The organism is Phyllobacterium chamaecytisi, from assembly GCF_020164455.1.
GTDB classification, from domain to species: domain Bacteria; phylum Pseudomonadota; class Alphaproteobacteria; order Rhizobiales; family Rhizobiaceae; genus Phyllobacterium; species Phyllobacterium chamaecytisi.
Genome location: NZ_JAIQWW010000004.1, coordinates 285,297 through 342,708 on the forward strand (window position 1 = coordinate 285,297; position 57,412 = coordinate 342,708).

The window sequence follows — 57,412 nt, forward strand, 5'->3', positions numbered from 1 at the left end:
TGGAACGGCGATACCTTCGCGCGGCGGAAGCTCGGCTTCTTCGCTCAACTGCGCCGCAGGCTGGGGCTCGGGAGCAGCAGCGTGCGGCGGCTCATCGGAGTTGACCGGCTGAGGCACGACTTCATCCGGGCGCCCCGTATCGCTCTCTTCGATGATGCGGCGGATCGATGCGAGAATCTCCTCCATGGAGGGTTCCCGGGCGACGCTGGATGATTGTGCCATGATACTTTTGCCCACTACATCTTGTTTCATTGCGCTGCAACGAATCTGTATCCAGTGTAGAGGCTTGGATTGGGTTTGAGAATCCCTGCGAGGTTCGTTTGGGGCTAACCCACAGACTTTTCTGAAAACGGGTCCTGAAAAGCAATTTGCCGCCAGGCGCTAACCTGACGGCAAATAGTATTTCTGGTCGAATGATAATGAAGATCAGCGGCCGTCGGGCGTGCGCAGGCCGATCCACTTGTCCTTCACAGCATCATAATGCTCCTCAGGATGGTATTCCGCGACCTGCAAGCCGATTTGGCCCGGGTTTAGGCGCCCAACGGCCAGAAGAACGGCGTAGCTCGCCACGACACTGTCACGTTCGGCCTGCGCGAGGCTGACCTGTCCGGTCAACACATCGGCTTGGGCATTCAACACGTCGAGTGTCGTTCGCTGACCCACCTTGCGTTCTTCGATGACGCCGTTCAAGGCGAGCTCCGCAGCCGCAACCACCGACCTTTGAGCAACGATCTGCGCTTTCGCCGATTCCATGGTCGAATAGCCGTTGGCGATCGCCTGACGGACAGCGTCGCGCTGTACATCAACTTCGATGCGCCGCTGCCCTAACGTTTCCTTGGACTGGCGAACGAGCGCGGACGTCCTGCCGCCGCTATAGATCGGGATCGTCATCTGGATCCCGGCAGAAGCTTGGCTCGAATCGTCGGTGGTGGTGCCCAGGCCAGACGAAAATATCTCGTCGCGGGTGACTGACCCCTGAAGACCGATCTGGGGCAGAAGCTGACCTTCCTGCGCCTTCACATTATATCCAGCTGCATCGACTGCATATTGCGTAGCCAGGATCGCCGGATGATTATTGGCCGCGATGCTGAATGCCTGATCCATTGATCTCGGCAGTGATTTCGATGCCATCGCCGCGGCCTTAAGGCGGCCAGGCTCCGCTCCAACAATCTGGATATAGACAGCTTCGGCATTCTTTTCGTCGGATTTCGCAGCGGCTAGCGTTGCGATGGCAGAGGCTTTGGAAGCCTCGGCTTGCGCAACGTCCGTCCGCGTTCCCTCGCCAACATCGAAACGTGCGCGCGCGGCGCGCAACTGTTCGTCGAGGAACTCAAGGTTTTTCTGCCGCAGGATGACGATCTGACGGGTGAGGTAGACGTCCATGAATGCCTGTGCGGCCTGAAACAGAGTGTTCTGTTCACTGTTGCGCAGGTTCTCGCGCGCGGCCAACACCTGTGTTTTTGCAGAAGCCACGTTGTTCTTCGTGGTGAACCCGTCGAACAGCAACTGGTTGACGGTGATGCCGAACGTCCCAATGTCAGCGCGTCCAGTACGACCGCTATCCAGCCGCGTCGATGTCGTCGTCAAAGAGGCGTTTCCCGATATAGTCGGACGATACGCCGATTTTGCAACCGCCACACCTTCGTCGGTGACACGTACGCCGGCCCTGTCCGCATTGACGGTGGAGTTTCTCTCGTAGGCTTTTTCCATTGCCCCGAATATTGTCTCAGCCATCGAAGGCGTAGAGGTTAGTACCGTGGCTGACAACAGCGCTGCGGTTAATAATCGCTTGCCCGCTATGAACACTATAAACCCCTTCACTCTCTCAATATTCCGACCGAACCATTCGGTTCGACAGTGTGCCTTAGATAGCTATCAATTTCCGGGTTGGCCACAGCGGCATTTCCTAAAATGCAAACAAAGTAGCCGACCGTTGCACTTTTGTCTCATATGCAGCGGGTTTCAGAACTCAAACTCGGCTATTTTTTTGAAGCCGGGGAGCGCTTTGACCGCAGAATTGAATGCACGGCGTCCCGAAACGATTCCGTCGTGTTTTACGTAAATCATTGATTTTCCAGAGTTTCCCGCCCCCTCAACAACCACGAGTCTTCCGCCGTTCTTCAACTGATCAAATAATGACGCAGGAACGTGATCAACGCTACCCTCAATTAGAACTACGTCATAGGGCGCCTCGGACGCGCAGCCGCCTTCGAGCGGCGCATTCACCACGACGACATTGTCGAACCCGAGGCTTGCCAGATTGGAGACCGCCTGCCCCGCAAGGTCGGCGTCACATTCGACCGCTACGACCGAACGCGCGACCCGCGACAGAACCGCCGAGGAGTAGCCGGTGGCACATCCGATATCGAGCACGGCGTCTTCCGGCTGAATGTTGGCGAGCTGTACCATCTTGGCGAAAGGCGAAGGTTCCATCAGATAACGGCCATCCGCAACAAGGACGTCATCGTCGATATAGGCGAGAGGCATGCGGAAACTTGGCACGAACTTCTCGCGCGGCACGTCAAGAAAAGCCTGGAGCAAGGGTTTGTCGGTCACATCAGTCGTGCGCAACTGATTGTCGACCATCTTGATCCGCAGGTCTTCAAAATTCAGCGTCATGGTCTACAAGCTCTCTTCAAGGCACCCGCAACGCAAAGCGCTTGCAAGCGCGTGACATGCTCCTGACGATCGGCACAGACCTTACGGCCTTTATGGTTACCCATCCGTGACCAGAAGCGATAATTATCAGAGGATGTGGCAAAAATTTCCATCAGCGTCAATGAATGACTAACGCTGCACGCGGATGCCGCTTCCAATAATTTTCCGATGCGGCATCCGCGCACCACCCCGTGATAGTTCTTTTAACCCTAGGGTTAATCCGGGATTGAATAGATTGGCTGCACCTGTCATTCTATACTTGCAGATGGGAGTCGTTCTGCGAACGGTAGGAATGCAAAACAGATGATTGAGATCAAGGGATTCAATGACTTCCCTATAAGCCAGGATGAGCTGACCGGGCTGGCGGACAGAGCCGCACTTGAAGACCATCTCGATAGTCTTTGTGGTTCCTATGCCCAGAGTGACTTCGATGACCGCTTGCAATTCGCTATTCTTTGTATTGATCTCGATGGTTTCAAGAAATTCAACGATCAATACGGACGCGCCGAAGGCGATAGTCTTTTAAAACTTGTAGCAGATCGTCTGCAATCATGCCTGCGCAAGAATGATGTTGTCTATCGCATGGGCGGCGATGAATTTGCCATTGTCCTGTTGCAGGCGACCTCCAACGAGGTAGCCAGTGTTGCCGACCGTATTATCGGATCGGTGTCGCAACCGTACGATCTCGGCGGTCCCGAGCCCGTGGCCATCAGCGTCACGATCGGAGCTGCCCTGGCACCGCGTGACGGCGATACGCCGGAAAGCCTGCTCTGGTGCGGTGATGCTGCGCTCTATATCGCCAAGAAGGCCGGCAAAGGCGTCTATCGCCGATATTCGGAGCGGCGTTCCAGCTAGCCTGCCCTGGGGTCTGTTTGAGATTCAGGTCAGGACGCGCCGAAAATGGTGATTTTCGAGAACCGGAGCGCAGTGAACTTTTGGGTTCATGAGCACCGGATCGCAAAAAAGCGCCATTTACAGGCCGTGCTGGCCTGAATATCAACGGCCCTAAAACTCGTATTCGAATTTTTCCAGATCACGCTTCCAGATCTGCTCGACGAGCTTGCGCTCGACCGGCGTGTAATACTCCTGATAGGCACCGCGCTTGCTGGCATTCTTGCGAGTGAGTTCCGGGGACTCGTCCAGGTCCAGCCGGGTGATGATATCGGCGAACGCCTCCTCCATCCGTTCGAAGCGGTAGACCTGGTCGACCAGCAGCTTGCCGTCGAAATCGCACAGCATCGAGCTTTGATCGCGGGGGCGCCACAATGCGCGGCGGCGCTCCTGGCGCAGGAAATCCGCAAAACTCTGCTTCTGGGCGTCTTTGTGGCGATGATGGTTGCCCTGGCCGCGTACGAAAGCGTAGCGCGAGACAGCGAGATCATAAGGGTTGCGCACAAGCCCGAATTTGAAAGCCCCCTCGAAGAAAGCACGTGGCAGTTTCAGCTTTGCCCAGCGCACCGAGGCATGCGGGCCAAACTGAATGTCGACATCTTCCGCGACAGGCAGGTGCGACAGAAGTCGCCGCCATTGGCCGGAGGCTTTCTTCACGGCATAGGGGCGCAGCGCCCGCTTCAACGCTTGACCACCGGTCTTTGCAACATGAACAAAGATAAAATTTTTCTCGACAGAAACGAACATCCACCACCTTCTCAAGGATCGCGGTCCACACGATGATGCAAATTTGTAGGTGCAGTCGTCCGCCAGGAAGGCCGAACTCAGTATAAAGCGTCAACCAGCCTGCAATAGACCGATACAGAAGCAGTCTTGAACGCAGACCATCGGCAAGCGAGATATGAGGAGAGCCCCCTCTCACGTTGTCTAATCTGCGCAACAGCGCTCGTAAGCTTGTCCCCTACATATTGCATGGCACTACCCCCAGGAAAGATGCCTATAGACGAAAGTATGACACCTTCTGACCTTACGTCAAGAAACCTATGGGCTGAATGTCATGGCAACCGAGCGAACGATGAACCGACATCGGCATTGGTAAGATCTACCAACCTTCACAACCGCCGTCGCTGGCTTGTCATGTTTTGCGAGTAGTTCTGACGGAAGCGCACATTCAATTTCGTGTTGCCGCAAAGCAACCCAGAGAAGAAATAATTAATCACACGCCGATGTGATCACAACCGAAGGTTGCGGAAGCGTTCGAATCGCTTGTAGTACTTTCGAGCTATTTTGGGGCAGACTACGCGGGGGCGATCATGAGCGGCAAAGCCGTTGGAATTCTATTCACCAGCAAGGAAAAACTGCTGGCGGGCGCCTGCTCGATCGCACTGGCGATGGGTTGTCTGCTGCCGTCACAGGCATCGGCTGCCACCTATCTTGTCAGCAATGACACCCAGCTGCGGGCGGCGATCGCCGCGGCGAACGCCGACGGCGATTCTACCGCGACGATTGTAGTGACCAGCAGTTTCGCGGTGACAAATACGGCCTTGCCGTCGCCAGCCAAACCGATCACGATCGGATGTGCAAGGCTTCACACTCTCGGGTACCTATAATGCGGCAACCCTGAACAGTAGGGGCGCGGTGTCATTGACCGGTCCTTTTCCAGCTGGCTCTCAGATCACGTTCTCTGGCGCGCTGGTCGCTGGTAGTTCCGGCCCTGCCGGTACCACAAGCGGACAGGCTGGATTGTGGCTGAATCAACCAATGACGGTAACCAACAATGGAACAATCATTGGTGGAGCAGGCGGTGGAGCAGGTGGAGGCGGAGGGTTTGGCGTCAAGGTTGGCACGAACGTGTCGCTGACCAATAATGGCGTTATTCAGGGAGGTGACAGCGCCACGGCATTCGGCGGAAATGGTATTGATATAGGCGGCCCTTTGGGAACTAGTACGTTGGTCAACAATGGAACAATTCGCGGCGGTAATGGTCCTCTTAACGGGACGACTCCGACAGTGGGGTCGGCACTGTTTGTCCGCCAAGGAACCGGAACCATCATCAATAACGGTACGATCGAAGGTGGGGCCGGCGCGATCGCTATCGTAACCAACACAAACACAGTCAGTATGAGTCTGATAAACAGCGGAACCATTCGCGCTGGGGCCGGTCAGGCCAATGCCATTTTGCTTCAGGCGGGTGCGACAAACTCATTGAACCTGGAGCTGCAGGCCGGATCGGTGATCGAAGGCAACGTCTTCGCCAATGCGACGGCAACCACTGACATTTTGCGGCTCGGAGGGGCGGCAAACGACATCTTCGACGTTTCCGCCGTCGGATCGCAGTACCAGAACTTCAACACCTACGAAAAGTCCGGTACCAGCACCTGGGCGCTGACCGGCGCGGGCACTGCCACCACGAACTGGAATATCCAGGACGGCACCCTGCAACTCGGCAATGGCGGCACCAGCGGCAGTGTCATCGGTAATCTCACCACTGCCAGTGCCGGGACCCTCGCCTTCAACCGCTCCGACATTTTCAGCTTCAACAATCTCGTTCTCGGCACTGGCACGATCAGCCAGATCGGTACCGGCACGACGATCATGACAGCTGACAATTCCGCCTTCGCCGGCAACACCACGATCAAGGCGGGCACGCTGTCGGTGAACGGCATCCTTGGCGGGACAGTGAATGTTCAGACAGGCGGGCGGCTGCAAGGCACTGGCGAGGTCGGCACAACGACGAGCGACGGTACGATTGCGCCGGGCAACTCGATCGGCACACTGACGATCGGCGGCAACTACACCGGCAATGGTGGCACGCTGGTCATCGAGACCGAGCTCGGCGGAGATGCCTCGCCCACCGACCGGCTCGTCGTCACCGGCGACACCGCAGGCACGACCAGTGTGCGGGTGACCAATGTCGGCGGGACCGGCGCGCAAACGGTCGAGGGCATCAAGATCGTCGACGTCGGCGGCGCTTCGGGCGGCGTCTTTTCGCTGCTGGGTGACTACGTGATCGCCGGGCAGCAGGCCGTGGTGGCGGGTGCCTATGGCTATACGCTGAACAAGAACGGAATCACCGCAACGAGCGACGGCGACTGGTACTTGCGGTCCCAATTGGCGCCGACCAGTTCGCCTACGACACCACCGCCAGCCGCTGGCCCCATCTACCAGCCAGGGGCTCCGCTTTACGAGACCTACGCCCAGAGCCTGCAGGTGCTCAACGGCGTTGGCTCAATGCAGCAGCGCATCGGCAATCGCTATTGGGCTGGCGCAGGCAGCGCGGTGATTGCCCAAGGCGATGGACCGGGAACGCCCGAGGCTGCGCCTTTGCCTTCCGAAGGCGGCACGGCGACCATTGATGCGGGAGCCATATGGGCACGCATCGACGGCGCGCATTCGCGGGTCGATCCTGACCGCTCTAGCACGCAGGCGGACTATGACTACAACACCTGGAGGTTGCAGTCCGGCCTTGACGGCAAGCTCTACGAAAACCAGTCCGGCACCCTGATGGGCGGCGTGACGTTCCAGTATGGCGAGATTTCAACCGACGTCTCCTCCCTGTTCGGCAAGGGTTCCATCGACACCGACGGCTACGGTTTTGGCGGCACGCTGACCTGGCTTGGCCAGAACGGCTTCTATGTCGACGGGCAGACGCAACTCAACTGGTACGACAGCGATATAACCTCCGACACGCTCGGCCGCAGCCTGACCGATGGCAATGACGGTTTCGGCTACGCGCTGAGCCTCGAAACCGGCAAGCGGATCGTCCTCGACGAGAACTGGTCGATCACGCCGCAAGTGCAGCTGGCCTATTCCAATGTCGATTTTGATGACTTCACCGATCCCTTCGGCGCGGACGTTTCGCTGGACAAGAGCGACAGCCTGAAGGGACGCCTTGGCGTCTCCGCCGACTACCAGAATGCATGGCAGGACAGCTCCGGCAGGATGGCACGCAGCAATGTCTACGGGCTCGCCAACCTCTATCATGAATTCCTCGATGGTTCGGAGGTTGACCTTGCCGGCGTCAATTTCGCCAATGAGAGCGATCGCACCTGGGGCGGCGTCGGCGCTGGCGGGTCATACAGCTGGGCCGATGACAAATATGCGCTCTATGGCGAGGTGTCGTTGAATACCAGCCTCAGTGACTTTGCCGACAGTTACAGCGTCAATGGAACCACGGGTTTCAAGGTGAAGTTCTGACTATCTGAGCTGTCTTTCCTGGGAGACTATCAAATTCATGGAGAAGGCGAGCGCTTGATGGTGCGTGGAATCTCTGTGTCCATCCATTCGCTTTGGTGGGCTATATGATCGCAGAGAGGACATTGCACATTTTCGTTGGCATCAGGTGCAGGGAAAGGCTCGCGCGTGAAGTATGACGCGTGGCAGTTGGGGCAACGAGGCGCGATTTCAGCAACATAGGACATCAAGCAAATACCCCTTCAGGTAGATTCGCATTCCACATAACAACTCGACCGGACAATTTGGGAGAACCGCTCGGCTGCTCGTCGCGATGGGAGCGGGACGCATAAGTGTCACTTGTGTCGTCGCCCCTGCGCGCAACATGCGTTCAGGCCGCCTTGGCCCTATTCTCCATAAAATAGATCAGTCCGGGTTCAACGATCCATTCCCCAGTGCGAAGGGATTCGACATCGAAGCGACCGTCGCTGAAGCGAGGTGCGACACCGGAAAAGTGATACCGCGACCCGTTTCGGTCCACCACCGTTTCTGCAATCGGCTTTCCGTCAAGGTGGCCGATGATCCCGCCCTCCGACTGAAGATTAGCAAGGAGGAAGTATTCTATTGGAAAACTTCGGCTCACTTTTGGGGCCGGTTTTAGCCCGATCTGATTTTTAGCCATTTCATCACCGATCGAATTCATGCGGGCCGTTGTAGAATGAAGCGTCAGCCCGCAAAGCAAGTTACTGAGATAGTGCCGGACCGCATATGAATTCGAGACGGATTCAGTCCAAGTTGCATAAAGAATCTATGTGCCATTGTAATCAATGAGTTGTTCCTTGAGGATTGTAACCGTAACGTACTGTTGTCCTGTCCGGTTTTGCAGTCACATGGCGCTTCCAAGATATGGAGGGTTTGGCGATGCGACTGTGTCCACTCGGTGCGGCTGTTGTCATTGCGGGCACAATTTGCCTAAGCCTGCCCACGCAGGCACAGGAACAAAATCCCTACGGTTGGCTTGGGACCGAGACGTTGAAGACACGTTCCGGCGATTTCGAGTTCAAGGGCGGTTACCCGGTTGGCGACGCCGCCGAGCGTCTGCTCGATCTTCGCAAGCTCAATCAGGCGATAGAGGTCTATCTTACCCAGTTGATGCCGGTCAGCGAGATCGGACTTCGTGAGGGTCTGCGTGCGTTCGGAGCGACGAAGCCGACACAGGTAGTGGTCTGGGAAGACCTGATGGACGCCAAGACCGTGCTGCTGACGGCCAATGCCGAAACGGTTTACGCTTTGTCTCACCTCGATTTGAAAGCGGATGGCCCGACCGTCGTCGAAGCTCCACCGAAGATGCTTGGTTTTCTGCAGGACGGGCTCCAGCGTTACATCGCGGATGTTGGCCCGCTTGGAGACGATAAGGGCAAGGGCGGCAAGTTTCTGATTCTGCCGCCTGGGTTCAAGGGCAAGATTCCAAAGGGATACTTCGTCAAACGCTCTCCGACATACTCGGTGACACTTGGGCTGCGCGGCTTTCAGGTCGATGGCAAGACCGATCAGGCTGTGGGGCTGATGAAACAGATCAAGATCTATCCGCTCGCCAAGGCATCCTCGTCGCCCAAGATGGAGTTCCTCAACGGATCCAACAAGGCCATCAACACGGTGTTTCCCGACAACTTCCATTTCTTCGAGTTGCTGGCACAGCTTGTCGAAGAGGAGCCTGTCGAGAACTTCGGACCGCTGGAGCGTTCGATGATGATGGCCATCGGCATTGAGAAGGGTAAACAGTTCAATCCTGATGAAAAGACCAAGGCGCTACTCGCTGAAGCCGCACGACTTGGCGGAGCGATGGCGCGAGCCAATACCTATGCGTCCACTGCCCCCGGCGTATTCTATTACCCCGACCGCAAATGGCAGGGCGTTCAGGAGGGCATGACCTATACGTTCACAAAGGATGGTGCGCCGCAGATAGATGCCCGCGACAATGTCTATTACATGGCTGCGGGCAACACGCCCGCGATGATGGCCAAGAATGTCGGTCAGGGTTCGCAGTACCTGTGGACCTACCGCGATGCCGAAGGAAACTTCCTCGATGGTGCAAAGAGCTACAAGCTGCACGTCCCGGCCAAGATACCCGCGAACAATTTCTGGTCGGTTTTGGTCTACGATGCGCTCAGCCGGTCGGAGTTGCAGAACGGCCAGCCATTTCCATCTGTCAGCAGCTACACGAAGCCCCATATAAATTCAGATGGGTCCGTGGACGTCGCCTTTGGACCGGATGAGCCAAAAGAAAAAGGCAACTGGATTAAAACGGTTCCCGGCAAGGGCTGGTTTCCCATCTTCCGGTTCTATGGGCCCAGCGAACCCTACTTCGACAAGACTTGGAAGCTGGAGGATATTGAGGCCGTCAAGTGAATGAGAGCTATTGGCGTGCGAAGCGAACGCCTGACTTCCAACCGTCAGTTGTCCAGCAGTACTTTCACCTTAGCCTGTCTTCGGAGTTACCAAAAGCATTGGAGTGGCGTCCCAAAGTCAGCGCACCTGACAATAAAATCAGTTGCTTATATGGTGAACTTTTTTGAATGGAGGCCTCGCCCGGAATCGAACCGGGGTGCAAGGATTTGCAGTCCTCTGCGTAACCACTCCGCCACGAGGCCTCAACATCAAAATAGCTAATGAAATTAACTACTTATGGAAGTGACAAAATTTCATTCCGAACAGCGTCACTTGCGGCATTCCGAATAGCCGTTTTTGTTTTGTGCCGCAATACGTAAAATGAGAAGCCACAAACAATCGTAACTGTCACGACGTTGCTTGTGCGGACCAGAAGCGTTCAGCCTTTGTCCTTGTCCGATGCAAACCAGCCGCTTTTCCAACGACGGCCGAGCTTCACTTCGATCTGACGGCGTTTACGCCGTACCAGCGCCGAATCCTGTGAAAGGACGATCAGACCGAGCGGAACCATCCAGAAACCGAGAACAGGCAGGAAACCGAGCGCACCCCCGGCAACCAGAGCTCCGCCAAGCGTGCGACGCATCGCCACCGATTGTGGAACTGGTATGTGGCGGCCAAAAATGCGCATATGCCGGCGCTTCCTGTGGCCGTGATGTGCGGAATTCGCCTGGCTTTCCTTGTTTTCAGGGTCTTCAGACAAAAATCTTCTCTTTCGATTAAACCATATCCAACGCCGGATGTAGGAACGCCTTCGCCCCATGTCATCATTCTGTTATGCACATAAGTCGAAAAAAAGCGAAATGGTCCTTTGCAAAAGCGAAACCCTTTTGCTATAGGCCACTTCGCTGATGAAATAAGCAGCTATTCCCCGGTAGCTCAGTGGTAGAGCAATCGGCTGTTAACCGATCGGTCGCTGGTTCGAATCCGGCCCGGGGAGCCAGTTAAATCAAAGGCTTAGCGAGAAATCGCTGAGCCTTTTGCTTTTCAAAGCACATCTGGGCAACGTTTGGGGCAACATTGTACAAATCCCAAATCATCCCCACTGATCACAGAGGTGCGGCAATACTGGCGTCGACAATCGTTTTTTCAAGTTCAAAAAGCGATGTGTCGAACTGTCGGAAGGTGCGGCCGCGGCCTGGTCGACTGACTTCCGTGGATTCCATCGTCAAATGACCACTCCGCTTCACCACGCATTTGCACCATTTCAAATCATGCTACGATGAAAATTGATTTGCTTTCCATGCCGGCGAAGATGGCATTGCTGCTGAGCATGAGTTATGCGGTCATTGCCTTGCGCTGGCTAGTCCAGCCATCCAAACAGAAAAGAAGTTGCCATTGATCGCAGGCCCGCGGTAACTGTTCCTCGAGCCGCATACCAAGCGAGAAGCAATGAAAAAAGTCGCAATCCTCCAATCCAACTATATTCCATGGAAAGGTTATTTCGACCTAATCGCCGCGGTGGACGAATTTATAATCTATGACGAGATGCAATATACGCGGCGTGATTGGCGCAATCGCAACCAGATCAAAACGCCCCAGGGAATGCAGTGGCTGACAATACCAGTAAAGGTGAAGGGAAAATACCTCCAAACTATCAGAGATACGGAGATCGAGGGCTCGGAATGGGCGGTTAGCCACTGGAGGTCGCTTACGACTAACTACAAAAAAGCGCCGTATTTCGATGAAGTTGCAGCCTTACTCGAACCGATTTATCTCCGGGGCAATCACAATTTTCTTTCTCCGCTCAACCGAGAATTCATGGAAATCACCTGTCACTACTTGGGCATCACTACACGCATAACGGACTCTTCGAACTACCATCTTGTCGATGGCAAAACAGAACGTCTTGCTGATTTATGTATGCAGGCCCAAGCTACCGAATACGTCTCGGGTCCCGCAGCCAGAGATTATATTGATGAGAATGTATTCAGAGAACGGAGCTTGAAACTCACTTGGTTCGATTATTCAGGTTATCCTGAATATCCGCAACTTTGGGGTCCATTTACCCACTACGTCTCTATTGTCGACCTTCTGTTTAATCGCGGTAGCGAGGCGCCTCAGTATATGAGGCATGTGCGCAAATGAAGCTTCGCCCGTACACCATTGTGAGGCAAGTCTATGCAAAGTGATAACAGCGACCTTCTGGCCGAGGTTGCCGAGTACTATTCAGGCAAGCTTGCACAATATGGGCAAACGCCCCGCGGTGTTGACTGGAATGGTGAAGAAAGCCAGACCGTGCGCTTCGATCAACTATGCAAAGTCATCGGGAATTCGAAATCATTCTCGATCAACGATCTGGGATGCGGTTACGGCTCACTGTTTGAGTATCTCAACAAGCGATACGATAAATTCAACTACTCCGGCTTTGACGTCTCGCACGATATGGTGCGCAGCGCCCAAGACCGCCAAAAAGACACCGGCAAATCACGCTTCATTGTTGCCAGCGAGGCAGATGAGATCGCTGACTATGGGATTGCAAGTGGGATATTTAATGTTCGTCTTACGCGAACTGACACCGAGTGGCATTCATACGTGTCTGCGGCCATCGATGCACTAGATCGCACGAGTAGGTTGGGTTTCGCCTTCAATTGCCTGACCTCGTATTCAGATGCGAATAAAATGCAGGAATATCTCTATTATGCTGATCCATGCGAGCTCTTTGACCTCTGTAAACGCCGATATTCACGCAATGTTGCGCTGCTCCATGACTATGGGCTTTATGAATTCACGATACTGGTGAGGAAGTCATGAAGAAACGTCTGGTCATTTTTGGTACGGGCGATATAGCCCAAATCGCACACGCCTATTTCTCAGAGGATTCCGACTACGAGGTGGTCGCGTTTACAGTCGATGGCGAATATTTGGCAGCGCCCGAATTCTGCGGGCTGCCTACGGTCCCATTCGAGACTCTCGCACAGACTTATCCCCCCGCAGAGAATTCGATGTTCGTGGCGTTGAGTTACACGAAACTCAATGCGCTGCGCCGTGAAAAATACGAAGCGGCCAAGGCCCGCGGATATAGTATGGCAACCTACATTAGCTCCCGCGCTAGCGTTCTGAACGGCGGAAACATTGGCGAAAATTGTTTTATATTTGAAGACAATACTATTCAGCCGTTTGTGACAATTGGCAACAATGTTACGCTCTGGAGTGGTAATCACATCGGGCACCATTCCACGATTGGCAGCCATGCATTCATTGCATCACATGTCGTCGTTTCAGGTGGAGTCAACATTGGTGAGCAGTGCTTTATTGGCGTGAACGCGACACTTAGAGATCACATAACAGTTGGTGAGAAATGTGTGATCGGTGCGGGTGCGCTACTTCTTGCTGATGCGGATCCGGAAGGCGTCTACGTCGCCCAAGCAACCGAACGTTCACGAGTGCCAAGTTCGAAGCTTCGCAAGATATGATCGAGCCGCGTAAATGGCGTAAGCTTGGCCTGCTGTACTGTCCGCCTGGAAACCATCCCAAGCTGCGTTCTCATGCCGCAAACCCGTTGGCTGTTCACATTGAAGGCAACATCTTTCGAGTGTTCTTCAGTGGTCGCGACGCCGAGAACAGGTCCTCTGTCGGTGCAGTCGACATCGATATCGAAAACAGAACGATTGTCACGGAATACGACGCGCCATTCATGCAGCATGGCCCCGAGGGCAGTTTCTTCGAAGCCGGGATCAGCATCGGCAATTGCTACAAGGTCGGCGATCAGCGCTACATGCTTTTCATGGGGTGGCAGAACCCACCGGGAGCACATTGGCGTGGTGAAATCGGGCGATTGCGAGTTACCTCCACCCTGACATTGGAACTCGATTTGAACGCACCTTTTATGGGTTCGGATAGCGATGACCCCATAAGCCTCTCATATCCCTGGGTAGAGCCGGTAAAGAGCGGCGGTTTCAAAATGTGGTACGGTTCGACCGTTAGTTGGGACGCTGGCAACGGAGAAATGCTGCATGTTATCAAATCTGCAATATCGGACGATGGCCATTCCTGGCGCCGGGAAGGCCTGGCGCTGCCCTACCGGCTTGGCTTCGCCCAGGCGTTTTCACGACCTACCGTAGTGAGCGACAAAGACGGATTCCATATGTGGTTTTCGTACCGTAGTGGACTTGGCGAGACCTACCGCATCGGTTATGCCACCAGCAGAGATGGGAGCGATTGGGAATTAAAGTTGTCGCAGACCGGGATCGACGTTTCAAACTCCGGCTGGGATAGCGATATGATTGAGTATCCTTTTGTTTTTAATCACAGAGGCTGCCGGTATATGTTGTACAACGGCAATGGCTATGGAAAGACTGGATTTGGCCTCGCGATTTACACTTAGGCTGCAACAACAGAAATCAGCGGTAGGACGACAATCCGTGGGGCAATTGCTCCGTTATGGGTTGGTCGGAGTTATCACCAATTTTTTAGGGTACATATTGTATTTATCCATCACATTCTTCGGGGTGGGACCCAAAACCACCATGACAGTTCTCTACTTTATTGGCACATCCATCAGCTTCGTCGGCAATCGGAAATGGGTCTTTTCTCATCAGGGCAATGTATTTGATGCAGGCCTACGTTACGTTGCAGCATATGCCACCGGCTATCTTTTAAACTACAGCATTTTGTTCGTGTTTGTTGACCTCTACGGCTATCCCCATGCCTATGTCCAAGCAGTTTCCATTGCTGTTGTCGCAGCCTACCTATTTGCGGTCCTCAAGTTTCTCGTGTTCCCCCACGTCCGCGCTCACGATGGAATTGTCGGATGATTCGTTGCCTCTCCTGCCAATCGGTTTTTGCTGCTGCCAGCAATGAAGTCACATGCATAAATTGTGGTTGGACCCCGCCGGAGATCGAAGGCTTCCGCGCATTTGCGCCCGAATTTGCAAGTTGTGGAGGGGGATTTGAACCTGAATACTTCAAGGAACTCGCTGAACTCGAGGCCGATAATTTCTGGTTTCGTTCACGAAACAAGCTATTGCTGTGGGCACTAAAGTCTTACAGTCCAGAGTTTCACTCTCTTCTGGAGGTTGGCTGCGGTACAGGCTATGTCTTGTCCGGAATAGCAGCCGCCTATCCAAACGCTAAGCTCTCGGGTAGCGAGATATTCACGGAGGGCCTCAAATTTGCGTCTGAGCGACTGCCGTCTGCGTCTCTCGCGCAGATGGATGCTCGCGGGATACCATTTGTGGATGAATTTGATGTTGTATGCGCGTTCGATGTTCTCGAGCATATAGAAGACGATGAACTCGTTCTCAGGCAAATGTGTGCGGCCCTGAAAGCGAATGGAACGCTGCTTGTTACGGTCCCACAACATCCTTGGCTGTGGAGCTCAATCGATGAATATTCTCACCATTTCAGGCGTTACACTGAAAGTGAGCTGCGCAATAAGGTGGAGATGGCCGGCTTTGAAGTTGTTAGGAGCACGTCGTTCGTGACGCTTTTGCTGCCCGCCATGGCTGCCTCGCGCATAAAAAGCAAAGAAAAGCCGGTATCCGAGATAGATGTTCGATCAGAGCTCCGGTTGCCTCCGATGGTGAACCACGTCTTCAGTACAATACTTTCCTGCGAGATTGCTCTGATTAAAGCTGGAATAAATATGCCCGTGGGAGGTTCCAGGCTGTTGGTTGCAAGGAAAACAAAGGGATAACTGTGGCGACGGCCTATTATAGCTAAGGTGTCCGCCGGCACTCGCCTCTGAGGTCTATTCGTTCGAGAGGCAGGTGGCCCTCTGTTGAAGTGCATGCGGAAAAGCGCGGCGTAGTTGGTTGGAATTGGAGCGACAGCAACATGAAAGACAAGCGAATTCCATTCAATTGGCCGCATATGACGGGCAAGGAATTATATTATATCGCTGAAAGCCATTTCAATGGGCGCTTGGCCGGTGATGGGCCATTTACCAAGCGTTGTCATGAATGGCTTGAAACCCAAGTTGAATGCAACAAGGCATTGCTGACACATTCATGCACGGCGGCTCTCGAGATGGCAGCTCTGCTCCTCGATATTTCTCCGGGCGATGAAGTAATTATGCCGTCATACACTTTTGTTTCCACGGCCAATGCCTTTGTATTGCGTGGCGGAGTGCCTGTCTTCGTTGATATTCGGGAGGATACGCTCAATATCGATGAGCGGTTGATCGAGGCTGCAATCACTTCGCGCACGCGTGCCATCGCCGTGGTTCACTACGCCGGCGTGGCATGTGATATGGACGCGATCATGGAGATAGCCCGACGCCATAAGATCAGGGTCGTCGAGGATGCGGCGCAAGGTGTTATGGCAACATATAAGGGGCGCCCGCTAGGGAGCATCGGAGATCTCGGCGCATACAGTTTCCATGAGACAAAGAATGTAATATCCGGTGAGGGTGGCGCACTTCTCGTGAACAACGCCGATTTCGTTCAGCGGGCGGAAATCATTCGAGAAAAGGGTACCGATCGGAGCAGTTTCTTTCGAGGTCAGGTTGATAAATATACCTGGCAGGAAGTTGGGTCGTCATTTCTCCCCGGCGAGATAATCGCAGCCTTTCTTTGGGCCCAGCTCGAGGATGCAAAAGCAATCACCACGCGTCGGCTGGACAGCTGGAACTGGTACCACAGCGCGCTCGCTCCATTAGAAGCTGTAGGAGCGCTGCGGCGCCCTATCGTGCCTCATGATTGCGAGCACAATGCACACATGTACTATGTACTACTTGCGGCGAAAATCGACCGTCAGGCCGTTCTGGACGAGTTGCGGACGCACGATGTCGATGCAGTATTTCACTATATTCCCTTGCACTCCTCGCCTGCGGGAAAACGATACGGGCGCGTGCACGGAAATCTAAATCAAACAGATGAGCTATCCGCGCGCCTCATTCGCCTACCCCTATGGGCTGGGCTACCTCAGGAGCAGCAGGAACGGGTCGTGTCGTTGCTATCCGGCGCAATTGAACGCCGAACGAATTCGATCTAGCTGCAGATGCTTGCAAAATTGCATCCATGATTTAGGCCCCCTGCTTCCAGCAATAGCAGTATTCAGTATTCAGTATTCGAGGATTTACCAGAAATCATGAATGCACTCAGACGTGACGCACGCATGGTAGTTCTAGCGGCCCTGGCTTTGCTTGCCGGCGCTTATCTTGCGTGGCAACTAATAGGGCTTCGTTTCACCAATCATGACGATATTTACTTCCATATTTACGCGAATATTTTCGCAGGAAATTATCTGGCGTTCACAAACGATATGGCCTTTGCACAAGCTAGAGTGCAAGCATACATAAATATGCCCATACTTCTTTGGGCTGATAGTTTTTCCAATTCGATATTTTTCGATGTATTGAATATCTCGGCATTTGCCATTCTTTACATCAGTTTTTGGAGCTTCTTACGCCAGATATGTGAGAAAGGTGACGCACTTGCGTTGACAGCAGCAACCCTTGTTCTCTTTCCATTGCACTATTATTTCACATTCCCGCAAGGGTATCCCGTAATGGCTGGGTGGACGTTAACTTGTGGATTTGCCTCGTCCGCACTTTTGGGATCGTATTTGCGCCGGAAACAAACATGGAAAATATTGACATCAGTTCTGCTATTCGTTTTCTCCCTTATAGGACCAGAATATAATTTCTTATTGCACCCTGTCTTTTTGGCCGTCGTGTTTGCAGCAAACACAGAAAAGGTTTCAAATTTCAGGCAATCCGGCAAAATATTTCTGCCTTACATGGTCGGTTGGGTTATATGCTCGATCGTTTATTTGGCTTTCTCAATGATTTCGCGGGAAAGCGGTGGTGACAGTTACGGGCGCGTGTCCGTAGGGCTCGATTTATACGCTTCGATCAAAACTTTTTTTGCACTGGAGCAGAAGTCGTTCCTGCCATTTTCACTTTGGAATGGCGTAAATTTGACGACGGCAACTGCACAAGGGGGTCCGAAAATCCCGTCCACAATAAGCTTTGCTACCTTAGCAACGGGATCCTATGACAGGGTATCCTTGGGGATCATTTTTCTACTTGGAACAATGTTCTTCTTCGTGTTGCTCCGCTTTCAAAGCCTGTCACCTCGTTCCATCCGATACATCGCCATAACCTCAGCGTCACTCGCTATCATCCCCACTTTAGTGCTATCGGCATCTTCTCACTACCATACGATGGTATTGAACGGTTCTATGCAGGGACATTTGATCTCTTTTTATGTACAACTTGGACTAACCGGAATCATTTTTTCTTCACTATGTTACCTGATCAATCTAGAAATCGGGAGAAATATGAGGATTACAATTATTATAGCGTCATCGGCAATATTCGCATGTCATGCAACAGTGACGTTTATTTACAATAACATTAATAGACAAGCTATGATGGCCAATAAGCAGAAGTGGGATGCCATGGAGCAGCTGGTTAATTTTGTATATTCTAGTCGCCCAGAGTTGAAAGGGGAGATATTTTACGGCCCAGGTTTTTGGACGTATACTGGTGTAAGTGTTATCCCGTGGGATAGCAAATTCAATGGATTTAACTACTGGAGTGACTACGCAAATAAAGTCCTCAACAAGCCATTAAAGTTTTCCAATGAGGCGATCCCCTCTGGCGAAACCATCTCCACAGGCTATTTTTCGACACCGGGTGGACCAATAGCGACTCTGAGGGAAAAAGATAAGACGAAAGATATATGGCGCATCACACTTATCGCCTCTTCGCCGATACCGGGGAAACTAAAGATGAGCATCAACAGTACACCCGAGGGAAAAATCGGTTCTGATTCTTGGATATGCAGCACGAAGTGCAGGTTTGTTTTTGAGGAACCCCTGTCGCTTGATCCCGAGGCCATGATTTTTGAGCCTGAAAACACGGGTCCAAAGCGTTTGATCTCGCAGTTTGCTATGCCCAGGATGGCTGGGTTTGCCCACCCAATGGGACGACCGGACCTATAGATTCGTCAACCTTATCCCATCAGGATAAGAGACGAAGACAAAAGCGATTTGCACGTTACCGCGAAAAAGACTCATTCGGCCAGAATGGCCGGTGATTTCTCTAATTTGGGAAAAGTTGTCGGTAAATCGATGGTAGTGTAACGGTGTCGATCCGGAGATCTCTAATAACCGATCAGTTTAGGAGCGAAAGTTGTCAGGACGTTTGTTATGCCCCGTATGCGCTTCGGCAAACGTCATGCCACTCGCCGTCCCACACAAGTCGCGTTCGATGGCCAGCGATGGTCGGTTATCCCGCACGCCGCTGGAGAAGTGTTCATGCGATTGGTGTGGCCACGGATTTCTAATGACCCCTCTAACGTCAGATGACCTGAGCAACGTGTACGGCGACAGCTACGATCTAGGTATGCGCGCTCCGGAGGCTGACAGGCTTCGTGCCATCGGATATTGCGATCAGATTGCAACCATCCTTGCAGAAAACATCCAACTGCCAGAAGAGGTTTCAGTCATCGAGTTTGGTTGCGGCACCGGAGCGCTCCTGACGGAAATTTCCAATCGCTGGATGATAAGCAACGCATTGGGAATAGAGCCAGCTCGGCAGCTTGTGGAGGTCGCGTTAAGACAAGTGCCCAAGGCGGTGCAAATTCAACAAGGATATGTTGACCTCAAAACTCAGTTTAGCCAGACGTACGATGTTTGTATTTCAGTAAATGTAATTGAACACACACAAAATCCGATTGAGTTTCTTTCTGCTTGTAGAGCGGCTATAAAACCAGACGGTGCTATTGTTATAATTTGCCCTGACGGAGGCGACCCTAACGCTGAGTTATTGTTCCGTGACCACGTCTCGAGTTTTTCTGTTCTTTCTTTCTCTCTTAGTGCATCCAAGGCCGGATTGTTGGTTACGCATACAACTGCGCTTGGAGGGGCGCAGCAAGGGTTCCGCATTTACTTGTTGCGAATTGGTACAGACCGGATTGAGTCTCCTTCGGCCGGAAGCTTCAAGTCAGTCGGCGAGATGCGGAATCAATACCTTCTAGGATGGGGCGAAGTAGAGCAGAATACCGAAGCTGCCATGGGGACAAGACCCTTCGGCATTTTTGGAATTGGCGAGTATGCCGATTTGTTGGCATCGTACTGTCCAGACTTAACGGAACGCGCAGAGTTTTTTGTGATTGATGACCCGCAAGCGAGTTCGCACCGCGGCCGGCGGGTAATTTCAACAGAAGAGTTCTTGTCGGATGACGAACATTTGGCGCTTGCGGCGGTGAACCCTAGAAGCTGGAATGCCCTCAGGCAGAAATTTAAATTGCAGACTGATCGCCTCCTCCACCCCTACCAGTTTACTCGTTTGAGGACAAAACTGACATGAATGAAATCGCGCGTTACGGTGTTCGAGAAGCATTATCCGCTCGGACTGACCTTGAGGTAAAAGCAGAGGAATTGCGCCTCTTGGGGTACACTACTCTCGATGCGGGACTTTCCAGCGCCGATCTCAATGCACTCTCCGATGGGTTTGACCGCGGTCGCAAGGATTATGAGGAAATAGCGGCTGGCAAGGGAGTCAATTTAGCGGCCATACAGGAGAGCGACACGATCCGGGTGTTGCCAATGGTGTCGCCGCAATTTTGGGCCGTAGTGTTTAATGAGCGGCTCCACGAGTTGCTTTCGCAGCTGCTCGGCGACTACTATATTCTCAATCAGGTCAATGGTCTGATAAATCGCGGAAATGGCAGCAAGTATGGTCAATCGGCCTATCATCGCGATTTGCCATACCAACATTTCGTAAGCTCTCGCCCGATTGCGATCAATGCCTTGTTCGCGGTTGATGACTTTACTATCGAAAACGGGGCCACCCGTGTCATTCCTGCCAGCCAGCACATGGAAGCGTTCCCGTCCGACGGCACGGTGAAGAATTTGCAACACCAGGTCGCCGTGCCACGGGGGACGTTTATAGTTCTGGATTGCATGCTCTATCACTCGGGTGCCCTGAACACCACTTCGGCAGATCGGCGGGCAGTGAATCATGTTTTCACCATACCTATGTTAAGACAGCAGTTGCATCTGCCCTCTATAATCGGAGATAAAATGGAACTCTCCGAATGGCAGAAAAAGATTCTAGGTTTTGGCCTGGACGAGTTTCGATCGCTGGAAGATTGGTTTGCCGCCCGTGCATCAAAGAACTAACGCCGACGCCGATATAGCTCTCTTGAGCATCGTAACTTCGATATATCGGTCGGAGGGCACAATCTCTGAGTTCGTCGGGCGGGCTCTGCGCGCGGGGAGATCCATTGCAAAGTCGGTGGAACTCATCATTGTAGATGATGGTAGTCCTGATCGTTCCTGCGAGCTGGTCCGCGATCTGGCGGACCAGGACAGCTCCATTGTCTTGGTTCAACTGAGCCGAAACTTCGGACATCATCGAGCGTTATTGACCGGCCTTGATCACGCCAACGGTGATATGGTCTTGCTGATCGACAGCGACCTGGAAGAGCCCCCAGAGAGTCTATCGTCCATGCTCGCGACGCTGCGAAACACCAATGCTGACTGCGTGTATGGTGTCCAACGCATCCGCAAGGGCGGTTGGTTCGAGCGATTCACCGGCAAGTTGTTCTATGACATGTTCGGATTGCTAAGCGACGTAAAACTTCCGAGAAATGTTTCGACAATCCGCCTTATGACGAAGAGATACGTGAACTCATTGCTGAAATTCCGTGACCACAATCCGGTGCTCGTTCCATTGAGTCTGATAACCGGCTACCGGCAGTCGGAGTATATTTTTGACAAAGTTAACTCCAGTGAAACGACGTACTCGATCAGGCGGCGATTTTCGCTGATGTTGCTCGCTATTACGAGCTTCAGCGCGCGCCCTCTGCTGTTGATGTTCTGGATGAGCGTCATCATCTCAGCCGTCAGTTTCCTTTATGCGGCTTATGTTGTAGTCATTGCACTTACGGAACCCGTTCAAGATGGATGGTCATCGCTGATGGCAGCGCTTTTATTGTTCTTTAGCCTCAACGCCTTTTTTACTGGCGTCATAGGCCTTTACGTCAAACTGATACTGGAAGAGGTAAAAGACAGACCTCGGACGGTGGTACAGGAAATCTATCGAAAACCATCTGCATCTGTCCAAAAGTCTTCAGGCGGCGATCGACCGCATTTGAAAACTATTCACCCAGATAGGTGAAGAGAGTTCATCGATGCGCATCGCCCGTTCCGCCATTGTAGGAGCGGCTTAAGCACCTTCAGCCTGGTCATCTTTGGTATCCACTTAGCAACACTATTGCTTGCGCATAACCTCCACAGAAGAGTACACTTCAACGTCAAAAGAAGAACATAAATAGGTGGGGAATGTCAGAATTACTTACACAAGCATGGATTCGCCATCCTATAATAATCACATTGCTGGTCATCTTGTTTGCGGTGTTGCTGGTATCTTCGCCTATAATTTAATTCACAGTCGAACCAGGAAACGCGGTGAAATCAACGCGAGATTCGATGAAAGCTTCGATCCCTTTGACCGTGAACCACGCGAGATGGAACGGACTAAAGGAAACGGCTGGATGAATCCTCGGCAGGATGATTCAGTCGGCCGCTCTCAAGATGCTCCGGTAGGCGGCTATCAGGACAGTTTACTCCCTCCGGCAAAGTCGACGCGCCGCCAAAGGTCCGAGGCCGCGGCGAAACATCACGTAAGCGATCCCTCAAACGAGAGGACTTGGTCAAAATCGGATGACAAGCGATGCGTCACCTTACTCTATACTACAAATCGACGGCCAATGAACCATTCATCAAGAGGCGTTTTTACCGGCGAGAGAGCGAAGAACATATCATTCGGGCGCGCCGTTGTCCGAGTACCTGAGGCTCACAGACTCGGAAAAGTTGAGCAGCCTTTCAAATTGTCGGTTCTGACGCTGACGTTCTACGAACAACAGCACGATATCAACAAGCACTTCACCATTGCAGGTGTTGAAATCTTTTCCAAAAACGATTGGTGCCATTTAGTAGCGACAAGCGGAGCTGATGAGGCACTCGTATTTGTTCATGGTTTTAACAATAGCTTCGATGACGCATTATACCGCTGTGCTCAGATTGTTTGGGACCTTCAATTCTCGGCGTTATCAGTACTTTTTTCTTGGCCCTCGCGTGGGCGAATGGCAGATTATCTTTACGACCGCGAGAGCGCTATCGGCGCACGCGACTCGTTCATCGAGTGTCTCAGCGCCTTGAAGGCCCAGCCAAACATTAAGAAGATACATATTTTGGCTCACAGTATGGGCAATCAAGTGGTGCTGGAATCGCTTGCGCACCACCGGCACGACATTCAGCCTCTGGGAATTGCTGAGTTAATGATGGCTGCTCCAGATGTCGACAGCGACGTTTATTGCAATATTGCTGCAAAAGTCCGGAGCGCCACGACTGGAATGACTCTGTATGCATCCTCCGCCGACAAGGCCCTTGCTCTTTCAAAAAAAATAGCCGGGGCAATGGCAAGGGCGGGTGATGTACCCATCGGTGGACCCATTATACTTCCTGGAATAGATTCGATAGATGTCACCGCCCTGGGAGATGAACCGCTCGGGCTTAACCACGGCACTTTTGCGCAAAGTAGGTCGGTCCTGAACGATGTGAACGTTTTGATTAGGACGAGCGGCCGACCTCCGAACAAGCGCCTCGCAGACATACGAAGTGTGCCCGAGGGATCGGATCCCGCTGATTACTGGCGATATTCAGATTGATCAATGTGGCTGCCGCGGTGCCTCGAACGCCGATCAAAGGTCTTGCTTGTTAAACGACGGCATCATGGTGGGAAAATGCATTTACTGTCCAAAATAGCGCTGACGGGCTTCTTAGCTTGGCCGCAACAACAATTGCATGTGCGTATTGCTCAGAGCCAAGCGCGCCGTCCTGCGTATCGAGCTATAGTTCTTTTGACGATCAAGACGATTTCGACAACTGCAAACGAGACGTCGAAGGTTTTAAGTCCGAAACGGAAGATTACCACCAATGCCTACAGCGCGACTACCAAACAAAGGTCGATGAGGCCCTGAGCGAAGCAAAAAACAAAATGTCCGAGGCAACGGACGCGTACAACGAGTCTGTCGAAAGCTTCAATCGCAGGGCGAACAACTAAAACGGGGCGCAATATGCTCATAGCAGGTCGCTCGACGACAAGCGCGAGCGGAGCCACTCGGAACCAACAGCGCAGAAAGCTAATCATGCCACGCCCGCGATTTGGCCTGCGTCAATGCGTATATTGTTAAGCACCAAACCTGTTCCTACATCAGGCTCGGTCGACGCGGTTTTCCTCCCATTTATCCGCGTTGGCTGTTCCCCTCTGGAGGTTTTTAACCTTCACAATTAGGCCGGGCTTTTTAGTCCGGCTCTTTCTTGTCAAGAGCAGAGACCCGTAGTTCATCACATTCGGCTCACGATCATCTGAATTGTACAGCCGTCAAATTGAACCTACGCCAGCGCGGGCGCCGTAAAATCGTGAGGAAATGCTATGTCTATAAAATCTCTGTTTTTGGTGGCCGCGATAGCACTATCAAGCCCTATGCTTTCTGGGTGCATCGACAGCGGCGGCGGCACTCAATATCAGCCCTATCATCCGGATTGGACGGGCTCGAACGGCGTTAGTTCCGGTCATATGCATTAACTGTCAGATGATGCAGGCCGCTCGACTACCAACCACGGATAAGAGCGGCCTGTGAAAGCTCGGCACCATACGGTGCACGTGGGCTATGTATCAAACCTGGTGCCTTGAAACGCGCTAGGTTTTTTGGTTTCCAAGCCTGCCATCCCGATGTTTTCCCCAATGCGCCTCTGGTTGCGGATTTGCGTTCGGCATTGTTTGGCTGGTACTCTGCCCTTGGTTGCGTGAGCACAGGGCGGTATGCTGGCTGACACAGGGCGCGATATGGCGAATGGCAAAAACCTTCAGAGCTATTTGAGAATGAAGCACCGAAGGCGCTTGCGAAATTCCCTGAGACGGATCAGTCGGGCGATGAAAAAATTGTTGCCCAAGCGAGGGCGGAATCGTCCTGATTAGTACCAAGTGACTACCAAGGCCTACGGAACCGAGTCCCTTGGTTGTCCGTTCGGGTCCGATGGACGATCGACTGTTCAACCCTGTGAGGATCATGACAAGCCAGCCTGGCAGGATGCGCGTGATCACCTCCGCACTGCGTGCTGCCGAGTGCATCCTGAATGACTGGCCAATCGAAGAGGGAGCGAAGCTTTCCGTGGCGAGGGAAGCTCTCCTGGCCTGTCTTGAACGCAAGCTCTCCCCCGGGGCCGCACGCGTCGCTTTCATTGAAGCGGCAAAAGAAGCTGGCAACTATGTCGATGAACCAACGCGATTGCCGCCGGCAGGAAGAGTGAAGAAGCCGCATAGGGCAAGGCGGCGGCTTTCATAGAGAAAACGGGCAACTTTCCATTGGCCACCAGCGTTGTATAATATTGGAAGTTTGGGAAGGAGTGACCACCATGGGAGCATCATCGCAACACTTTGTCAGGAGAATGCCAACTGCGCCGGGCCAACTTATGGATGCGAGTAAACAACACATGCCCAAGACCAGGCATGAACCGGAGAGGTTGTCCGACGTGCTAAAACGGTCGAAGGGAGCGTTTTCCATCAAGAAGCACACCGCCTTCAGCAAGGTAAGGGTCATAAAAACTCCGGACTTGTAATCTGATCAGGACGACACGCCTCAAAGGCGATGATAATGAAGGCGAGCTCCTCAACAGGAGCCCGCACCGGCCTCGCGAGCCTTGTCCTCGACCAAAGCATCAATCGCGCGCTGAACCTCCTGCAATCCCCATCCGGCGGCAAGCGCCTCCTGTGCGATGGCGTACATCTCGTTCGATGAAACCTTGTCAAGGAACTGATCGCGCATCGCCTCGCGCCATTCTGCTTCGCGCTGTTCATCGTCTTCGGCAGATCGCGGGGATGCAATACGCATGGCACTCACTCCTACGGAAAAGGCATGGTAGCGAATCACTTCTGAAAACGCAAAGCCTGTCAAGTCCGAGAACATTCGGGGACCTATCGCACCGACGCATATCTTTGGGATGCAGCTTGGCAAAACAATGGATTTGCGGGTAAGACCACAGGACAGGACGCCCCGCTCCATCCTGATCGCATTTTCACCAATGAACACGCTGGAACCTTTTTGTCGTGCATTTGTTGAACAATCACAGCGACTGATCACAGCAGTCGGGAGGACTCATGATGTCAATGAAATCACTTGTAATCGCTGCCGTAGTCGGCCTGTCCGGTTTATCGGCTTCCGGATGCGTCGAAACCACCGGACCTTACTATGGCGGGTACAGCGGATATGGCGGCTATTACGGAACCACCATTTATGACGACGGATATTATAACGGACCTCGCTATTACAACAACAGGTCCCGTTACTACAATAACCGCCGTTATGATGGAAACCGCGATGACTGGCGCCGTCGCCATGACAATTCAGGCAGCCGTGACGATTGGCGCCGCAGGCAAGAAGCCCGCGCAGACCGTCCCGATACACCGCGCCCTGCTAGGCCGCCGCGAAATGACAGCCGACCCCCGAGCCAGCCCGATATATACGTTCCTCCAGTCAGCAGACCTCACGGATACATGGGTAATCAGCAACGCTAGTTGAAACGATAGGTGGGCGCCGCGAAAATCCACGGCGCCCAAACTGTTTCTATCAAACATGCTTTGGCGGTTCCCTCACCTCGTCGGGGTTGGGCACCGGCATTTCGTCAGGCAAGCGGTCGGGTGGCGGTTCTTCCACCGGGATTTCGCTTGGCGGACTGGGTTCTGGCGGTAGTTCTTCGGGCCGCGGCGCGGGGCCAGGATCGGTTGGCCGGTTCGTGTCTGGTCCTGGCTTCGGAATTGGTGCTGGATCGCCCATATTGTACCTCCCATATCGAAGGTTAATCCCGCGCGTCCGCTAATGTTCCGCTGCTTCTTGCGCGCACAAAGGCTTTATGCTCGAATCGGCGCCATCCCGTAGCCAAAAATTGATAGACCGCCATGTCATTCAGACCTCCGCAAAGCATCGCCGCCAGGTTCGACCGGGACAGCCCGCCAAACGCCCTTGATATGGAAATCATGGCGGAAATGGCCGCCGCGCTTGGCCGCGCTGGGGAAAAGGTCGAACAGACATTGGAAAAGCTTCACGCAGCACCGGAATCCGGGCGGCTTCCCGAACTCAAAGCCGCGGCGCGCGCCGTCCACGCCTATTTCATCCAACGTGAACTATGCGGCCTGCGCAATCACGACGACGCTATCCGCCACTACGGCATTCCGCGCGCGGTGCTGGTGCGGTTGGGTGCTGTCTGACAGGCCTGAAGAGATCTCCTCGGGCGCAGATTACTTTTCAGATTTCTCTTCTTCAAACATCACTGCCACATCGGAATTGGCCGACAGCCGAACCTTGTTGCCTTCCACTTCCGCCACCAGAGATGTTGAAATGTAATGATGATGGCCCTTGTGCGAGCCCTCCCCGCTATCCTTTTTCGTCAGTTTGATGCGCGCCCCATCGACGTGATCCACTGTACCGACATGGACGCCGTCCGCTCCGATGACTTCCATATGTTCTTTGATGCCTGTTACAGCCATGACTTACCTCCAAAGTTGCAACACAGGAACGCTCGAAGTGAACTTTGGATGCATTGCTGCGTTGAAGGGTTACGCGGCAGTCGCGAAACCTCTACCTTGATCGCAGAAATTCCTTTTCGATCATATCATAGGTCCCGATCCTAAATGACCCACGAAATTTTGACGCCTGGAGAAATGGGTGAAGCGGACAGGCGGACGATCGCGGCCGGTCCGTATGATGGCTACGGCCTGATGCTGAATGCCGGGGCTGCCATTGCCCGCCACCTTCTCGCGAAATATGGCGGCACGTCCGAATTTCATGTCCTGTGCGGACCCGGAAACAATGGTGGCGATGGCTATGTCGTTGCGCGCCTGCTCGCCGAGAGCGGTGCGACGGTAGATGTCTGGTCATCCGGCACACCCAAACCGCAGACCGACGCGGCACGAGCACTTCAGGATTGTCCGCTCCAGCCGCGGCCCATCGGCGAATTCCAGCCAAACTCCGGTAGCCTCGTTGTCGATGCGCTGTTTGGCGCAGGATTGAACAAAGAGGTGACAGGCGAAGCGGCGGGCGCGATCGGGCGTGCCAACGAAGCCTCGGTAAGGCGCGTTGCTGTCGATGTGCCTTCGGGGCTCGATGGCTTGACCGGCCAGCCGCTCGGTCCGGTTTTACAGGCGACAAGCACAATCACGTTTTTTCGCAAGAAACCCGGCCACCTGCTTTATCCGGGGCGTCAACTGTGCGGCGAGTTGATCGTCGCAGATATCGGCATAGGCAAGGACGTTCTGCGCGACATCCAACCACGCTGTTTTGAGAATACGCCGGACCTTTGGCGAGGCTTGCTTCCGGCGCCGGAAGCCAACACACACAAGTACAAGCGCGGCCACGTCGCAGTGTTTTCTGGTGGTGCGACCGCAACAGGCGCCGCGCGGCTATCGGCCTTGGCGGCAGCAAGAAGCGGTGCGGGTGCCGTGACACTTCTCTCGCCGGCAGAAGCGTTAGGCGTCAACGCCGCCCACCTCACCTCGATCATGCTCAGCCGCTGCGACCACCCGGAAGATTTGCGGTCTTTTATCGAAACACGGAAGGCGTCAAGCTTCGTACTCGGACCGGGTTTCGGTATTGGTGAAAAAGCCCGCGACTTTTCCCTCGCCCTGCTGCGGAACCAGGATGCGAAGCTGGTCTTCGATGCCGACGCGATCACATCTTTTCGGGATCATCCTGACATCCTTTTCAACGCCTCACGCAGCGCACCGGAAATCCGTCTGGTGCTGACACCGCACGACGGCGAATTCAGACGTCTGTTTCCCGATATCAGCGAGAAAAACTTGCCCTCAAAGGTCGAGCGGGCCCGCGCCGCCGCTGCCCGTGCCCATGCGATCATCATCTACAAGGGCGCCGACACTGTCATCGCATCGCCAGATGGTCGCGCTGCGATCAATACCAATGGAACGCCGCTTCTGGCGACAGCAGGTTCGGGCGATGTTCTCGCAGGTCTTGCCGCAGGCCTGATGGCGCAGGGTATGCCTGCATTCGAGGCCGCCTGTGCGGCGGTCTTCATTCACGGCGCGGCGGCACGTCACCTGCATTTCGGCCTGATTGCCGAGGATCTTCCTGCAGCAGCAGCTTTTGTTCTTTCGGATTTGTTGGGGAATTTGGTCCAGGAGTGATGTTAGGGATACCGGCAAGCGCAGCTGGATTAAGGAGATTGATAATGAGAATATTGTTTCGAATGATTGCCCCGATGTTACTCGCTGTTTTGGCGGGATGTGCCGCAATTTCATATGCCAAGGATAATTATGCGGGGATTTCACCCCAGCAGTTCAAGGCAGCCAGCGGCGACAGATACACCATCTATGACAATATCGCGCAAAGCCGATTGATGATCGGACCGGCAGGCAGCGCTTCTGCAACGCAGGGGTTCGTCAAAGGTCTTGGTCTCGGTTCTGTGCCGCCTGTCGTCTACCGTGATGTTGCCGAGCAATATTTGCGGTCTACCGAGCGCAACTGCACTGCGCTGGATGTTACCCTTATCCTCGATCCGCGCTACGAGGTACGCTATCGCTGTGAACGCACGCGCGGACCTTCCGATGTGCTGCTTGGCCCTGCCCGGACCGGCTAGGGTCTGTTGGATTGGATTTGTCTCAGTTCATTAACCCTGTCTTTACCTTGATCATTCACCTTGTTCTCAAGCGCGATTTGTACGGCGTACGCGCTTCCAAGGTTTCTTGCCATGCGTCATCAATTCGTCGCAATGGCAAACTAATAGTTGGGTATAGCGAATAGCTTATTTCCATTTTTGACCACGGATGTACTGGCACTGATGTCGAGGTAAGCTTAGGAAGGTCGGGTAGCTCCCGGCCTTTTGCTTTTTCCAACGGCTTTGCTGCGCCAAGCGGGCGGGAAAGATATGGTTCGTGGCGGGTAACGCTTGGCCTTGCCCCCGGTTGCTATTGGTATTCGAGCGTCACAACAACGTGGTCGTTGTAGGTTCCTTGAGACGGTGTGTTTTGCTTCGGAACACGCGCGTAGACAGGGAACGCCGTTTCGAGGCCGTCTCCCTTTTGGCCCTTCAACACAAGTGCACCCGCATCACCCCATAGCTGTGATCTCTGGCTGTCCTTGAAGAGATCATAGTTGATCTTTTCGTTACCGTTGGACATGTACCGCGTCGTGTTCGACACGCCCTGATCGCCCCATCCGAGTTTGAGATCGTAATTGGTCCCTTTGGGACACATGACCCGAAACTCACCCTGTTGGTCGCGCGGTTGTTGCAAATCCTGCCAGGTACCAAAATCGATGTGCTGACTGACGTCAAGGGTGCAACGCGGTTTGGCGATAAAACGAACCTTCAGATTGCCGCTCGTTGACTTTGCACCCGACAGATTGCAGCCCTGTGGAGGGAAAAGCCACCAATAACCGACATAGGTATAACTAACGGGCAGTTCCGTTTTGTATTCGCCATCCGCTATATTTTTTTGTACCGGGATCCAGCCATAGAATGTGAATGTTCCCGAGCCTTTTTTCCGCTCGCCAATCGACAGCAGGCTCCAATTTACATCCACATCCCCACTGTTAACGATGCCGGGTCTATAAGGAACAGTATGATCAGGGTTCCCATAAAGCTGGAAATTCAACTTGTTGTCCTCGGCGTCAGCCAAAAACCGCCAATTAGCATTACCACCCATGGTTCCTTGAGCGATACTCATGCACACCCGAATCCGGGCTCCAAGGATGCCAGCAACATCGAATGCGATATCGGTTTCGCAACTCAGCTTGATTTCTATCTTTGCGTCGATTTTACCGTCCAACACCAGGTCGCCAACGCCAAAGTCAACAGTCGGCGGGGTGAATGAACACGTCGTATCGGCCATCGCCGTTCCCGGCGCCAGAAACAGCACGAACAAACACATCAACGGCAGCAGAAAACGTTTCATTGGCACACCACATTTTTGATTGCGACCTGGGTTCCGGGCTGCGGGCTATAGGCGAAGGCCGCATGGCAGGTCTGACCATTGACGAATTCCACGGTGACATTGTTGTTGCGCGACAGCCCCTCGATAAAGGCTTCGCCATCATAACCAACGACGAATGTCGCATCCGACCCATCGATCCGGCCGAGGAGCCCGGCAGTGAGCGGCTTGCCGCCCGCATCGGTCAGCCCGACCAGCGCCGCGGCCGCAGCCTCCTTGACGTGAAAGTCGACGACGACCCCGCCACTATTGGCCGGCACCACCACTGTCCGCGTATCGCGCACCACGGCATCGACGGGCAGGTTTTGCGGGTCGATATCGATCTGGTTCGGGTCCCAGGAATTGAGATCCGGCACGATCAGCCGTCCGCTGCTGTTGGTATGTCCAACCACATTGTTGCGCGACCTGACCTCGACATTGGCCGCACCAACGTCCACGACGGCGAAAGCATCATCGATACGGTTCGTGGCGAAGACACCGCCACCAGCTACGGCAATGGCACCGTCGAGCGAGCCGCTGGCCCGCACCGCATCGCCATATTGCTGGACCCAGCCGTCGACGCGCGCATACTTGCTGCGATAATTGCCGCCAGCCGAACGGTTGGCCGTCTTGCCTTCGCTGGTTCGCACGTTCCAGCCGTAGCTTCCTTCCTCGCGGGTCGCCGACTTTGAAACTTCGGCAAAACCGGCAATGTCCTTGCCGTTCTGGTCGATACCAGTCGAGCCATAAATATCATTGTCGAAGGATACAGAGAGACCGGCATAGACGCCGAAACTATCGCTGTCGTCGAGATCCTTGAAAGCGGAGGCGTAGAACGAAGCGTTCTTCCACAGCGAAGTGCTGTAGGACGTGCTGGCTGTACGGGTTCTGTCGCCGCCGTCCGTTTCAATCTGGGTAAAGGACAGGTTGATATTGGAGCGGCTGAACAGCGTCGGCAGGCTCAGGCTCACCTGATCCACCGCGCGCGGCATGCGAGCCGTGAAAGTACGCGAACCTGGATAGTAGTAATTATATTGTTCGCGAATGCGCTCATTGTCGGCACTCACCGAAGCGATGTCGTCATAGTTGCCGTAGCTGCGCTGCATCCGGCCATAGAGCGAAAAATCGTCATAGCGCAATTCGAGCGATCCATTGAGCAGCGTGCCGGTTTGCCCATCGTGCTGGCTGCCGGCAACAGCAAGCGATGTCGCGCCCCAGCGTCCGAGGGGAAAAGTGGCGCCAATACCGCCATTCAGGAGATCGGCGCCGCCCTCGGCATGCCCCTCCAGCGTCAGCCAGTTGGTCAGGCCATAGCGCATGGTCGCCGTGCCGAAGACATCGCTGGCATAGTCATTGGATTCGCTGCCGTAATTACGGCGCGGAAAACCGACCTCCGCCGAGAAATCGATCAATCCCTTCGCGAGCTGTTCGCTCGATGTGTAGAAGGGCAAGGTAGTCCTCGTCTCGCGACCGAGCGTGTCGCGGATGACGACCTGCGCCTCGCCGGAACCGGTGATGACTGGAAGATTGGTGAGTTCGAACGGGCCCGCCGGAATGTCGGACGTATAGGTCTTTACATTTTGCGAATAGACTTCAAGGGTCGAAGGCACAGCCGCCGAGCCCGAGACGACCGGCATGGGCAGCGTCACCAGATCGGAGCGCAAGGCAAAGTTGCGTTCCACCTGCATGCCGCCGAGATACACCGAACGCGTCCATGGCAGGCTGCGGGTAACGAAATCGCCGGCATTATAGGTGATCATCCGTTCCGGGTCGGAATAGTTCCACGTCGTGTTGAGGCGCTTGAAGCCTTGGAGTTCGCCGTCGGAAAGACTGGCCGTAAACGATTGATTGACCGTGCCTAACGGGCTGAAAAACCGGGCGTCGAAGCCGCCGGAAATACCCTGAAACGGCTTGATATCCGCATCGGTCAGATCGTTTGAGCTTGAATAGAGCGTATAATTGAGTACCGCGCCCGTGCTTGATGTCGGCTTAGGGCGCTCGCGTTCGCTGCGCTCGGCATCGAGATCGATCTTGCGCGGGACACGCGCCGCATCTGTGGCGACAACGTAGATGCTCTGCGTTTCCGGCACGACGTGATATTCAATGCCAGGCAGATCGTTGAGGTGGATTGACCCGTCCCGCCTGATCGCTGCCTTGAGCGGCTTGATGCCAACCTCTTCCAGTTCATCGGGCTTCGCCGTCAGACTGCCGTCCGGCAATTGTTCGAACGTCCCGACAAAATCCGTGTTCGCGTCATTGATGAAAACGGCAAGCTGCAGCCCTTGCGCGCCGCGGGCTTCGGTTGCTGCGGTGACAACTGGATCAGTGGGCGGATCGGCGGGCAGCTCTTGCGCCTGCCCTGCCCCGACGAGACTGACAGAAAGGCACAGGGCTAACGAGCCGCGGCTAATTGCTGACATCGACATTGGCTTCTACCGGCCCTTTGTCAGTCTCAAGCTTCAGGATGGCGGGACCGGCAGCCAGGCCCTTTGCATTGCCGAGCTCGAACTGTGCCGAGCCGCCAGCGGTTACATACCCCGCAACGTCTTTCTTGATGGCAATGATCCTGCTGTTCTGCAGGAGCTGAACATCCTTCACGCGCAGCTTCGTCGCGCTGGTATTGGTTCCCGACAAAAGATAGCCGCCATTGCCGCGCCGGATATTCCAGGTCACCTGGCCCGCCGGCGTCTCGGCAGCCCTGAAGAACACGGGCAGCGAGAACCGCACCGTGAAATTGACGTTGCCATTCTTCATGTGCGAGGGATCCGGCAACTCATCAACCAGAACGCGGTAGCTTTCCTCGATGGCGACCGGCTTCTTGCTCACACGCACGACACGCAGGATATATTGATTGTTGGCGCCAACCTGCGCCACCGGCGGGCTTGCCACCACATCGGTTGTCGGGTCGAGCCTTTCGATACCCATGACCTGGCTCCAGCGGAACACCCGCACCTGAACCTTCACAGGCTTGTTGTCGCCATTCCTGAGCGTGATGACGCCGGCCGACTCCGGCAGCACCTTTTCCAGACGGGTGGGTGAAACCTGCAGGGAGGACGCACCGGCAACACTGGTTTGCAACGCGCACAGACCGAGAAGGCCCATGCCGTATAACAAGGATCGCATGGCGTCCTCCTGTGATGTGCGGATTGGTTATTTTATCTCAACCGATACCGTTACTTTATCGGTATAGGTACCGGCAACAGGAACAGTAGACGTGGACGGTACACGGCCATAAACCGTAAAGGCCACATTGCTACCGGGAGTGGCTGGCAATGGCTTAACGTTAAGATCGGAGCCGGTATTACCCCAAGATTGAGTGTACCCGCTGTCCTTGAAAAGGGTATATTTGATCTTGTTGGCCCCATCGACCAGATAGCGGTCATTGCCTGCGCCGGCGTTCTGCCCCTTATCAAGGCCAACTTCAACTGTTTGATTTGCCTTGCCTGCTGAGGTGCACGAAACATTGAACGTGGTGGACGCGTCGATATTATCGCTCAACGTCGACCAGGTACCGAAGTCCATAGTGCTATTGGCACTATTAGTAGTGAAAACGCTGCAGCCTTCTATAATCGTAAGCTTCACATTGAGCGTGCCGGTCTTGGATGCAGCAAATGCAGAACCGGTGAGACCGAATGAGGCCGCAAGGACAGCGGCGCATGCGATGCGTATGGGGAAACGAGGTGTCATTAAAAAATTCCTTGATTAAATTGATCACATAAAAATGACCCCTACTAATTGGGAGGGGCGTTTGGTTAACATGAGGTGAAGCATGTTTCCGGTCAAGAAGTGTTCCGGTCAAAATGCGAAGTAAATCCAATTTTTTTGAAAATCATCTGGCGCCTGTTACCAAATAAACACATAACAACTTCTGCGTGTTTCTGGATATTATACTTTAGTCTATTGTCTAAGACGTTTTATGTGAGTCTCCAGTACCACGCTCATGGCCGGTGCCGGATCGCCGCGTGACGAAGATCAAAAATCGGGTGGCAGCTTCACCATATCGCGTGGCCTCATGTTCAATCATCAATTGCAAACGCAAGGTGCCTCATTCCGGTTATTCGAAAACGCTGCCTTGCAAAAATCAACTTGAACATTTGTGACATTCCCGTGAATAATGCCTGTGGGATGCGGGACAGTTAAAACAGATGCTGAATGAGACGACAGCCGGTGATGCGGTGACCCAGACGAGATTTCTGACACCGGACAATGTCGGCGCGGTGCTGAAGGGCCTGCCGCTCAAGGCACAGGCGGCGTTGCGCGCTGCGGCCCACCTGCCGCGCGGCACCTTGACCATCACCACGCCCGACCGGAACGTCTTCAAGGTGGGTGGGCGCCAAAACGGCCCGGATGCCTCGGTTGTGCTTCACAACTGGAACTTGCCGGGCAGAGCCTTTGCCGGCGGCACCATCGGCGTTGCCGAATCCTATATGGACGGCGATTGGGACAGCCCCGATGTCACCACTTTCCTTGAACTCTTCGTCGTCAATGAAGAGGTGGGTGAAGACCTCGCCGGCGGCTCCAACTGGTTTATCAACGCCGTACAGCGCCTGCGCCATTGGCTGAACGACAATACGAGGGGTAGATCACGCAAGAATATCTCGGCACATTACGATCTCGGCAATGCTTTCTACCGCGAATGGCTCGATCCGACGATGACCTATTCCTCGGCGCTCTTCGATGAAGGCGTCAATGATCTCGAAGCCGCCCAGACCGCCAAATATAGGGCGCTCGCCAACAATATCGGCATCACCGCCGGGTCGCGGGTACTGGAGATCGGTTGCGGCTGGGGCGGCTTTGCCGAATATGCAGCGCGTGAGATCGGCGCCCATGTCACCGGGCTGACCATCAGCCGCGAGCAATTCGACTATGCGACGCAGCGCATCGAAAAGGCCGGGCTTTCCGGCATGGCCGAGATCAAATTTCAGGATTATCGCGACGAGACCGGCAAATATGACCATGTCGCCTCGATCGAGATGTTCGAAGCGGTTGGCGAGAAATACTGGCCGGTGTTCTTCGGCAAGGTCAAGGATTGCCTTAATCCGGGCGGCAGTGCCGGCATGCAGATCATCACCATTAATGACAAGAGCTTCGATCGCTATCGTAGACGGCCGGATTTCATCCAGCGCTATGTCTTCCCGGGCGGAATGCTGCCAACACCGGAGAGGCTGAAAAGCCTGGGCAAGGAGTTCGGCCTCGACCTCTACTGCGAAAATATCTTCCCCCAGGATTATGCCCGCACGCTGGCCGAATGGCGCGAGCGCTTCTGGGGTTCGTGGGACCAGCTGCGCAATCTCGGCTTCGATGGCCGCTTCAAAAAGCTCTGGGAGTTCTACCTGTTTTACTGCGAAGCGGGGTTTCGTTCCGAATATATCGACGTGCGGCAGGTGTTTTACAAATCATGACCAATTCGCTCGATGAATCATTTGAGCGTATCTGGACAATCGCCGAGTCGCTGCACCTGCCCGAGCTTGTGCGCAGCACAACCCATGGCACACCCTCGTTGAAGGTGAAGACCTCATTCATCGGGCGTATGAAAGATTGGGAGACCTTTGCAATCCATTGCCCGCTGGAGGAGAAACCGCTGCTGATGGAGAGCGTTCCGAATATCTATTTCGAGACCGACCACTACAAAGGCTGGCCCTATATCCTGATGCATCTGGAGGCTGTTTCCGATGCGGAACTTGGCCACCGGATCAAACTTGCCTGGCATGCCAAGGCGCCGGCAAAAGTCAAAAAAGCGCTCGCAGCGGGATGACGACTGCGAGGAAATTTCTCTGGAGGATAATTTGACAGGCCGGAGCCAAATCCAGAACACTTCTTGCGCAGAAAAGTCGCGAACCCATGCAAGAAACTACGATTCGCATGCAAGAAAGTGCGATTCTGATGCAAAATTTTCAACGCTGGGATGAAATTTGGTTGTGACGACGCGAAATTGCGCTAGCTGGCGGTCTCGATAAGCGCCGTTTCGACGCCCAGACCGGTGCGATCCGCCACTTCGCGCAAAGCAAAGGATGAGTTTATCTTCGTAACGTGCGGCATGGCCGACAACCAGAATTTGTGTATCCGCTCGTAATCCTCAAGATCTTTTGCAGCAATGCGCAAGAGATAGTCATATTCACCCGACATCAGATAACACACCAATACATTGGGGCACAGTTTTACTGCGGTCTCGAATTCGCGCAGCTGTTTGTCCGCCTGTCCGGACAGGGAAATGTTGACGATAACGATAACCGGGTGACCGAGCATCTTGTTGGAGAGACGTGCATGATAGCCGCGAATGACGCCCGATTTCTCCAGTATATCCAGCCGCCGAGAGCATGCGGACTGCGATAGGCCGACCTTTTCGGCAAGCGTTGCATTCGACATGCGGCCATCTTTCTGCAAGCTGTCGAGAATAGCGATATCAATCCTGTCTAATGACATTGTTCGAACTTTCCCCTTATATCCAGACGTTTTGCGCAAGGATATTCGAAAAATCGCGTGGCGTCGAGCTGTCTTGGCAAGGACATGCAACGCGATTTGTGCTGTTATATTTGCCTCAAAAGGGAACATCTAAAAAGCTAACAGGAGACGTTATGCGCATCGGCTGCCCAAAGGAAATCAAAAACCATGAATATCGCGTCGGCCTCACTCCGGGCGCCGTACGCGAATACATTGCCCACGGCCACGAGGTCATCGTCCAGTCCGGAGCTGGTTTAGGGATAGGCGCCGACGATGGAGCCTATCAGGCGGCAGGCGCAAAAGTGGTCAAGACCGCTGAAGAAGTCTTCCAGCAGGCGGACATGATCGTCAAAGTGAAAGAGCCGCAGCCTTCCGAATGGGCGCAGCTTCGTGAAGGTCAGCTGCTTTATACGTATCTTCATCTCGCTCCGGATCCGGAACAGACCAAAGGTTTGCTGGCATCCGGTGTCACCGCGATTGCCTATGAAACCGTCACCGACGACCGCGGCGGCTTGCCGTTGCTGGCGCCGATGTCCGAAGTTGCCGGGCGCCTGGCCATACAGGCTGGTGCGACGGCGCTTCAAAAGGCCAATGGCGGCCGAGGCGTACTGCTTGGCGGCGTCCCCGGCGTCCTACCCGGTAAGGTCACCATTATCGGCGGCGGGGTCGTTGGCATCAATGCTGCCATGATGGCAACCGGCCTTGGCGCCGACGTTACCATTCTTGATCGCTCCATTCCGCGCCTGCGCCAGCTGGATGACATTTTCCGCGGGCGTATTCATACGCGCTACTCAACCATCGAAGCCCTTGATGATGAAGTGTTTTCTGCTGACATCGTCGTCGGCGCGGTGTTGATTCCGGGTGCGGCCGCGCCAAAGCTTGTGACGCGCGAGATGCTCTCCGGCATGAAGAAGGGTGCGGTTATCGTTGACGTTGCGATCGATCAGGGCGGCTGCTTCGAGACATCGCATGCGACCACGCATTCCGACCCGACTTACGACGTAGACGGTATCATTCACTACTGCGTGGCCAACATGCCGGGCGCCGTGCCGGTCACGTCCGCTCATGCTTTGAACAATGCGACTTTGCAGTACGGCCTGCAACTGGCCGATCGCGGCGTCAAGGCCCTGATCGACAATCCGCATCTGCGCAACGGCCTTAACGTCCACAAGGGACGTATTACCAACCAGGCTGTTGCCGAGGCACTCGGCCTCGAGATGGTCGAGGCAAAATCGGCAATAGCCGCCTGATATTGCTGCATAAAATCGGAAGCCTTCGGAGGGCGCCTCGACTGAAGCGCTCCTCCCTCGCCGTCATCCTCGGGCTTGACCCGAGGACCCATTGGGGATGCTCAAATTACAGCGCCACATTCTTGTTTTTTCAAGAAAGGTGGTCCTCGGGTCGAGCCCGAGGATGACGGCGAGGTGGGGATGGACGACGCAGTGGTATCGGTTGAAGGCATGTGCAGTCAAAACTTGAACCCTAAAGCGTCATCCGGGCTTTCTTCATGCAAGTTCAATACGGCACTGGAAGCAGTTGTTTCTTGCTGATCGCATATGGACATAAGCGACATCGTCCCGCGTCAGCAATTCCTCGGCCCGGACCGCAATGCCATCGGTCTTGATCACACCTCCGGTGCCGTAAACGATACGGTCCTGGCAGGAATAGCCGCGAAGTATGTAATCGCTGTTCTCATTGAACATTTCCGGTAGTTCTGCAGTTTCCGCGTGACGCTCGCACGCCTCCGCGTGCAGGAAAATCGGACCTGTTTCAGCGTAGGGTTGCGGAGCGGGGAATGGACGGTGCGACAAGACCAGATATTTTTCACCCGCCTGTACGTTCTGCAGACAATGCCGGCAGGGAACGCCATCGCCGTCGGACGTATAGGTTTCAGGTATCTGACCATTCGCGTCAGCCCCGCCCGCTTGATAGTGACGGGCCAGTGTTGTCGTCATGGCAATAAATCGGATCGGTCTCATCGGGTGCCTCCTTTGTTAAAGCAAGGAGACACCGAAATTTGACTGCAAACCACCCGATTCTTGCGGAGACTGTTAGTCCCAAGCCTCTATTTCTGCTTCTGCAAAACTCACCGGTTTAAAACCCATTCTTTGATACATTTGCAGTGCGCGTGGACTATCCAACGTATTAGTTTCAATAATTACTCGTTGCGGGCTGCTCATCCATGCCGTCAGGATGGCTTCATTCAGGAAGAACTTGGCGAGCCCCCTGCCCTGGAACTCCGGTACCAGACCGAAATAAAGAATTTCAGTGACCGCCTGCTCCTCATCGAGGACAAGTTCAAAAAAGCCTGCCGGGGAACCATCGGCGTAGAGGACATGTATATCGACATTGTTACGATGGATGATTGCTGCCAACTCTTCATCACTGAGACGGCGATGTACAGACCAATGATGCGGCTTGCCGACCTGTTCATAGAGAAAGCGATAGAAGGGCAATGAAATCTTCGTGGCGCGCATCAGCGCCAGTTTAAAACTGACGGGTGTCGGTACGGATTGCGTCGGCCGCTCCGCCATCTCCAGATGTGTAACGCGCGTCTTCAATATTCGCGGCTTCGTCATGGCTTATGCTTCGCCCGCAACAACAGGTGTATCTTTGCTTGCGCCCCATTCACTCCACGAACCGTCATAGAGAACATTATCCTTATGACCGACCGATTCGAGTGCAAGCGTAATCACGGCGGCTGTTATCCCGGACCCACAACTCGTCACGACGGGGCTCGACAAGTCCACGCCGGCATCATCGAAAACCTTTCTCAAACCACTGATATCCTTGAGATAACCATTGTCAGCGAGGCTAGACGCCGGAACGCTTCGTGCGCCGGGCATGTGGCCGGACCGCAGTCCAGCGCGTGGCTCCGGGTCGACACCCTTGAAGCGACCGGCCGAGCGCGCATCCGCGATCTGCCGTGACTTGCTTTCAACGATATCGCGCATTTTGGTAAAACTCGCCACCTTGCTTGCTTCAAAGTTCGGGACAAAGGCCGAGGGGGCAATCTTGGTCACCTCGTCGGTAACCGGTCTGCCGGCGTTTTTCCAATTGTCGAATCCACCGTCCAGTATGGAGACGTTTTTTGCCCCATACGTTCGCAACATCCACCAGACGCGCGGCGATGTCGTCATTCCAGGTCCATCATAAACGACGATCGTATCGTCGTTGGTGATCCCCATGCTGCTTATGGCCGCTGCGAAAGCTTCGGGATTGAGAAGGGTGTGCGGCAGCGATGAATCCGGATCCGACATCTCTTCGTGGTCGAAGAAAATCGCACCGGGAATGTGGGTTGCTTCATATTCAGCTTTGGCATCCCGGTTTTGAGCAGGAAGATACCAGGACGCATCGAGAATGCTGAGACCGGGCTGGCCAAGTCTTTCCTGCAGCCAATCGGCTGAAACCACAAAAGGGCTTTTGTCTGCCACGTTCATACTCCCTCTGGCAAAGGACCGAAGCGGATGCGGAACCGCCTGTTTTCCTTGCCTTTCTTTTCGATTTTTCCGATATGGATCGTGCCAACTTCACCGGTCGTCGCGACATGCGTTCCGCCGCACGGCTGCGAATCGACCGAAGCGTTTTCGCCAATACAAACCAGCCTGATGCGCCCCGTCCCTGTCGGCGGCCTTACGTTCTTGGACTTGATCAGGCCGGGATTCGCAGCGAGTTCATCGTCCGTAATCCATCGGGTGAAGATCGGATGATTGGCGTTCACCAGTTCCATCATCTTCTCGGTAACGCTTTCCTTGGTCACACCCGCGTCCGGCAGATCGAAGTCAACGCGGCTGTCGTCTTCGCTGACTGCCGCGCCTGTGATCGGAAACGGGCAAACGACGCTGAGCAGGTGGCACGCCGTATGCATTCGCATCAACTTGTAGCGCCTGTCCCAATCGAGGCGCAGGGTTAGCTTTTCGCCGATGGCCGGAACGGGCTGTTCGGGCGCAGGTACATGGATGATTTCTTCCTTGCTCTCACCGGTCACAGTTGCAGCGATGGCGATCGTTGAGCCATCGGAGCGAACGAAAACACCGGTATCGCCGGGTTGGCCTCCCGATGTCGCGTAAAACACTGTTCGGTCGGTCAGGATGCCGCCGCGCTCGTTTATCGCCAATACTGTCGCTTCGATTGCTTCAAGATAAGAATCTTCGCGAAAAAGAATAGCCGTATCGTATGCCATCACGATGCATTCTCGAAGGGAACAGATATATTGACCTTTGCTTCCATCCATGCCGGAACTGGCAAGTCCTTGGAGCGCAGGAACTCCGGATTGAACATTTTGGACTGATAGCGATTGCCGTAGTCGCAGAGCACCGTCACGATAATCTTGTCCGGCCCCATATCCCGCGCCATGCGGATCGCGCCGGCAATATTGATCCCCGACGATCCCCCCAAACACAGCCCTTCTTCCTCGACGAGATCGAAAACAATCTCAAGCGCTTCAGCGTCAGGGATCTGATAGGAAAAGTCTGGCGTAAATCCTACAAGATTTGCGGTGACACGGCCCTGCCCAATGCCTTCGGTGATCGAGTTACCCTCAGATTTGAACTCGCCGGTCGTGTAGTAGGAGAACAATGCAGCACCCAGTGGATCAGCAAGTCCGATCTTGATGTTCGCGTCCCTGGCTTTCAGTCCCTGCGCTACCCCGGCGAGTGTGCCGCCCGAGCCCACTGCGCATATGAACCCATCCACTTTGCCATTCGTATCACGCCATATCTCTTGTGCCGTCGTTTCCACATGCGCCTGGCGATTGGCGACATTATCGAACTGGTTGGCCCAGACGGCGCCATTCGGCTCGGTTTTTGCCATCTGCTCCGCGAGACGGCCGGAGACCTTTACATAATTATTCGGGTTCCTGTAGGGGACAGCGGGCACTTCTACCAACTCGGCACCGAGAAGGCGGAGGGCATCTTTCTTTTCCTGGCTCTGCGTTTCGGGAATAACGATGACAGTGCGGTAGCCAAGCGTCTTGGCAACCATGGTAAGCCCGATACCCGTGTTGCCCGCTGTGCCCTCGACGATCACACCACCTCGCCTCAGAAGCCCGCGTTCCTCGGCGTCGCGGATTATATAGAGCGCTGCGCGATCCTTGACGGACTGGCCCGGATTCAGGAATTCGGCCTTGCCGTAAATTTCGCAGCCAGTGAGGTCAGAAGCCTTCTTGAGACGAATGAGCGGCGTGTTTCCGATGGTGTCGATCACTGAATCATACATAGGCCAAGTCCTTCATTCTGCGTGGCTTGAACCTATTTGTCCCGATCAAACCGTTCAAGCATAGAATTTTTCAAACCAGACGATATGCGGATATTTGTTTCAAAGACACATATGAAAAGGCCGCCGACACGATGTGCCGGCGGCCTGATAATACGTCAACAGAAGCTGTTAAGCAGCCCTTGCGCCGAAGCCTTTTTTGTTCCGGCGGAATGGACGCTTCTGTGCGGGGGCACCCGCATCATTGCTCCATACCTTTTCACCACGTGGTTCACGCGGCTTGCCAGCAGACTGGCCGCGATGCGGCTTCTTACCAGGCGCACCATTACCGCCGCCTTCGCGACGCGGCGGGCGCTGGTCGCTATTGGCAGCACGAGCAGGCAGGCTCGAGAGGTCGATCGGCGAATCCGCCATTGGCAGACGCATGCGCGTCACGCGTTCGACAGCCTTGAACTTGGAAGCCTCTTCCGCCGGATCATAAAGCGTGATCGCCTTGCCAGATGCGCCGTTACGGCCCGTACGACCAATCCGATGGACATAGCTCTCTGGCTCATCCGGCAGATCGAAATTGATCACGTGGCTGATACCGACGACATCGATGCCGCGTGCGGCGATGTCGGTTGCGACCAGAATGCGCACGGAACCATCCTTGAAGCCGTTCAGCGCGCGCTGGCGTGCATTTTGCGACTTGTTGCCGTGAATGGCCGCAACATTATAGCCGTCTTTCTCCAGAACGCGTGTGACCGCGTCAGCACCATGCTTGGTCCGGGTAAAGACGATAACCGATGACAAGTCCTCATCCTTGAGCATGGCGGATAGAACCTGCTTCTTCTGCTTCGTCGGGATCATGTGTACGACCTGCTTGATCTCGGCGGCCGTTGTACCCTGCGGCGCAACTTCGACACGAACGGGATTGCGCAACAGGCTTGCAGCCAATGTGGCAACTTCCTGCGGCATTGTCGCCGAGAACAGAGCCGTCTGGCGATCGCGATGAGTGCCCTTGGCAATGCGCTTCACATCGTTGATGAAGCCCATGTCGAGCATGCGGTCAGCTTCATCGAGCACGAGCCAGCGCGTCTCCGAGAGATCGACGCGGTTGTCGCGCACAAGGTCGGTCAAACGACCCGGCGTTGCGATCAAAACATCGACGCCGCCTTGCATCTTGTTGATCTGCGCAATGCGCGAAACACCACCAAGAACGAGTGCGGTCGAAATGTGCGCGCCTTTTGCCAGTGTACGGAACGTTTCTTCGATCTGTACGGCAAGTTCGCGCGTTGGAGCAAGGATGAGCGCACGGGCAGTCTTGCCCTTGCGCTTGTCACCGATGGTGAGGATTTTCTGCAGGATCGGCAGGGCGAATGCCGCAGTCTTGCCGGACCCCGTCTGGGCGATACCAAGAATGTCCTGACCAGCGAGCTGTGCAGGGATGGCCTGTGCCTGGATGGGCTTTGGAGTGGCCATTCCGGCTGCCTCGACTGCTTTGAGCAGGACGGCATTCAGACCCATGGCGGCAAAGCCGTTTGTTTCAATAGTTTCCAATTCAATCTTCTTTCATTGGCCGGCGCGGAAAACCGCGGGCCACACAACGCATCACAGGGCGCAACCTGCGTGCAATAATTTTGGGATAAACGACGAGACGCGAGGAACCCTGTGCCAATGGCTTTGGGTTCATGCGACTTGCGCAGCCGTGCCCATCGCATCATGCGGATGGGTCTCAGACGCCACGAAGTCCTTAACTGGAAGACCGGGTTGCCCGGTCCAAGCGCCTGACCGGCATATGGGCCTTCTTATGCCAAAAAGCAAACGATTTTATTGTGCGACGCAAAACGAACAAGCTATTTGGCGAAACGCTTGGCCCCCGCCACGCATAGTATCACTGCAACAGTGACGGCGATCATCGGCCAGCTAACGGATTCGTGCAGCAGTGTCGCAGCGAGAACCAAACCAAAGAAGGGTTGTAGCAACTGCAGTTGACCGACAGCCGCAATTCCGCCTTGAGCCAACCCGCGATACCAGAAAATGAAACCTATCAGCATTGAAAAAAGCGAGACGTAGAAGAGGCCAATCCAGGCGGGCTGTTTGATGATGCTCAAATCCGACGGGAAGACATAGAGGGTCAGGGGTAGCATGACTGGCAACGAAAGGACCAGCGCCCAGCAGATCACCTGCCAGCCCCCCAATTTGCGCGACAACTGGGCACCTTCCGCGTAGCCGAGACCGCAAACAACAATTGCCGCGAACATCAACAGATCGCCGGTTAGCGATGCTGCGAAATTCTGCGTCAATGCAAATCCAGCAACGAGTAGGCTGCCCGCACAGGAAAACAGCCAGAACATAGGACGCATGCGCTCACCACCGCGCAACACACCAAAAATGGCAGTCGCAAGTGGCAGAAGCCCGATAAACACAATGGAATGAGCTGACGTGATGTGACGCAGTGCCAGTGCGGTCAGAAGCGGAAAGCCAACGACGACACCCATGGCAGTTACGAATAGCGGGCCGAGATCCGTCCTCATCGGGCGCTTTTCGCGGAAGGCTACTAGCAGGGCAAGCGCCAGCGCAGCTGCAATCGTGGCACGCGCACCGGTCACGAAGATGGGATCGAATCCAGCAACGGCCGCACGTGTCGCCGGTAACGATCCACTGAAAATAAGTACGCCGATAAATCCGTTAATCCAGCCGCTTGTTATCTTGTCCATATTTTCTCTGCCATGCGATCACATCGTGAGCTGTATCCACCTTGCGCCGTAGATTTTCCAGATACGGTACAGTACAATACACGCAAACTGTCATGGGATGGCAAGCAGTACAGATGGACAAAACCGTTGAACTCAAGCTCGAAGGCGGTACGCTGGTCAATCGCGTGATGTACGAGGTCCGTCAACGTATTGCCGGGCGCGCACTCACGCCGGGAGCAAAACTCCCCTCGATACGCAGTTTTGCCGAGACGTTGTCAGTATCGAAATCGACAATCGTCGAGGCGTACGACCGGCTCGCGGCCGAAGGCGTCATCTTGTCCCGACGCGGCTCAGGCTTTTATGTCGCCGGTCATCTACCGCCTTTGTCACTGGCGGAAATCGGGCCGCGGCTGGACCATGCCATTGATCCGCTATGGGTGTCGCGCACATCACTCGATGCAAATGACAGTACGATGATGCCCGGCTGCGGTTGGCTACCATCCTCATGGATGCCTGAAGCAGGAATTCGCCGGGCCCTGCGCGCCATGGCAAGGGCGGATGGGTCCTCCCTCACCGACTATGCATCGCCGCTAGGGTTGAAACCATTGCGCCAATTACTTGCGCGCCGCATGGGTGGCCATGGCATTGAGGCGGTGCCCGACCAGATCATGTTGACGGAATCGGGCACGCAGGCAATCGATCTGCTTTGCCGTTTCCTGATTGAGCCTGGGGATGCCGTCATTGTGGACGACCCGTGTTATTTCAACTTCCACGCCTTGCTCAAGGCGCATCGAGCCAAGGTGATCGGGGTACCTTACACGCCAAATGGTCCCGACCTCGATCAATTTGCGGAAGCGCTTTCGGAACACCGGCCGCGCCTCTACATTACCAATTCCGCCCTGCATAATCCCACTGGCGCAGTGCTTTCGCCCGTCGTCGCCCATCGGCTGCTCAAGCTTGCAGAACAGCACGATCTGACAATCATCGAAGATGATATTTTTGCCGATTTCGAACATGAACCAGCGCCTCGGCTAGCTGCGTTCGATGGGCTCGATCGAGTCGTGCATATCGGCAGCTTTTCCAAATCGCTATCGGCATCTGTTCGCTGCGGCTTCATCGCTGCGCGGCGCGACTGGATCGAAGGGCTGGTGGATTTGCGCATCGCTACATCCTTTGGCGGCGGACGCCTGGGTGCAGAACTCGTACTGTTCATGCTGAAGGATGGAAGCTATCGCAAGCACATGCACGGCCTGCGCGCGCAACTGGCAAAGAGCATGGGCGAAACGATCGCCAAGCTGAAGCCGCTCGGCCTGGCTCCCTGGATCGAATCGCGCGGCGGCATGTTTCTGTGGTGCAAACTGCCCGAAGGCGTGGATGCTGCAAAAATTGCGCAGCGCGGACTGGCAGAAGGGGTAATTTTTGCGCCAGGTAATGTGTTCAGCCAGTCGCAGGCCGCATCTTCCTACATGCGTTTCAATGTGGCGCAGTGCAACGACCCGCGTATTTTCACGGTACTCGAAAGGCTGATTGCCGATCAGACCGCTTCTGCCAGTTTTTGAAGAGCCAAGACGGTGCGCCAGTTGCGCGCGGTGAGCGGCGCTTTCAGCACCTTGTCGAGTGCGAGGGCAAGTTTCGAAATGCCAAAGCCGTCGGGCGTATAGAGGTAAAGAACACGGTTCCTGACAGTAAAACTTTCGGTTTCACTCGCCTTGCTGGCAAAATTTTCAAGCGCAGTGTCAGTCGGGTCGTCGTCAAGAATGACGGCGTGAAGCGACTTTGGGTTTTCCTGCGCTTGGGGATAAGGATTCTTCGCGATCATACAGTTCCATTCATCAATACTACGGATGGAGACACGCGATTCGAAACCAAATGTTTTCAAAAAAATGCCCGAAATTGTCTCGGCAATCTGGCGCGCCGTCTTGTTGGACTTGAGAACGACGTTGCCGCTTTGTACATAGGTTTTCACACCCTCGAAGTCCGCCTCGACAAGCATATTCCGCAGTGTTTCCATCTTAACTTTTTTGTTGCCGCCAACATTGATGCCGCGAAACAGCACAATATAGATAGTCACTTTGCATCCCCCGCCATTTGCTTAGCCAAATGGGCCAGCTTGAGCACTGTATTCCAGTTTCTCGCTGTAGCTGCAACTCTCAATGTTTTTTCAATCTTAGGATGCAGTCTTGCATTCGAAACACCTTGCGGCGTGTAATAATACAGCACCCTTCCCCTTATCTCGAACTGCTCCGGCCCTATCGCTTTTTGCTCCAACGCCTTCACCGCCTCTGCATCAGGTGTCCGCTCCAGAACATAGGCATGAAGTTTGGCCGGTTCACTCACAGCCAGCGGGAATGGATTTTGGGTAATGAGCTTGGCCCATTCCGCCCTACTAACGATCATGATGTGCTTGGAGAAGCCAAAATGCTCCAATGCGGTCGTAGCCACACGCTTAGCGATGCGCTTTGGCCTATCGTTTGAGGTAAGAACGACATTGCCGGTATTGATATAGGTTACAACGGACTCAAAGCCTTCCTCGACCAAGGCCGCTTTCAATGGCTGCACAGGAAGCAACGTATCACCGCCGACACCACGAAACAGGATGATCCAGCAGGTCACGATGCCTCCTTAGATAATCAACCCGGCAATGGTCTCATTATCGGTGATGTCCTGATATGCCCAACCTGCCTCATCGAAACGTTTGAACAGCAAGTCGAAATTGAGCTTGTTCTTCGTTTCGATACCGATGAGGACTGAACCGAAATTACGCGCGGACTTTTTGAGGTATTCGAAGCGGGCAACGTCATCGTCCGGTCCCAAAAGGTCTAGAAACGACCGCAAAGCGCCGGGCCGCTGGGGAAACCGGAAGATAAAATACTTCTTCAGTCCCTCGTATCGCAGTGACCGCTCTTTCAGCTCCGGCAGGCGTTCAAAATCGAAATTGCTGCCGGATATGACCAGGACGATCCGCTTGTTCCTGATATCGCTCTTCTTGAAATCCTTGAGCGCATCGATGGCGAGAGCGCCCGCGGGTTCCACAACGATGCCCTCGATGTTAAGCATCTCAAGGATAGTTGAGCTCAGACGATTTTCTGGAATCAAAGTCACAGAGTCTGCCGTGAAGCCTTTGAGTAACTTGAAGTTTTCACGGCCAATTTCCGCAACTGCGGCGCCGTCAACGAAATTGTCCACGGTGTCTAGTTTGATACGTTTGCCTGCTTCGAGACTGCGTTTCAGACTTGGCGCACCGGCTGGTTCCACGAAGCGGAAGCGGGTCTCCCAACCGAGATCGCCAAGATAGCGTGTAACACCACCGGAAAGCCCGCCACCGCCGACAGGCAGGATCATCAGGTCGGGCTTGCGTTTGTCCGGCAGCTGCGTGGCGATTTCATGCGCCACGGTCGCTTGCCCAGTGATGATATCCATGTGGTCGAAAGGCGGAACCATAATTGCCCCGCTCTCCGCAGCATAGTCCTGCGCAGCGGCGTAGCATTGATCGAAGATATCTCCGAACAGGCGGATTTCGATGAACTCGCCGCCAAAACTGCGCGTCTTGTCGATCTTTTGTTGCGGCGTCGTCACCGGCATGAAAACGACACCCATTTTGCCAAAATGCCGGCAGATGAAGGCAAAACCTTGCGCGTGGTTTCCAGCCGAGGCACAAACGAAAGACGAATCCTCGGACTTGTGCTCGCTCAAATAATGAGAGATGAAATTGAACGCGCCCCTGATCTTGTAGGACCGCACAGGTGACAGATCTTCGCGCTTGAGCCAGATCTGTGCGCCATATTTGTGGGAAAGATAATGGTTGAGCTGCAACGGTGTTTCTGGAAAGAGCACGCGCATTTTTTCCGTCGCGCGATCCACGGCCTTGATGAATGCAGTCATAGGAACAGGTCAACCTTCGTAAATGTCCGGACATCGATAATCCCGACATCAGATATACGCAATTCCGGAATAACCACCAGCGCCAGCAGCGAATGCTGCATGTAGGCATTGTTGAGAGTACAGCCCATCGCGCGCATAGCGTTGACGAGTTTATCCGCCTTTGCTGCGACGATTTCGGCGCGCTGGTCAGACATCAGGCCAGCGATCGGCATTTCCACCATGGCAAGTTCTCGGCCCTTAGAAAACAGCACCACACCACCGCCAACTTCGCCAAGCCGATTGGCAGCTTTCGCCATGTCGTCTTTGTTGGTGCCAACGACAATCATGTGGTGGCTATCGTGGGCGACAGTTGAGGCCATAGCGCAATCAAGCGTATAGCCAAAGCCGGAGACAAAGCCGTTAACGACCTTCCCCGTTCCACGATGCCTCTCGACAAGTGCGATTTGGCAGACATCATTGCGCCGATCCATCTGGACGATGCCGTCGGAGACTGACAACTCCGCTTCCAGCGCTTTTGTCGGCGCCTGATTTTCGATGACGCCGATCACACGCGCGGTAATTTGCTTTGTTGGTTTCGGAGACTTGATATCGAAATCCTTGGCCTTCAAATTTTTTCCGAGCTTGATCGTATTCTTGGCAAATGCCGGATAGTTGTAGGCCGGAATCTCAGCGATGAGCTTACCTTTCTCCGCCACAAGCACGCCCCGCGCGTAAACACGGTCGATCGTCAGATTTGGCAAGTCTGATACGATAAGGAAATCTGCAAGTCGTCCCGGTGTGATTGAGCCGATCTCCCGTTCCAGCCGAAAGTGCTGCGCTGTATTGAGTGTCGCCATCTGGATCGCCGTCACAGGCTTTAGCCCCTGGGCTATGGCGTGACGTACAACACGGTCCATATGACCTTCGTTTACAAGCGTGCCGGAGTGACTGTCATCAGTGCACAGGATAAAATTGCGCGGATCGAGACCCTGTTCCGTAACCGCTTTGATCTGGCGGGCAACATCATACCAAGCGGATCCAAGACGGAGCATAGCCCGCATGCCCTGACGCACACGGGCAATGGCGTCCTCCATACGGGTACCCTCGTGATCATCTTCAGGACCACCCGCAACATATCCATGGAAGGCTCGTCCAAGCTCAGGCGATGCGAAATGCCCTCCAACAGTCTTTCCGGCGTTTACGGTGGCGTCAATGCCACCCCGCATAGTTGCATCGTTGTTGGCGACGCCAGGAAAGTTCATCACCTCCCCGAGACCGATGATATTGGGCCATGTCATCGCTTCGGCAACGTCGTCCGGGCTTATAGAGGCACCTGCATTCTCCAATCCCGGTGCCGATGGAACACAACTCGGCATCTGCACGTGCACATTGATCGGCATGGCGAGCGCTTCGTCGTGCATCAGGCGGACGCCATCGAGCCCCAACACATTGGCGATCTCATGCGGATCGATGAACATCGACGTAGTACCATGAGGAATGACGGCCCGCGTAAACTCAGTCACCGTGACCATACCGCTTTCGACATGCATATGCGCGTCGCACAGACCAGGCACCAGATAACGTCCACCCGCGTCAACTACCTTCGTTTTCGGCCCGATGCAGTGCTCCGCTCCTTGCCCGACAAAGGCAAAGCGCCCGGCCACGATGGCAAGATCAATACCAGCGATGATTTCTCCGGAATAGACGCTTACCAAACGACCGTTGCGGACAACCAGATCCGCATCTTTGCGGCCCATCGCAACATCCACGAGCAATGGCGCTGATTCCGTCCATGTCGCTGGTTTGCCTGCCTGTTTGCTCATCGTCATCACTCCGATCGCCTGATCTCTTCGAATATGCATATACCAAAAAACAACGTGACTGCCCTGTTCACAGTGGAATTCTCAAAAAATTCGGAGAAATCCATGAATTGCTTGACAGAACCACGATCGTTGCGTCCGATAGGTCTCATGCGCCGCGTCGAAAACGGAGTTGCCAATGACCGGGGAGAAATGTTGGCGTGTCTGACTGCGGCAATTCACAAGCGTTGTTCTGGGAGGAAATTTAATGCTCAAACTCTTTACTTCACTGGCCGCCACAGCTGCCATTGCCGTCATCTCGGGTAGCGCATTTGCGCAGGGTTATCCTGAACGCAGTATCACCATGGTGGTGCCGTTCGCGGCGGGCGGCCCAACTGATACCGTTACCAGACTTGTCGCCGAAAGCATGTCAAAGGACCTCGGTCAGCAGATCATCGTAGAAAATGTGGGCGGAGCGGGTGGCACGCTAGGGGCCTCCCAGGTGGCGAAGGCAGACCCGGATGGATACACGCTGTTGCTGCATCACATCGGCATGGCAACCAGCGCCACGCTATATCGCAAGCTGCCCTATGACACGCTCAACGCCTTCGAATATGTGGGGCTGGTCACAGATGTTCCAATGACCATTGTGGCAAAGAAGGATTTCGAGCCGACTGATCTCAAAGGCCTTGTTGAATACGTCAAGGCAAATGCCGACAAGATCACCCTTGCGAATGCCGGTATTGGCGCTGCTTCCCATCTTTGCGGGATGTTGTTCATGAGTGAGATCAAGACACCGCTGACAACTGTACCTTACAAAGGCACCGGTCCTGCCATGACAGATCTCCTCGGTGGTCAGGTAGATTTGATGTGCGATCAGACCACCAATACAACCAAACAGATCAAAGGCGGTACGATCAAAGCCTATGGAGTGACATCAGCCAAGAGACTCGATGCCCTCCCCGATCTACCAACCGTTGCGGAAGCCGGCCTGCCGGGCATGCAGGTGGGTATTTGGCACGGTATTTACGCACCGAAGGGAACACCCGCAGAGGTAACCCAGAAACTCTCGGCATCCCTGCAAAAAGCGTTGAAAGACCCCGACATCATCGCTCGATTTGCTGAACTGGGCACGGTGCCGTCGACTGATGCGGAAGCAACGCCCGCAGGGCTGAAGTCAAAGCTTGAAAGCGAAGTGACCCGCTGGAAGCCGGTCATTGAGGCGGCCGGCCAATACGCTGATTAGCAGACTGTGGGTCGGGAGTGGGAGAGCGCTTCCGGCCTTTTTTATAGCGTCAAACGGCCGTGGGGAACATATGAGAAATCTTAGTTTTAGTTCGCGCGATTTGATCTGCGGCGCACTGTTTATATTCATAGGCCTTTTCTTTGCGATACAGGCATATGGCCTTGAACTTGGCACAGCACTCCGCATGGGACCAGGTTATTTTCCGTTTGTATTGGCCGGAATCCTTATTCTTCTTGGCATAATCGTCATCGTTCAGGGTACTCAGCTACAGCATGAACCAATGGGGCCAATTGCATGGCGCGGTATGCTATTCATTTTGCCGGCACCGATACTGTTTGGCCTCACCGTCCGTGGACTAGGCTTCGTGCCATCACTTTTTCTGACGGGACTGGTTGCGGCTTTTGCAAGTACGAAGATGCGCCCCGGAACCGCGCTCTTGCTGGTTGGCGGCCTGACATTGTTTTCTGTAATCGTGTTCAGTTATGCGCTCGGTCTGCCCTTCCGGCGTTTTGGCCCCTGGCTTGGGCAGTGAGGCCGCAAAATGGATCTTCTTAACAATCTCGTCCTCGGATTTGCGACTGCAGCTTCGCCCTACAACCTTTTGTTCTGCTTCATCGGGGTCATCCTCGGTACGCTTATCGGCGTGCTTCCCGGTATCGGTGCGACTGCGACGATCGCCATGCTTTTGCCTATCACCTTTCAGCTCGAACCGGTCTCGTCACTCATCATGCTGGCGGGCATCTACTACGGCGCGCAATATGGCGGCTCAACTACCGCTATCCTGATCAACATGCCTGGCGAATCCTCGTCTGCAGTCACTGCCATCGATGGATACCAGATGGCGCGAAAGGGCCGCGCAGGGGCTGCACTTTCAATTGCGGCTATAGGTTCGTTCTTTGCCGGAACGGTGTCGACCATCTTGGTAGCCGTGTTTGCTCCGCCATTGACAGCCGTCGCTTTGAGATTCGGGTCGCCGGAATATTTCTCGCTGATGATCGTCGGCCTCGTTTCCTCCGTCGCTCTCGCCCATGGTTCCGTCGTCAAAGCACTCGGCATGGTGGTTCTTGGCCTGCTTCTCGGGCTCGTTGGGACAGATATTTATACCGGTACGCCACGATTCAATCTCGGAATTCTCGAATTGTCTGATGGGTTGAATTTCGTTGCGCTTGCAGTCGGCGTATTCGGCATCGCCGAAATTCTGCGTAACCTTGAAAACGAGCATGACCGCGATGTGATGATCAAAAAGGTCACCAATCTCTGGCCCACGCGACAGGACTGGAAAGAAATGACCGCACCGATCTTGCGCGGAACGGTAATTGGCTCCGCCCTCGGCATCTTGCCCGGTGGCGGAGCCATTCTTGCGTCTTTCGCATCCTATACGGTCGAGAAACGGATCTCGAGTACGCCCGACGAGTTTGGCAAGGGTGCTGTCGCCGGGGTGGCAGGCCCTGAATCAGCCAACAATGCCGGCGCGCAAACATCGTTCATCCCTATGCTGACGCTTGGCATACCGGCCAATCCGGTCATGGCCTTGATGATCGGCGCCATGATCATTCAGGGTATCGTTCCTGGTCCCAACGTTGCCACCGAACAACCTGCCTTGTTCTGGGGGATCATTGCCTCCATGTGGATCGGAAATCTCATGTTGATTCTGCTTAACCTGCCGCTGATCGGGCTTTGGGTTAAGCTGTTGACCATTCCCTACTACATGTTGTTTCCCGCCATCATCGCCTTCTGTTCAATCGGCGTTTACAGCGTTAATTCCAATGTGTTCGATCTATATGCTGTCGCCTTCTTCGGTCTCATCGGTTACGGGCTGGCAAAACTCCGCTGCGAACCGGCGCCCCTGCTGCTCGGCTTTGTGCTTGGACCGCTTCTGGAGGAGCATCTTCGCCGGGCCATGATCATGTCGCGCGGCGATCCCATGACCTTCCTCAATCGCCCTATCAGTCTTGGGCTCTTGTTACTCGCAGCAGCCGTTCTCGTGGTCGTGCTGCTGCCAAGCATCCGCAAGAAGCGCGATGAGGTTTTTGTCGAAGACTAGGGTCAGGACCCATTAATCTGGTCGAAATGGTAGGAGGTCATTTGTTCGGATACGAGGAGCAAAGGCGATGGCAATGTTTATCCATTGTCGAGCCTTTGCGACAAAGTAGCTGGGCAAATGGACCCTATCCTGCGGACGCCGAAACGGCTGCAAGCTGCAGTGTCGAGCTGCTTGGCCGGAGGAAAGACCCCGCCCTTCGCATCTCTCCTCGCATCTTCTTGCCGTTTCCGGCGCCATTTCGATCATATTAGTGAGTCCTGACCCTAGAGCCTCACTTTGCTGGAACGATGAAATAGCTCACCCGCGCTGACTGATCGGGATAATATTTATACGTGAGATCCACCTGCTTGACGTCTGCTGGCGGCGCGGCGATACCGGCGCCGTTCAGTAAACTTAACACAGCCGGATTCATCCCGTCGCCGAACCAGACAAAAAGTGCCGGGAAGCGGATGCGTGACACGGCATTCGGCATTTCCAGATGCACCGGAATGATTGAACTGTCGAAAAGACGCAGATTTCCCGGTAATTGGGGACCATTTGACACGACGGTCTGGTAAGTTCCCACGGCGCGCGTCACGGTGAAAAGCTTCGCGTAGTCCAGCTGGCCAATAGAAGGCGCCTTACCGTCACGGGCATACAGTATATTCACCGCTAATCCTGGAATTACGATCAGGCCGCAGATCGCACCGACAATCGCGAAGCGTTTCAACGGCAAGTCAGTTCGGATATAGCGCCCCAAAAGCGTTGCCAGATAGAGCGGGCTCAAGAACAAAACCGGCTGGAGCCAGCGATCTTTCACCTCGGCAGCACCGCTGATGAGGACTCCAACAAAAACAGCCGCCAGCGCAAACAGCAAGGTTCGGCCTACGAATTTCTCCGCGTCATTCCAGGGACGAGGCGAAGAGACTTGTTCTGCCCGGCTCCGCCACCAGGCAATCGCGAAGAAAACCAGCGCTATTCCCGAGAAGAGAACACCATTGAGGAAGAGCTTCCACTCGCCGTGAAGACGACTGACAACGAAATTACCGCCCTCACCTATCTCGAATTTATGTGACCGCGCCAACAGGTTCTCCGTATGCGAAAGCGTCCACAGGCCTGTAGGTGCTATGGCTGTAATAAATACAAGCAGTATCAGAATGCTCTTTCGCGTCAAAAGAACGGCTCGATATTCGGGAATGGAGAAGCCAGCCAAAATGAGCCCGATAAGGAAGAAACTTGCGTTGAATTTTCCGAGCAGACCCGAAGCGATGCCAAGCCCCAGCAGTGCAGCCGAATGCCAGGAGCGGGATTTCATATGCCAGGCGAAGGCGAGAAATGCCCAAGCGCAGCCGGTGGTGCCTCCGACGGAGTGCGTCAACGTCCGTTGTGACTCCCACGCGATTTGAGGCAGCAGGAATATGCCTAGCATGCCAGCAGCAGCTACCGATTTAGACAGGCCGAGCAGACGTGCGCCTAAATAGACGCTGATAAATGAACTCGCAAGCATACCGAACTTGACGAGATAGATGGTAAACATGCTGATTCCGAAGAGATTTCCAGCGATGCTGTTTATCCACGTATAGAGTGGCGCCTGAGACCCGCCATATCCCCACTGCAGAGCACCGACATAGGCTAATTGCTCCGCGTCATCCACACCCGCGCCATTCGAAATCGCCGTCAGGAAAAAGACCTGGAACGCAAAATAGAGAAGAATCAGCAAGAGTGCCGGATTTCGCGACGCTACTTTCGTCAAATTTGCGAACGGAAATTGAAATGGAACAGCGGACATAGCGATTTCTTTGCTTCGAAGACCTCGCGTTCTAGTCCAGGTCGAAGCCCAAATCCACCAGAGATTGAGACCTTAGGTGTAGGGTGTTGGTTTAACCAGATGGCGGCGTCAGCTTGAAATGGCGCTTTTCGACCGAGCTGATCAGTCATATCGCAAATCACCGTTGACGGAATCGCCTTAACCGTTGAAAAGCATAAATGCGCGGACGTGGTGAAATCGGTAGACACAACAGACTTAAAATCTGTCGGCCATAGGTCATGCGGGTTCAAGTCCCGCCGTCCGCACCAGCGCTCAAGTGCCGCTGGTTTTGACCTTTGCTCCTTCACCTTTCCTGAGCGAAATGGCTTGCGACGATCCGTTGGGAGAATTACGGTCGCTTTCCCGCTAGGAGATTTTTTATGACTGATGAAGTTGTGACCGCAGCCATGCTGGCGATCGGCGATGAGTTGCTGTCAGGTCGGACAAAGGACAAGAACATCGGTCACCTAGCTGATATTCTCACAGCCGTCGGTATCGATCTTGAAGAAGTTCGCATAGTTCCGGATGAAGAGGATCGCATTGTCGAAGCGCTGAATGCCCTGCGCGAACGTTATGAGTACGTGTTCACGTCCGGCGGGATCGGACCAACGCACGACGACATAACGGCTGATGCAGTTGCAAAAGCGTTTGATGTCCCTTGTGAACACGACGCGGCAGCGATGAAACTCATGGGCGATAACTATGCAGCACGCGGGATGGAATTCACCGAAAGCCGCCAGCGCATGGCGCGGATGCCACGCGGCTCGGCCCACATCGCCAATCCAGTTTCGACTGCACCCGGTTTCCATATCGGCAATGTCTACGTGATGGCGGGCGTCCCTTCGGTTTTTCAGGCTATGCTGGACAATGTGATTCCAACCCTGCGAGTGGGAAAGAAGCTATTGTCCCGCTCAGTGAATTGCCCGTTTGGGGAAGGTGCTATTGCCGTTCCACTCGGCAGTATCCAGGCTGCTCATCCAGATACGATCATCGGTTCTTATCCCAAATACGAAAACGGCAAATTCTCGACGGAGCTGGTGATCAGGGCGCGCGACGAAGAAAAACTTCTTGCGGCTGAATCAGCCGTGAAGGAGATGGTTGCAAATATCGCCGCTCAACCCGCACAATGAAATGCTTTTGAAGCACGCAAGTTGTCCAAAATGCAAAAGCAACTATTGCGCGAAAGGCGTATAATGTTGCCTGATGCGTTCAAGGACGCAACAACCTATGGAGGCCAA

At 54.3% G+C, this 57,412-nt stretch carries 55 protein-coding genes and 3 tRNA genes (1 of these 58 running past the window's edge); 31 read left to right on the forward strand and 27 right to left on the reverse strand.

The features are described 5' to 3' along the window. The 3 genes from LB462_RS31755 to LB462_RS08755 form a co-directional block, all read right to left on the reverse strand. A protein-coding gene (locus tag LB462_RS31755) for a PopZ family protein (protein ID WP_224506972.1) crosses the window boundary here: on the reverse strand, positions 1-222 show its beginning. It extends 546 nt beyond the left edge of the window; 222 of the gene's 768 nt are visible here — the first part of the coding sequence; its start codon is at positions 220-222; the stop codon falls past the left edge of the window. Positions 223-426: 204 nt separating this feature from the next. Beyond that, positions 427-1,806: a TolC family outer membrane protein gene (locus tag LB462_RS08750; protein WP_224507129.1), complete on the reverse strand. Its 1,380-nt coding sequence runs from the start codon at positions 1,804-1,806 to the stop codon at positions 427-429. Positions 1,807-1,962: 156 nt separating this feature from the next. Continuing rightward, a complete protein-coding gene (locus LB462_RS08755) occupies positions 1,963-2,619 on the reverse strand; it encodes a protein-L-isoaspartate O-methyltransferase family protein (RefSeq protein ID WP_224506974.1) in 657 nt (218 codons plus the stop codon). Between the two features lie 342 nt (positions 2,620-2,961). Between LB462_RS08755 and LB462_RS08760 the strand changes: the two genes are divergently transcribed. Then, complete coding sequence (locus LB462_RS08760) at positions 2,962-3,513, forward strand: GGDEF domain-containing protein (protein WP_112530286.1); 552 nt, start codon at positions 2,962-2,964, stop codon at positions 3,511-3,513. A gap of 150 nt (positions 3,514-3,663) precedes the next feature. On the opposite strand, the gene LB462_RS08765 is transcribed toward LB462_RS08760, so the two are convergent. After that, positions 3,664-4,296, reverse strand: a complete 633-nt coding sequence (locus LB462_RS08765) for a sulfotransferase family 2 domain-containing protein (RefSeq protein WP_224506976.1) — start codon at positions 4,294-4,296, stop codon at positions 3,664-3,666. 566 nt (positions 4,297-4,862) lie between these two features. Between LB462_RS08765 and LB462_RS08770 the strand changes: the two genes are divergently transcribed. Next, the gene (locus tag LB462_RS08770) at positions 4,863-5,159 is read left to right on the forward strand and encodes a hypothetical protein (protein WP_224506978.1); all 297 of its coding nucleotides are present in this window, start codon (positions 4,863-4,865) and stop codon (positions 5,157-5,159) included. Between the two features lie 151 nt (positions 5,160-5,310). Next, positions 5,311-7,746, forward strand: coding sequence for an autotransporter family protein (locus LB462_RS08775; RefSeq protein ID WP_224506979.1), 2,436 nt, complete (start codon positions 5,311-5,313; stop codon positions 7,744-7,746). A 367-nt stretch (positions 7,747-8,113) separates the two neighbouring features. Here LB462_RS08775 and LB462_RS08780 read toward each other — a convergent pair whose 3' ends face one another. After that, positions 8,114-8,425: a hypothetical protein gene (locus LB462_RS08780; protein WP_224506981.1), complete on the reverse strand. Its 312-nt coding sequence runs from the start codon at positions 8,423-8,425 to the stop codon at positions 8,114-8,116. Positions 8,426-8,643: 218 nt separating this feature from the next. On the opposite strand from LB462_RS08780, the gene LB462_RS08785 reads away from it, so the two are divergent. Then, the gene (locus LB462_RS08785) at positions 8,644-10,131 is read left to right on the forward strand and encodes a DUF1254 domain-containing protein (RefSeq protein ID WP_224506983.1); all 1,488 of its coding nucleotides are present in this window, start codon (positions 8,644-8,646) and stop codon (positions 10,129-10,131) included. A 168-nt stretch (positions 10,132-10,299) separates the two neighbouring features. On the opposite strand, the gene LB462_RS08790 is transcribed toward LB462_RS08785, so the two are convergent. Together LB462_RS08790 and LB462_RS08795 are read right to left on the reverse strand one after the other, a co-directional pair. Then, positions 10,300-10,373, reverse strand: a tRNA-Cys gene (locus LB462_RS08790). A gap of 176 nt (positions 10,374-10,549) precedes the next feature. Further along, the gene (locus LB462_RS08795) at positions 10,550-10,798 is read right to left on the reverse strand and encodes a hypothetical protein (protein ID WP_224507130.1); all 249 of its coding nucleotides are present in this window, start codon (positions 10,796-10,798) and stop codon (positions 10,550-10,552) included. A 237-nt stretch (positions 10,799-11,035) separates the two neighbouring features. On the opposite strand from LB462_RS08795, the gene LB462_RS08800 reads away from it, so the two are divergent. The 14 genes from LB462_RS08800 (at position 11,036) to LB462_RS08865 (ending at position 25,475) form a co-directional block, all read left to right on the forward strand. Beyond that, a tRNA-Asn gene (locus LB462_RS08800) sits at positions 11,036-11,110 on the forward strand. A 449-nt stretch (positions 11,111-11,559) separates the two neighbouring features. Continuing rightward, positions 11,560-12,255, forward strand: coding sequence for a WbqC family protein (locus tag LB462_RS08805; protein ID WP_224506985.1), 696 nt, complete (start codon positions 11,560-11,562; stop codon positions 12,253-12,255). Between the two features lie 33 nt (positions 12,256-12,288). Then, positions 12,289-12,921: a methyltransferase domain-containing protein gene (locus tag LB462_RS08810; protein ID WP_224506987.1), complete on the forward strand. Its 633-nt coding sequence runs from the start codon at positions 12,289-12,291 to the stop codon at positions 12,919-12,921. Then, positions 12,918-13,583 carry an acetyltransferase gene (locus tag LB462_RS08815; RefSeq protein WP_224506988.1) on the forward strand — a complete coding sequence of 222 codons (666 nt, stop codon included), beginning with the start codon at positions 12,918-12,920 and terminating at the stop codon, positions 13,581-13,583. Before LB462_RS08810 ends, LB462_RS08815 begins: the two co-directional genes overlap by 4 nt. Beyond that, positions 13,580-14,494 (forward strand): glycoside hydrolase family protein, encoded by a 915-nt coding sequence (locus LB462_RS08820; RefSeq protein WP_224506990.1) that lies wholly within the window; start codon positions 13,580-13,582, stop codon positions 14,492-14,494. Before LB462_RS08815 ends, LB462_RS08820 begins: the two co-directional genes overlap by 4 nt. Next, entirely contained in the window at positions 14,457-14,924 is a 468-nt protein-coding gene (locus LB462_RS08825; RefSeq protein ID WP_224506992.1) for a GtrA family protein, read from the forward strand. The genes LB462_RS08820 and LB462_RS08825 overlap by 38 nt, the downstream gene beginning before the upstream one ends. Continuing rightward, positions 14,921-15,805: a class I SAM-dependent methyltransferase gene (locus LB462_RS08830; protein WP_224506994.1), complete on the forward strand. Its 885-nt coding sequence runs from the start codon at positions 14,921-14,923 to the stop codon at positions 15,803-15,805. The genes LB462_RS08825 and LB462_RS08830 overlap by 4 nt, the downstream gene beginning before the upstream one ends. Positions 15,806-15,945: 140 nt before the next feature. Beyond that, complete coding sequence (rffA, locus tag LB462_RS08835) at positions 15,946-17,103, forward strand: dTDP-4-amino-4,6-dideoxygalactose transaminase (RefSeq protein WP_224506996.1); 1,158 nt, start codon at positions 15,946-15,948, stop codon at positions 17,101-17,103. 96 nt (positions 17,104-17,199) lie between these two features. Next, on the forward strand, positions 17,200-19,059 hold the full coding sequence (locus LB462_RS08840) for a hypothetical protein (RefSeq protein WP_224506999.1): 1,860 nt from the start codon (positions 17,200-17,202) through the stop codon (positions 19,057-19,059). Between the two features lie 343 nt (positions 19,060-19,402). Beyond that, positions 19,403-20,428, forward strand: coding sequence for a class I SAM-dependent methyltransferase (locus LB462_RS08845; protein WP_224507001.1), 1,026 nt, complete (start codon positions 19,403-19,405; stop codon positions 20,426-20,428). After that, on the forward strand, positions 20,425-21,243 hold the full coding sequence (locus LB462_RS08850) for a phytanoyl-CoA dioxygenase family protein (protein WP_224507003.1): 819 nt from the start codon (positions 20,425-20,427) through the stop codon (positions 21,241-21,243). Before LB462_RS08845 ends, LB462_RS08850 begins: the two co-directional genes overlap by 4 nt. Beyond that, positions 21,227-22,243, forward strand: coding sequence for a glycosyltransferase family 2 protein (locus LB462_RS08855; protein ID WP_224507132.1), 1,017 nt, complete (start codon positions 21,227-21,229; stop codon positions 22,241-22,243). The genes LB462_RS08850 and LB462_RS08855 overlap by 17 nt, the downstream gene beginning before the upstream one ends. 187 nt (positions 22,244-22,430) lie before the next feature. Then, positions 22,431-23,795, forward strand: a complete 1,365-nt coding sequence (locus LB462_RS08860; RefSeq protein ID WP_224507005.1) for an alpha/beta hydrolase — start codon at positions 22,431-22,433, stop codon at positions 23,793-23,795. A gap of 1,350 nt (positions 23,796-25,145) precedes the next feature. Beyond that, positions 25,146-25,475: a DUF982 domain-containing protein gene (locus tag LB462_RS08865; protein WP_224507007.1), complete on the forward strand. Its 330-nt coding sequence runs from the start codon at positions 25,146-25,148 to the stop codon at positions 25,473-25,475. Positions 25,476-25,799: 324 nt separating this feature from the next. Here the strand turns inward: LB462_RS08865 and LB462_RS08870 are convergent, their stop codons facing one another. Continuing rightward, positions 25,800-26,021, reverse strand: coding sequence for a hypothetical protein (locus LB462_RS08870; protein ID WP_158482195.1), 222 nt, complete (start codon positions 26,019-26,021; stop codon positions 25,800-25,802). A 402-nt stretch (positions 26,022-26,423) separates the two neighbouring features. On the opposite strand from LB462_RS08870, the gene LB462_RS08875 reads away from it, so the two are divergent. Beyond that, positions 26,424-26,708, forward strand: coding sequence for a hypothetical protein (locus LB462_RS08875; protein ID WP_224507010.1), 285 nt, complete (start codon positions 26,424-26,426; stop codon positions 26,706-26,708). Positions 26,709-26,756: 48 nt separating this feature from the next. Here LB462_RS08875 and LB462_RS08880 read toward each other — a convergent pair whose 3' ends face one another. Further along, a complete protein-coding gene (locus LB462_RS08880; RefSeq protein ID WP_224507011.1) occupies positions 26,757-26,963 on the reverse strand; it encodes a hypothetical protein in 207 nt (68 codons plus the stop codon). Positions 26,964-27,085: 122 nt separating this feature from the next. On the opposite strand from LB462_RS08880, the gene LB462_RS08885 reads away from it, so the two are divergent. Continuing rightward, on the forward strand, positions 27,086-27,394 hold the full coding sequence (locus LB462_RS08885; RefSeq protein WP_224507013.1) for a DUF6665 family protein: 309 nt from the start codon (positions 27,086-27,088) through the stop codon (positions 27,392-27,394). Positions 27,395-27,424: 30 nt separating this feature from the next. On the opposite strand, the gene LB462_RS08890 is transcribed toward LB462_RS08885, so the two are convergent. Then, entirely contained in the window at positions 27,425-27,673 is a 249-nt protein-coding gene (locus LB462_RS08890) for a DUF2171 domain-containing protein (RefSeq protein ID WP_112530262.1), read from the reverse strand. Positions 27,674-27,817: 144 nt separating this feature from the next. On the opposite strand from LB462_RS08890, the gene LB462_RS08895 reads away from it, so the two are divergent. Together LB462_RS08895 and LB462_RS08900 are read left to right on the forward strand one after the other, a co-directional pair. After that, positions 27,818-29,323, forward strand: coding sequence for an NAD(P)H-hydrate dehydratase (locus LB462_RS08895; protein WP_224507016.1), 1,506 nt, complete (start codon positions 27,818-27,820; stop codon positions 29,321-29,323). 44 nt (positions 29,324-29,367) lie between these two features. Continuing rightward, positions 29,368-29,775 carry a hypothetical protein gene (locus LB462_RS08900; RefSeq protein WP_224507018.1) on the forward strand — a complete coding sequence of 136 codons (408 nt, stop codon included), beginning with the start codon at positions 29,368-29,370 and terminating at the stop codon, positions 29,773-29,775. 328 nt (positions 29,776-30,103) lie between these two features. Here LB462_RS08900 and LB462_RS08905 read toward each other — a convergent pair whose 3' ends face one another. Genes LB462_RS08905 through LB462_RS08920 form a run of 4 tightly spaced genes read right to left on the reverse strand, consistent with a single transcriptional unit; the run spans position 30,104 to position 34,792 of the window. Continuing rightward, entirely contained in the window at positions 30,104-31,090 is a 987-nt protein-coding gene (locus LB462_RS08905; RefSeq protein WP_224507020.1) for a Csu type fimbrial protein, read from the reverse strand. Next, the gene (locus LB462_RS08910; protein WP_224507022.1) at positions 31,087-33,525 is read right to left on the reverse strand and encodes a fimbria/pilus outer membrane usher protein; all 2,439 of its coding nucleotides are present in this window, start codon (positions 33,523-33,525) and stop codon (positions 31,087-31,089) included. The genes LB462_RS08905 and LB462_RS08910 overlap by 4 nt, the downstream gene beginning before the upstream one ends. Continuing rightward, entirely contained in the window at positions 33,512-34,228 is a 717-nt protein-coding gene (locus tag LB462_RS08915; RefSeq protein ID WP_224507024.1) for a fimbrial biogenesis chaperone, read from the reverse strand. Before LB462_RS08915 ends, LB462_RS08910 begins: the two co-directional genes overlap by 14 nt. Positions 34,229-34,255: 27 nt before the next feature. Then, positions 34,256-34,792 carry a Csu type fimbrial protein gene (locus LB462_RS08920; protein ID WP_224507026.1) on the reverse strand — a complete coding sequence of 179 codons (537 nt, stop codon included), beginning with the start codon at positions 34,790-34,792 and terminating at the stop codon, positions 34,256-34,258. Between the two features lie 458 nt (positions 34,793-35,250). On the opposite strand from LB462_RS08920, the gene LB462_RS08925 reads away from it, so the two are divergent. Together LB462_RS08925 and LB462_RS08930 are read left to right on the forward strand one after the other, a co-directional pair. Beyond that, positions 35,251-36,507 carry a class I SAM-dependent methyltransferase gene (locus LB462_RS08925; RefSeq protein ID WP_370637095.1) on the forward strand — a complete coding sequence of 419 codons (1,257 nt, stop codon included), beginning with the start codon at positions 35,251-35,253 and terminating at the stop codon, positions 36,505-36,507. Then, a complete protein-coding gene (locus tag LB462_RS08930; RefSeq protein ID WP_224507028.1) occupies positions 36,504-36,860 on the forward strand; it encodes a hypothetical protein in 357 nt (118 codons plus the stop codon). The genes LB462_RS08925 and LB462_RS08930 overlap by 4 nt, the downstream gene beginning before the upstream one ends. A gap of 182 nt (positions 36,861-37,042) precedes the next feature. Here the strand turns inward: LB462_RS08930 and LB462_RS08935 are convergent, their stop codons facing one another. After that, the gene (locus LB462_RS08935; protein ID WP_114428935.1) at positions 37,043-37,528 is read right to left on the reverse strand and encodes an Lrp/AsnC family transcriptional regulator; all 486 of its coding nucleotides are present in this window, start codon (positions 37,526-37,528) and stop codon (positions 37,043-37,045) included. Positions 37,529-37,680: 152 nt separating this feature from the next. On the opposite strand from LB462_RS08935, the gene ald reads away from it, so the two are divergent. After that, on the forward strand, positions 37,681-38,796 hold the full coding sequence (gene ald / locus LB462_RS08940) for an alanine dehydrogenase (protein ID WP_224507030.1): 1,116 nt from the start codon (positions 37,681-37,683) through the stop codon (positions 38,794-38,796). 255 nt (positions 38,797-39,051) lie between these two features. Here ald and LB462_RS08945 read toward each other — a convergent pair whose 3' ends face one another. The 7 genes from LB462_RS08945 to LB462_RS08975 all read right to left on the reverse strand — a co-directional run bounded on the left by LB462_RS08945 (position 39,052) and on the right by LB462_RS08975 (position 45,459). After that, positions 39,052-39,525, reverse strand: a complete 474-nt coding sequence (locus tag LB462_RS08945) for a DUF1203 domain-containing protein (protein ID WP_224507031.1) — start codon at positions 39,523-39,525, stop codon at positions 39,052-39,054. Positions 39,526-39,597: 72 nt separating this feature from the next. Then, entirely contained in the window at positions 39,598-40,125 is a 528-nt protein-coding gene (locus LB462_RS08950) for a GNAT family N-acetyltransferase (RefSeq protein WP_224507034.1), read from the reverse strand. Between the two features lie 3 nt (positions 40,126-40,128). After that, positions 40,129-40,980 (reverse strand): 3-mercaptopyruvate sulfurtransferase, encoded by an 852-nt coding sequence (sseA, locus tag LB462_RS08955; RefSeq protein WP_224507036.1) that lies wholly within the window; start codon positions 40,978-40,980, stop codon positions 40,129-40,131. Positions 40,981-40,982: 2 nt separating this feature from the next. Continuing rightward, positions 40,983-41,729 (reverse strand): alanyl-tRNA editing protein, encoded by a 747-nt coding sequence (locus LB462_RS08960; protein WP_224507039.1) that lies wholly within the window; start codon positions 41,727-41,729, stop codon positions 40,983-40,985. After that, a complete protein-coding gene (locus tag LB462_RS08965) occupies positions 41,729-42,763 on the reverse strand; it encodes a cysteine synthase A (protein ID WP_224507041.1) in 1,035 nt (344 codons plus the stop codon). Before LB462_RS08965 ends, LB462_RS08960 begins: the two co-directional genes overlap by 1 nt. 168 nt (positions 42,764-42,931) lie before the next feature. After that, complete coding sequence (locus LB462_RS08970) at positions 42,932-44,266, reverse strand: DEAD/DEAH box helicase (RefSeq protein WP_224507136.1); 1,335 nt, start codon at positions 44,264-44,266, stop codon at positions 42,932-42,934. A 329-nt stretch (positions 44,267-44,595) separates the two neighbouring features. Next, positions 44,596-45,459, reverse strand: coding sequence for a DMT family transporter (locus tag LB462_RS08975; RefSeq protein WP_224507043.1), 864 nt, complete (start codon positions 45,457-45,459; stop codon positions 44,596-44,598). Positions 45,460-45,572: 113 nt separating this feature from the next. Between LB462_RS08975 and LB462_RS08980 the strand changes: the two genes are divergently transcribed. Then, positions 45,573-46,997: an aminotransferase-like domain-containing protein gene (locus tag LB462_RS08980; RefSeq protein WP_224507045.1), complete on the forward strand. Its 1,425-nt coding sequence runs from the start codon at positions 45,573-45,575 to the stop codon at positions 46,995-46,997. Here LB462_RS08980 and LB462_RS08985 read toward each other — a convergent pair. Genes LB462_RS08985 through ade form a run of 4 tightly spaced genes read right to left on the reverse strand, consistent with a single transcriptional unit; the run spans position 46,973 to position 51,122 of the window. Continuing rightward, positions 46,973-47,509 (reverse strand): DUF1697 domain-containing protein, encoded by a 537-nt coding sequence (locus LB462_RS08985; RefSeq protein ID WP_224507047.1) that lies wholly within the window; start codon positions 47,507-47,509, stop codon positions 46,973-46,975. The genes LB462_RS08980 and LB462_RS08985 overlap by 25 nt on opposite strands. Next, a complete protein-coding gene (locus tag LB462_RS08990) occupies positions 47,506-48,051 on the reverse strand; it encodes a DUF1697 domain-containing protein (RefSeq protein ID WP_224507049.1) in 546 nt (181 codons plus the stop codon). Before LB462_RS08990 ends, LB462_RS08985 begins: the two co-directional genes overlap by 4 nt. 9 nt (positions 48,052-48,060) lie before the next feature. Then, on the reverse strand, positions 48,061-49,320 hold the full coding sequence (gene ilvA / locus LB462_RS08995; protein WP_224507052.1) for a threonine ammonia-lyase IlvA: 1,260 nt from the start codon (positions 49,318-49,320) through the stop codon (positions 48,061-48,063). Continuing rightward, positions 49,317-51,122 (reverse strand): adenine deaminase, encoded by a 1,806-nt coding sequence (gene ade / locus LB462_RS09000; RefSeq protein ID WP_224507054.1) that lies wholly within the window; start codon positions 51,120-51,122, stop codon positions 49,317-49,319. Before ade ends, ilvA begins: the two co-directional genes overlap by 4 nt. Before the next feature lie 244 nt (positions 51,123-51,366). Here ade and LB462_RS09005 point away from each other — a divergent pair, with 244 nt between their 5' ends. The 3 genes from LB462_RS09005 (at position 51,367) to LB462_RS09015 (ending at position 54,388) form a co-directional block, all read left to right on the forward strand. Continuing rightward, the gene (locus LB462_RS09005) at positions 51,367-52,344 is read left to right on the forward strand and encodes a tripartite tricarboxylate transporter substrate binding protein BugD (RefSeq protein WP_224507056.1); all 978 of its coding nucleotides are present in this window, start codon (positions 51,367-51,369) and stop codon (positions 52,342-52,344) included. 70 nt (positions 52,345-52,414) lie between these two features. After that, the gene (locus LB462_RS09010; protein ID WP_224507058.1) at positions 52,415-52,876 is read left to right on the forward strand and encodes a tripartite tricarboxylate transporter TctB family protein; all 462 of its coding nucleotides are present in this window, start codon (positions 52,415-52,417) and stop codon (positions 52,874-52,876) included. Positions 52,877-52,885: 9 nt separating this feature from the next. After that, positions 52,886-54,388: a tripartite tricarboxylate transporter permease gene (locus LB462_RS09015; protein ID WP_224507061.1), complete on the forward strand. Its 1,503-nt coding sequence runs from the start codon at positions 52,886-52,888 to the stop codon at positions 54,386-54,388. Positions 54,389-54,659: 271 nt separating this feature from the next. On the opposite strand, the gene LB462_RS09020 is transcribed toward LB462_RS09015, so the two are convergent. Continuing rightward, the gene (locus LB462_RS09020; RefSeq protein WP_224507063.1) at positions 54,660-56,156 is read right to left on the reverse strand and encodes an ArnT family glycosyltransferase; all 1,497 of its coding nucleotides are present in this window, start codon (positions 56,154-56,156) and stop codon (positions 54,660-54,662) included. A gap of 201 nt (positions 56,157-56,357) precedes the next feature. Between LB462_RS09020 and LB462_RS09025 the strand changes: the two genes are divergently transcribed. Next, positions 56,358-56,443: transfer RNA gene (locus tag LB462_RS09025), tRNA-Leu, on the forward strand. 111 nt (positions 56,444-56,554) lie between these two features. Next, the gene (locus tag LB462_RS09030) at positions 56,555-57,304 is read left to right on the forward strand and encodes a competence/damage-inducible protein A (protein WP_224507065.1); all 750 of its coding nucleotides are present in this window, start codon (positions 56,555-56,557) and stop codon (positions 57,302-57,304) included. Positions 57,305-57,412 lie beyond the last annotated feature (108 nt).

Coding starts and splice junctions, on each gene's coding strand:
- LB462_RS08755 (WP_224506974.1), bottom strand. CDS start 2,619: ATGACGCTGAATTTTGAAGACCTGCGGATCAAGATGGTCGACAATCAG.
- LB462_RS08760 (WP_112530286.1), top strand. CDS start 2,962: ATGATTGAGATCAAGGGATTCAATGACTTCCCTATAAGCCAGGATGAG.
- LB462_RS08765 (WP_224506976.1), bottom strand. CDS start 4,296: ATGTTCGTTTCTGTCGAGAAAAATTTTATCTTTGTTCATGTTGCAAAG.
- LB462_RS08770 (WP_224506978.1), top strand. CDS start 4,863: ATGAGCGGCAAAGCCGTTGGAATTCTATTCACCAGCAAGGAAAAACTG.
- LB462_RS08775 (WP_224506979.1), top strand. CDS start 5,311: ATGACGGTAACCAACAATGGAACAATCATTGGTGGAGCAGGCGGTGGA.
- LB462_RS08780 (WP_224506981.1), bottom strand. CDS start 8,425: ATGAATTCGATCGGTGATGAAATGGCTAAAAATCAGATCGGGCTAAAA.
- LB462_RS08785 (WP_224506983.1), top strand. CDS start 8,644: ATGCGACTGTGTCCACTCGGTGCGGCTGTTGTCATTGCGGGCACAATT.
- LB462_RS08795 (WP_224507130.1), bottom strand. CDS start 10,798: ATGCGCATTTTTGGCCGCCACATACCAGTTCCACAATCGGTGGCGATG.
- LB462_RS08805 (WP_224506985.1), top strand. CDS start 11,560: ATGAAAAAAGTCGCAATCCTCCAATCCAACTATATTCCATGGAAAGGT.
- LB462_RS08810 (WP_224506987.1), top strand. CDS start 12,289: ATGCAAAGTGATAACAGCGACCTTCTGGCCGAGGTTGCCGAGTACTAT.
- LB462_RS08815 (WP_224506988.1), top strand. CDS start 12,918: ATGAAGAAACGTCTGGTCATTTTTGGTACGGGCGATATAGCCCAAATC.
- LB462_RS08820 (WP_224506990.1), top strand. CDS start 13,580: ATGATCGAGCCGCGTAAATGGCGTAAGCTTGGCCTGCTGTACTGTCCG.
- LB462_RS08825 (WP_224506992.1), top strand. CDS start 14,457: ATGGAAAGACTGGATTTGGCCTCGCGATTTACACTTAGGCTGCAACAA.
- LB462_RS08830 (WP_224506994.1), top strand. CDS start 14,921: ATGATTCGTTGCCTCTCCTGCCAATCGGTTTTTGCTGCTGCCAGCAAT.
- rffA (WP_224506996.1), top strand. CDS start 15,946: ATGAAAGACAAGCGAATTCCATTCAATTGGCCGCATATGACGGGCAAG.
- LB462_RS08840 (WP_224506999.1), top strand. CDS start 17,200: ATGAATGCACTCAGACGTGACGCACGCATGGTAGTTCTAGCGGCCCTG.
- LB462_RS08845 (WP_224507001.1), top strand. CDS start 19,403: ATGACCCCTCTAACGTCAGATGACCTGAGCAACGTGTACGGCGACAGC.
- LB462_RS08850 (WP_224507003.1), top strand. CDS start 20,425: ATGAATGAAATCGCGCGTTACGGTGTTCGAGAAGCATTATCCGCTCGG.
- LB462_RS08860 (WP_224507005.1), top strand. CDS start 22,431: ATGGATTCGCCATCCTATAATAATCACATTGCTGGTCATCTTGTTTGC.
- LB462_RS08870 (WP_158482195.1), bottom strand. CDS start 26,021: ATGCGTATTGCATCCCCGCGATCTGCCGAAGACGATGAACAGCGCGAA.
- LB462_RS08875 (WP_224507010.1), top strand. CDS start 26,424: ATGACGACGGATATTATAACGGACCTCGCTATTACAACAACAGGTCCC.
- LB462_RS08880 (WP_224507011.1), bottom strand. CDS start 26,963: ATGGGCGATCCAGCACCAATTCCGAAGCCAGGACCAGACACGAACCGG.
- LB462_RS08885 (WP_224507013.1), top strand. CDS start 27,086: ATGTCATTCAGACCTCCGCAAAGCATCGCCGCCAGGTTCGACCGGGAC.
- LB462_RS08890 (WP_112530262.1), bottom strand. CDS start 27,673: ATGGCTGTAACAGGCATCAAAGAACATATGGAAGTCATCGGAGCGGAC.
- LB462_RS08895 (WP_224507016.1), top strand. CDS start 27,818: ATGACCCACGAAATTTTGACGCCTGGAGAAATGGGTGAAGCGGACAGG.
- LB462_RS08900 (WP_224507018.1), top strand. CDS start 29,368: ATGAGAATATTGTTTCGAATGATTGCCCCGATGTTACTCGCTGTTTTG.
- LB462_RS08905 (WP_224507020.1), bottom strand. CDS start 31,090: ATGAAACGTTTTCTGCTGCCGTTGATGTGTTTGTTCGTGCTGTTTCTG.
- LB462_RS08910 (WP_224507022.1), bottom strand. CDS start 33,525: ATGTCAGCAATTAGCCGCGGCTCGTTAGCCCTGTGCCTTTCTGTCAGT.
- LB462_RS08915 (WP_224507024.1), bottom strand. CDS start 34,228: ATGCGATCCTTGTTATACGGCATGGGCCTTCTCGGTCTGTGCGCGTTG.
- LB462_RS08920 (WP_224507026.1), bottom strand. CDS start 34,792: ATGACACCTCGTTTCCCCATACGCATCGCATGCGCCGCTGTCCTTGCG.
- LB462_RS08925 (WP_370637095.1), top strand. CDS start 35,251: ATGCTGAATGAGACGACAGCCGGTGATGCGGTGACCCAGACGAGATTT.
- LB462_RS08930 (WP_224507028.1), top strand. CDS start 36,504: ATGACCAATTCGCTCGATGAATCATTTGAGCGTATCTGGACAATCGCC.
- LB462_RS08935 (WP_114428935.1), bottom strand. CDS start 37,528: ATGTCATTAGACAGGATTGATATCGCTATTCTCGACAGCTTGCAGAAA.
- ald (WP_224507030.1), top strand. CDS start 37,681: ATGCGCATCGGCTGCCCAAAGGAAATCAAAAACCATGAATATCGCGTC.
- LB462_RS08945 (WP_224507031.1), bottom strand. CDS start 39,525: ATGAGACCGATCCGATTTATTGCCATGACGACAACACTGGCCCGTCAC.
- LB462_RS08950 (WP_224507034.1), bottom strand. CDS start 40,125: ATGACGAAGCCGCGAATATTGAAGACGCGCGTTACACATCTGGAGATG.
- LB462_RS08960 (WP_224507039.1), bottom strand. CDS start 41,729: ATGGCATACGATACGGCTATTCTTTTTCGCGAAGATTCTTATCTTGAA.
- LB462_RS08965 (WP_224507041.1), bottom strand. CDS start 42,763: ATGTATGATTCAGTGATCGACACCATCGGAAACACGCCGCTCATTCGT.
- LB462_RS08970 (WP_224507136.1), bottom strand. CDS start 44,266: ATGGGTCTGAATGCCGTCCTGCTCAAAGCAGTCGAGGCAGCCGGAATG.
- LB462_RS08975 (WP_224507043.1), bottom strand. CDS start 45,459: ATGGACAAGATAACAAGCGGCTGGATTAACGGATTTATCGGCGTACTT.
- LB462_RS08980 (WP_224507045.1), top strand. CDS start 45,573: ATGGACAAAACCGTTGAACTCAAGCTCGAAGGCGGTACGCTGGTCAAT.
- ilvA (WP_224507052.1), bottom strand. CDS start 49,320: ATGACTGCATTCATCAAGGCCGTGGATCGCGCGACGGAAAAAATGCGC.
- ade (WP_224507054.1), bottom strand. CDS start 51,122: ATGAGCAAACAGGCAGGCAAACCAGCGACATGGACGGAATCAGCGCCA.
- LB462_RS09005 (WP_224507056.1), top strand. CDS start 51,367: ATGCTCAAACTCTTTACTTCACTGGCCGCCACAGCTGCCATTGCCGTC.
- LB462_RS09010 (WP_224507058.1), top strand. CDS start 52,415: ATGAGAAATCTTAGTTTTAGTTCGCGCGATTTGATCTGCGGCGCACTG.
- LB462_RS09015 (WP_224507061.1), top strand. CDS start 52,886: ATGGATCTTCTTAACAATCTCGTCCTCGGATTTGCGACTGCAGCTTCG.
- LB462_RS09020 (WP_224507063.1), bottom strand. CDS start 56,156: ATGTCCGCTGTTCCATTTCAATTTCCGTTCGCAAATTTGACGAAAGTA.
- LB462_RS09030 (WP_224507065.1), top strand. CDS start 56,555: ATGACTGATGAAGTTGTGACCGCAGCCATGCTGGCGATCGGCGATGAG.